The 57,671-nt window shown below is 43.6% G+C and carries 36 protein-coding genes, 2 tRNA genes, 1 rRNA gene, 5 pseudogenes and 1 CRISPR repeat array (1 of these 45 cut by a window edge); of the genes and pseudogenes, 37 read left to right on the top strand and 7 right to left on the bottom strand.

Annotation, left to right across the window (positions count from 1 at the left end; genetic code table 11):
• From ONT19_RS09380 to ONT19_RS09285, 21 genes and pseudogenes are all read left to right on the top strand, one after another.
• Nucleotides 1-108 carry the 3' portion of an ammonium transporter gene (locus tag ONT19_RS09380; protein ID WP_264952626.1) on the top strand. Its footprint begins 1,161 nt before the window's first position, so the window shows 108 of its 1,269 coding nt (coding positions 1,162-1,269); the start codon falls outside the window, past its left edge; the stop codon is at nucleotides 106-108.
• Nucleotides 109-319: 211 nt separating this feature from the next.
• Nucleotides 320-1,303, top strand: coding sequence for a helix-turn-helix domain-containing protein (locus tag ONT19_RS09375; RefSeq protein WP_264952628.1), 984 nt, complete (start codon nucleotides 320-322; stop codon nucleotides 1,301-1,303).
• A 76-nt stretch (nucleotides 1,304-1,379) separates the two neighbouring features.
• Complete coding sequence (locus ONT19_RS09370; protein WP_264952629.1) at nucleotides 1,380-1,550, top strand: hypothetical protein; 171 nt, start codon at nucleotides 1,380-1,382, stop codon at nucleotides 1,548-1,550.
• Nucleotides 1,551-1,590: 40 nt separating this feature from the next.
• Nucleotides 1,591-2,253: a CRISPR-associated endoribonuclease Cas6 gene (gene cas6, locus ONT19_RS09365; RefSeq protein WP_264952630.1), complete on the top strand. Its 663-nt coding sequence runs from the start codon at nucleotides 1,591-1,593 to the stop codon at nucleotides 2,251-2,253.
• Nucleotides 2,254-2,271: 18 nt separating this feature from the next.
• On the top strand, nucleotides 2,272-2,826 hold the full coding sequence (locus ONT19_RS09360; protein WP_264952631.1) for a hypothetical protein: 555 nt from the start codon (nucleotides 2,272-2,274) through the stop codon (nucleotides 2,824-2,826).
• A 13-nt stretch (nucleotides 2,827-2,839) separates the two neighbouring features.
• On the top strand, nucleotides 2,840-3,673 hold the full coding sequence (locus ONT19_RS16330; RefSeq protein WP_367400003.1) for a CRISPR-associated endonuclease Cas3'': 834 nt from the start codon (nucleotides 2,840-2,842) through the stop codon (nucleotides 3,671-3,673).
• Nucleotides 3,658-4,989, top strand: coding sequence for a CRISPR-associated helicase Cas3' (gene cas3, locus ONT19_RS16325; RefSeq protein WP_367400002.1), 1,332 nt, complete (start codon nucleotides 3,658-3,660; stop codon nucleotides 4,987-4,989). The genes ONT19_RS16330 and cas3 overlap by 16 nt, the downstream gene beginning before the upstream one ends.
• Before the next feature lie 3 nt (nucleotides 4,990-4,992).
• Nucleotides 4,993-6,309 carry a hypothetical protein gene (locus ONT19_RS09350; RefSeq protein ID WP_264952633.1) on the top strand — a complete coding sequence of 439 codons (1,317 nt, stop codon included), beginning with the start codon at nucleotides 4,993-4,995 and terminating at the stop codon, nucleotides 6,307-6,309.
• A 22-nt stretch (nucleotides 6,310-6,331) separates the two neighbouring features.
• A complete protein-coding gene (locus ONT19_RS09345) occupies nucleotides 6,332-7,399 on the top strand; it encodes a CRISPR-associated protein Cas7 (RefSeq protein ID WP_264952634.1) in 1,068 nt (355 codons plus the stop codon).
• Between the two features lie 54 nt (nucleotides 7,400-7,453).
• Nucleotides 7,454-7,972 carry a CRISPR-associated protein Cas4 gene (cas4, locus tag ONT19_RS09340; RefSeq protein WP_264952635.1) on the top strand — a complete coding sequence of 173 codons (519 nt, stop codon included), beginning with the start codon at nucleotides 7,454-7,456 and terminating at the stop codon, nucleotides 7,970-7,972.
• Nucleotides 7,969-8,985 (top strand): type I-B CRISPR-associated endonuclease Cas1b, encoded by a 1,017-nt coding sequence (gene cas1b, locus ONT19_RS09335; protein WP_118066807.1) that lies wholly within the window; start codon nucleotides 7,969-7,971, stop codon nucleotides 8,983-8,985. The genes cas4 and cas1b overlap by 4 nt, the downstream gene beginning before the upstream one ends.
• A 1-nt stretch (nucleotide 8,986) precedes the next feature.
• Nucleotides 8,987-9,250: a CRISPR-associated endonuclease Cas2 gene (gene cas2, locus ONT19_RS09330; protein WP_118255157.1), complete on the top strand. Its 264-nt coding sequence runs from the start codon at nucleotides 8,987-8,989 to the stop codon at nucleotides 9,248-9,250.
• A gap of 214 nt (nucleotides 9,251-9,464) precedes the next feature.
• Nucleotides 9,465-14,633: a CRISPR direct-repeat array (repeat unit 30 nt; unit sequence GTTCTAATCGCACCTTTATGGAATTGAAAT).
• Between the two features lie 96 nt (nucleotides 14,634-14,729).
• A complete protein-coding gene (locus tag ONT19_RS16320) occupies nucleotides 14,730-15,032 on the top strand; it encodes a hypothetical protein (RefSeq protein ID WP_367400001.1) in 303 nt (100 codons plus the stop codon).
• A 68-nt stretch (nucleotides 15,033-15,100) separates the two neighbouring features.
• Nucleotides 15,101-15,349 carry a DUF3791 domain-containing protein gene (locus ONT19_RS09320; protein ID WP_117663534.1) on the top strand — a complete coding sequence of 83 codons (249 nt, stop codon included), beginning with the start codon at nucleotides 15,101-15,103 and terminating at the stop codon, nucleotides 15,347-15,349.
• Entirely contained in the window at nucleotides 15,349-15,834 is a 486-nt protein-coding gene (locus ONT19_RS09315) for a DUF3990 domain-containing protein (protein ID WP_117693564.1), read from the top strand. Before ONT19_RS09320 ends, ONT19_RS09315 begins: the two co-directional genes overlap by 1 nt.
• A 2-nt stretch (nucleotides 15,835-15,836) precedes the next feature.
• Complete coding sequence (locus tag ONT19_RS09310; protein ID WP_006848384.1) at nucleotides 15,837-16,043, top strand: DUF3791 domain-containing protein; 207 nt, start codon at nucleotides 15,837-15,839, stop codon at nucleotides 16,041-16,043.
• 565 nt (nucleotides 16,044-16,608) lie between these two features.
• A pseudogene (locus ONT19_RS09305) lies at nucleotides 16,609-17,766 on the top strand (PDDEXK nuclease domain-containing protein).
• A gap of 19 nt (nucleotides 17,767-17,785) precedes the next feature.
• Nucleotides 17,786-17,944: pseudogene (locus ONT19_RS09300) on the top strand (restriction endonuclease subunit S); the annotation flags it as partial.
• A 152-nt stretch (nucleotides 17,945-18,096) separates the two neighbouring features.
• On the top strand, nucleotides 18,097-18,708 hold the full coding sequence (locus ONT19_RS09295) for an HAD family hydrolase (RefSeq protein WP_264952637.1): 612 nt from the start codon (nucleotides 18,097-18,099) through the stop codon (nucleotides 18,706-18,708).
• Nucleotides 18,709-18,962: 254 nt separating this feature from the next.
• Nucleotides 18,963-20,102: a DUF418 domain-containing protein gene (locus tag ONT19_RS09290; RefSeq protein WP_264952638.1), complete on the top strand. Its 1,140-nt coding sequence runs from the start codon at nucleotides 18,963-18,965 to the stop codon at nucleotides 20,100-20,102.
• Nucleotides 20,103-20,202: 100 nt separating this feature from the next.
• Complete coding sequence (locus ONT19_RS09285; RefSeq protein ID WP_264952639.1) at nucleotides 20,203-20,433, top strand: HAD-IA family hydrolase; 231 nt, start codon at nucleotides 20,203-20,205, stop codon at nucleotides 20,431-20,433.
• A 520-nt stretch (nucleotides 20,434-20,953) separates the two neighbouring features.
• Here ONT19_RS09285 and ONT19_RS09280 read toward each other — a convergent pair.
• The 7 genes and pseudogenes from ONT19_RS09280 to ONT19_RS09250 all read right to left on the bottom strand — a co-directional run bounded on the left by ONT19_RS09280 (nucleotide 20,954) and on the right by ONT19_RS09250 (nucleotide 32,731).
• Nucleotides 20,954-22,114, bottom strand: coding sequence for a dicarboxylate/amino acid:cation symporter (locus tag ONT19_RS09280; protein ID WP_118080185.1), 1,161 nt, complete (start codon nucleotides 22,112-22,114; stop codon nucleotides 20,954-20,956).
• 87 nt (nucleotides 22,115-22,201) lie between these two features.
• Nucleotides 22,202-23,422, bottom strand: a complete 1,221-nt coding sequence (locus tag ONT19_RS09275) for an anaerobic sulfatase-maturation protein (RefSeq protein WP_264953079.1) — start codon at nucleotides 23,420-23,422, stop codon at nucleotides 22,202-22,204.
• Nucleotides 23,423-23,477: 55 nt separating this feature from the next.
• The gene (locus tag ONT19_RS09270) at nucleotides 23,478-25,016 is read right to left on the bottom strand and encodes an arylsulfatase (protein WP_411197775.1); all 1,539 of its coding nucleotides are present in this window, start codon (nucleotides 25,014-25,016) and stop codon (nucleotides 23,478-23,480) included.
• 222 nt (nucleotides 25,017-25,238) lie between these two features.
• Nucleotides 25,239-26,948, bottom strand: coding sequence for a RagB/SusD family nutrient uptake outer membrane protein (locus ONT19_RS09265; RefSeq protein WP_264952640.1), 1,710 nt, complete (start codon nucleotides 26,946-26,948; stop codon nucleotides 25,239-25,241).
• A 28-nt stretch (nucleotides 26,949-26,976) separates the two neighbouring features.
• The gene (locus ONT19_RS09260; RefSeq protein WP_264952641.1) at nucleotides 26,977-29,976 is read right to left on the bottom strand and encodes a SusC/RagA family TonB-linked outer membrane protein; all 3,000 of its coding nucleotides are present in this window, start codon (nucleotides 29,974-29,976) and stop codon (nucleotides 26,977-26,979) included.
• 55 nt (nucleotides 29,977-30,031) lie between these two features.
• Nucleotides 30,032-31,474: pseudogene (locus ONT19_RS09255) on the bottom strand (alpha-L-fucosidase); the annotation flags it as partial.
• A gap of 36 nt (nucleotides 31,475-31,510) precedes the next feature.
• The gene (locus tag ONT19_RS09250; protein ID WP_264952642.1) at nucleotides 31,511-32,731 is read right to left on the bottom strand and encodes an ROK family protein; all 1,221 of its coding nucleotides are present in this window, start codon (nucleotides 32,729-32,731) and stop codon (nucleotides 31,511-31,513) included.
• Nucleotides 32,732-33,154: 423 nt separating this feature from the next.
• Between ONT19_RS09250 and ONT19_RS09245 the strand changes: the two genes are divergently transcribed.
• The 16 genes and pseudogenes from ONT19_RS09245 to ONT19_RS09170 all read left to right on the top strand — a co-directional run bounded on the left by ONT19_RS09245 (nucleotide 33,155) and on the right by ONT19_RS09170 (nucleotide 57,574).
• Nucleotides 33,155-34,120 (top strand): ROK family protein, encoded by a 966-nt coding sequence (locus ONT19_RS09245; RefSeq protein WP_117728738.1) that lies wholly within the window; start codon nucleotides 33,155-33,157, stop codon nucleotides 34,118-34,120.
• 51 nt (nucleotides 34,121-34,171) lie between these two features.
• Nucleotides 34,172-36,163, top strand: coding sequence for a glucosamine-6-phosphate deaminase (locus ONT19_RS09240; protein ID WP_264952643.1), 1,992 nt, complete (start codon nucleotides 34,172-34,174; stop codon nucleotides 36,161-36,163).
• 23 nt (nucleotides 36,164-36,186) lie between these two features.
• The gene (locus ONT19_RS09235) at nucleotides 36,187-38,529 is read left to right on the top strand and encodes a family 20 glycosylhydrolase (protein WP_264952644.1); all 2,343 of its coding nucleotides are present in this window, start codon (nucleotides 36,187-36,189) and stop codon (nucleotides 38,527-38,529) included.
• A gap of 9 nt (nucleotides 38,530-38,538) precedes the next feature.
• Nucleotides 38,539-41,673, top strand: a complete 3,135-nt coding sequence (locus ONT19_RS09230) for a glycoside hydrolase family 2 TIM barrel-domain containing protein (protein ID WP_264952645.1) — start codon at nucleotides 38,539-38,541, stop codon at nucleotides 41,671-41,673.
• A gap of 346 nt (nucleotides 41,674-42,019) precedes the next feature.
• The gene (locus ONT19_RS09225) at nucleotides 42,020-42,376 is read left to right on the top strand and encodes a P-II family nitrogen regulator (protein WP_006848366.1); all 357 of its coding nucleotides are present in this window, start codon (nucleotides 42,020-42,022) and stop codon (nucleotides 42,374-42,376) included.
• A 64-nt stretch (nucleotides 42,377-42,440) separates the two neighbouring features.
• Nucleotides 42,441-43,079: pseudogene (locus ONT19_RS09220) on the top strand (ammonium transporter); the annotation flags it as partial.
• Between the two features lie 126 nt (nucleotides 43,080-43,205).
• Nucleotides 43,206-44,663, top strand: a complete 1,458-nt coding sequence (locus ONT19_RS09215; RefSeq protein ID WP_264952646.1) for an IS1182 family transposase — start codon at nucleotides 43,206-43,208, stop codon at nucleotides 44,661-44,663.
• 186 nt (nucleotides 44,664-44,849) lie between these two features.
• Nucleotides 44,850-45,476: pseudogene (locus tag ONT19_RS09210) on the top strand (ammonium transporter); the annotation flags it as partial.
• Nucleotides 45,477-45,678: 202 nt separating this feature from the next.
• Nucleotides 45,679-46,398: a hypothetical protein gene (locus tag ONT19_RS09205; RefSeq protein ID WP_153084446.1), complete on the top strand. Its 720-nt coding sequence runs from the start codon at nucleotides 45,679-45,681 to the stop codon at nucleotides 46,396-46,398.
• 498 nt (nucleotides 46,399-46,896) lie between these two features.
• Nucleotides 46,897-48,684: an asparagine synthase B gene (asnB, locus tag ONT19_RS09200; RefSeq protein ID WP_119228190.1), complete on the top strand. Its 1,788-nt coding sequence runs from the start codon at nucleotides 46,897-46,899 to the stop codon at nucleotides 48,682-48,684.
• Nucleotides 48,685-48,765: 81 nt separating this feature from the next.
• A complete protein-coding gene (gene gltB / locus ONT19_RS09195) occupies nucleotides 48,766-53,289 on the top strand; it encodes a glutamate synthase large subunit (protein WP_264952647.1) in 4,524 nt (1,507 codons plus the stop codon).
• Between the two features lie 19 nt (nucleotides 53,290-53,308).
• On the top strand, nucleotides 53,309-54,652 hold the full coding sequence (locus ONT19_RS09190) for a glutamate synthase subunit beta (RefSeq protein ID WP_264952648.1): 1,344 nt from the start codon (nucleotides 53,309-53,311) through the stop codon (nucleotides 54,650-54,652).
• Nucleotides 54,653-54,749: 97 nt separating this feature from the next.
• Nucleotides 54,750-55,145: a hypothetical protein gene (locus ONT19_RS09185; protein ID WP_367400005.1), complete on the top strand. Its 396-nt coding sequence runs from the start codon at nucleotides 54,750-54,752 to the stop codon at nucleotides 55,143-55,145.
• 551 nt (nucleotides 55,146-55,696) lie between these two features.
• A 16S ribosomal RNA gene (locus tag ONT19_RS09180) occupies nucleotides 55,697-57,228 on the top strand.
• Between the two features lie 132 nt (nucleotides 57,229-57,360).
• Nucleotides 57,361-57,434: transfer RNA gene (locus tag ONT19_RS09175), tRNA-Ile, on the top strand.
• Between the two features lie 63 nt (nucleotides 57,435-57,497).
• Nucleotides 57,498-57,574: transfer RNA gene (locus ONT19_RS09170), tRNA-Ala, on the top strand.
• Nucleotides 57,575-57,671: the final 97 nt, after the last annotated feature.

Raw genomic sequence — 57,671 nt, 5'->3', positions numbered from 1 at the left:
ATTATCTTCAAGGTAGTAGATAAGAGTGTAGGTGTACGTGTTGACAAGCGAGTAGAGGAGGAAGGTCTCGACATCTACGAGCATGGTGAGAGTGCTTATAGCAACTAAGATAGAGAATGAATATATGTATAACACCTTGACTGTATGTTTTGTATGGTCAAGGTGTTTTCTATTATAATAATGTGTAAACCTGATTTTGCCTAAATTCTTCTTGTTATTTTATCATTTGCCTGCTTTTTTATGTTAAATCTTATGAACACTTAGTTACAAAAGCAATTCTTTTTCTTATATTTGTCAACAAATTAAAGAGCTGACAATTATGATTAATGAATCATTTTCTATAAGATTGCGGGAAGCGCGACAGATGATGGGGCTCAGCATGGATAAACTCGTAGAACGAACCAACGGAGCCATCACCAAGCAGAGCATCTCCCGATATGAGAAAGGGATCATGCGCCCTAAGCGTGATGCCCTGCAAGCCATAGCCAAAGCCCTCAATATCAGCGAGGAATATTTCGAAGGAACCAATCTCAAGATAGATATGCCTATGCTCCGTACCACCTCCAATGGCAAGTTGTCCGAAGACGAGTTGCAAGCCCTTGAAGCAAAACTCTCGTTTTGGGCAGAGCAGTATCTTACGAAGGAGAAAGAAGCAGGCTTTCCTACCCGGTTCAAGAATCCGGTAAAAGGCACCAAGGTATCAATCCTTGAAGATGCCATCCATGCTGCCGACCTTCTTCGTGAGAAGTGGCATTGTGGTGATGGACCCATTGCCAGTATCCTGAGACTATTGGAAAGAAAAGGTATCATGATACTTGCTGCTAATCTCCCGGATTATGTCTTCGGAATGAGCACCTGGGCTGATAAGAAGCATCCGTTGATGATTCTCGATTTCAATCCCGAAAAGAGCAGTGTAGAGAAACTTCGCTTCACGGCAGTTCATGAACTGGCTCATCTGCTTCTCCTCTTCCCGGAAGATAGTCCGCTGAGGCTGGAGAAGCGTTGTGATCTCTTTGCCAGTTTCTTCCTTCTTCCTAAATTGGCGCTTATCGAAGAGGTGGGTTCCAAGAAACGTGAGAAGATAACGCTGGAGGAGATGATTGACATCAAGGAACTGTATGGCGCATCTCTCGCTGCATCCATCATTGCCGCCAGAGATTACGGCATCATCACCACCGAGTATAAACGGGCATGGTATGCCGAGCATATAGAGCCTAATCCACGAGAAATAGGTAATGGTCACTATGCATTTCCCGAGACATTAGGAAGGGAGAAGAGAGTCAACTCGATAGTAGATTCGTGAATGTTGAATGTCGGTGTAAATGTCAGCATTTGATGATATTTAAAATAGGAAATACTAATTCTTAATAGTGTTAGATATGAAGCAAAATAATAATGAACAAATCGTCTTCGATATGTTCGAAGAGGTTGCAACCGAAAGCATCGTTGAGGCTCGGAATGCATACACCTATGAAGAAATAGATGGGTGCTATCAGGAGGCGAAAGAGATTGCTGATAAGGCAAGGAACCATCTGAGAGAAATTTTATGATAAGCAAAAAATATATTTATAATACGAACATTTTTTTAATATGAGAATTCTTTTAAAAACTTCACCGAATACTACACCAGTTCCTTTTGATTATCAACAGAAACTGGTTGGTACTATTCATAAATGGATTGGAAACAATTCTATTCATGATACGATTTCATTGTATTCTTTCTCTTGGTTAAATGGAGGAAGAAAAGTGGAGAATGCACTTCAGTTTTCACAGGGTGCAACGATGTTTATTAGCTTTTATGATGAAAGTATCATTAAGGTTATCATCAGAACAATTCTTGAAGATCCTGAGATGTTTTGTGGTATGTTTGTAACTGACATAACTATTGGTGCTGAACCTCAATTTTCAGAGCGGGATTTGTATTATTGTGCTAGTCCGGTTTTTATAAAAAGAAGGTTGGATGATGGAAGCATTAAACAGTATAATTTCAATCATGAACAGGCAAACCAATATCTTAAGGAGACTCTTTTGTCGAAAATGAAAGAGGCAGGATTGGAAGAAGATGAAACGTTGGATATTTGTTTTGATCTTTCTTACACCAAAAAGAAGTTGAAGTTGGTTCGTTATCATGGTATTGGCAATAAGGCAAGTCTTTGCCCGGTTGTCATCAAAGGTAAGCCTGAGACGAAACAATTTATATGGAATGTTGGTGTAGGCAACTGTACGGGCATCGGATTTGGAGCAATTTACTAATTATTAAAGGATTTGATTATGTATGTCGTAACATATAAAGGGCAGTTTGGTTTCATCAAACCATGGACCGCAGTTCGTGATGGAGAAACATTCAGTCAGCAGTTTCTTACACCTTCAATAATAGAAGGCATAGAGAAAAAACTGTTTCCTGAACTATTGAACGTTCCAGGAATCCATAAAATATTGAGGCACAAATTGAAGTATGATTCCCTGGATTCTCAACAGGAAGTGACACAGCCTAGAGGTTGGGAGTATAAAAACAGAACTTTCATTAGAAATCGTTCTGTATTGAAGCGTTCTGTTCTTTTGCATCCGGTTTTATGTATTGCTTTTGAAAACGAAGAAGATGCTATTATTGCATCGAAGCAACATGTATGTGTATGTAGAAATGAAGATATACTCTTGCCAGAATCAGAAATCAGAGTGATGGAAGAAGACCAATTCAATCAATTACCTGGTTTTGAATTGCGCTTTGGAAATTCAGAGCAGTCTTTCCTGGTTGGCTATAATCGTTTTAACGATAATCAACCAATGGTTGGCTGGATAGAGTATAATGGTCAATCTTTACTTTAAACGATGTAACTATATGAATATTCATCAAGAAATATTAGCTAAAAGCGAGCAGAATGGATATGTTTGTTTGTATCAGCATCTTAAGAATGTTGCTGATACCGCTCGTGTAATGGCTAAACATTTAGGATTTGATGAACAGATTGCGGTAGAAGGAGCTTTATTGCATGACATCGGAAAGGTAAGTCCAGTGTTCCAGCAATCGCTGATTTCCACAAACAAGAAGAAGCCTGGCTCTGTTTTTCGCCATGAAATAGCTTCCTTGTTCTTTCTGTCGTTGGTATGTCAGGAACATAGAGAGGCTGTGATAGATATGATTGTAGCTCATCATAAATCTATGTATAAAGATGTTCGGGATTTGGGCATTTTAGATTTAGATGATACATCAGATTGCTTCAAGGAACATTCAAAGTTATTCTCGGAATGGAGTCATATAGCCATTGATATTCTTGAAAGCCTTGGCTTGGAAACTCATGAGGTTTCTTTGGAAGAGGCAAAAGAAAATTACGAATATGTCATAGACTATTGTGATGGTAGAAAACAGGGATGTTCTGAATGGAGAGGGTTGTTGATGGCGGCAGATCACATGGCTTCTGCTATGGAGACTGCATTTGAAATGCCGCTTGATAAACTCTTCATCAAACCTGATCTGTCTTTTTACAATAGGCAAAGTGAACTCTATCCTTTATCATTGATTTCTTCGGATAGTAAGAAAATGCATACGTTGGTAACGGCTCCAACTGGAGCTGGAAAAACTGATTTTTTGTTGAGGCGTTGTCGTGGAAGAGTTTTCTATACACTGCCTTTTCAAGCATCAATTAATGCTATGTATATATGTATAATAGAATAAAGAATGATTTGAGTAATACTAATGCTCAAGTTCATCTTCTACATGCAGCCTCTAATCTGAAAGTGAAAGACGGTAAGATAGAAGAAAGTATCATGCAGCGTCATGTTGGTGCATCAGTGAAGGTCCTTACTCCACACCAGATGGCCTCTGTTGTTTTTGGTATCAAAGGATATGAGGCCATGGCTATGGATTTAAAAGGTTGTGATGTGATTCTCGATGAGATACACACCTATTCTGATGTTATGCAGTCTATAGTTCTACGCATTATAGAAATTCTTGTTGCACTGGAGTGTAGGGTACATGTTGGTACGGCAACAATGCCGACAGTATTGTATCAGAAGATACTTCAACTATTGGGTGGAGCTGATGCAGTTTATGAGGTAAAGTTGGATTCTCTGACGCTTCAATCATTTAACAGACATCAAATCTACAAGCTCGATGATAAAAAAGAATCTTATGATGTGATAGCCTCAGCAATCGAAAGCAATTCTAAAGTTCTCATAGTATGTAATCAAGTAAAAAGAGCACAGAAACTATATGAGTTTATTGAAAAATTATATCCGGATGTGAAGAAGATGCTTGTGCATAGCAGGTACAAACGAAGCGACAGGGCTAAATTGGAAACAAAGTTGCGTGAAGACTTCAATCAATTAGAAAACGTTCCATGCATTGTAGTTTCCACTCAAGTAGTAGAGGTCAGTCTTGATATCAGCTTTGATATAATGATTACTGAGTGTGCTCCAATTGATGCTCTTACACAGCGTTTTGGACGAATTAATCGCAAGCGTACAAGAGATACCATTGGACACTACAAGCCGATATATGTCATAGCACCATCTGAAGATGATAAAGAAGCTCTTCCTTATAGTCTGGATGTTCTGAAAGATACTTTCAGGGTCCTGCCAGACAGTGGTGACATCATGGAGGAATGTCATGTTCAGGAAATGATAGATAAGGTATATCCAAAGATTGACTTTCAGAATATAGACTTTACTGGTGTGGTGTTCTTGGAAGGAAAATGGGTGTTAAAGGCACTTTGTCATCATCCGAAATCAGCGCTACTGGAAACGCTTGACATCAATTCTGCTGTTTGTATTACAGAAGAAGATAAAGACAGATACTTATGTGCCAATGGATTGGAAAGAATTGAAATGGAAATACCTGTAAGCTATCATTCCATTGCACATAGAAATCTTGATCAGCTCAATAAGGGGTCGCATCCTTTTGTCATTCCGAACAAAGGATATGATGAAGAAAAGGGATTGTTACCCGATTTGTGTAAAATAGAATATTATCAATCGTTTGAAATACTATAAAATATGATAACATCAAATATTGGAAAGATATTCCTGGATGCTTACAATGAAAAATATGGCACCAGCTATGATGCCCGAACTTTCTTTTTGGAGCAGTTCTATCCCTTGTTTTTTGATCAAAACAAGTATATGATGACTGCTGGTAATTCGCCTTTGGAAAACCCAAAGTTAAGTTGGGATGATATGATAAAGGGGAAAAAGCCTTTTGAGACTCCTGAACAAAGAAAGAACCGCTTCGAAAAATTGATTAAGAAAATCGAAGAAAGTGAAGCTGATGCAAGCATTGCACGTGGTTATGCTTCATTAGATGTTACAGCTACAACATCTGGTCAAGTGACTGATTTGAAGTTACCAAACTCTCAGGAAGAAATCTATACATCGTGGATTGGAGATGCTCTTGGTATTGGAGTGCAGGGAGGCTTTTCGATTCTTTTTAGCAACAAAGAGATTTTACTTGATATTTTTGAAGGTTGGAAGCTCTATCGTACGAGTCTTAATGAGACAACCATGCTGAAAGGAAACCAGATTAATACTTGGAATGGTCAATGGCTGTCCCATTATTATGATCCAAGAGAATATGATGCAGATATGCCTTTGGCGGGATATAGTCCTTACAATACGAATAAGGATGGAATCATCAATATTGATACCCAAACATGGACAAAGATTCTCATTGGTATTTCTCAAAAATATAGAAATGCTCAAATTTTGGGCTACATCTATAGCATAGGACAGACAAATACTACCATTGGTTTTATACCATTTAATTTGAACCAAATACGCCGTCCAATTCATCTTTATGAAAAGATATTTGGGATGAGCAATGGTAGAAATGCAGAGTCTTTATGGGGAACTGCAATTGGATTTAAAACGGCTTGTACTTATGGGGCTATAGGTATTAAAGCTATGGAGCCTAAAGGGCTTAGAGATTATGTATGTTCAAAAGGAGATAAAGTGCCGAAACAGCCGAAAACTCCTAAAAATGAAGACGAACAAATTAATTTTAACGTATATAAAATTTGGATATTAGCTATGTTGAATAATGATGAATTATGGGAGAAATCCCAAGAGTTGGCTGAGTTGTTGAACGAAGCCTCTAGTGATAAAGATAAGTCTATCAGTACCAAACGTAATAATTTGGTTGAGACAATGCTCAATGCAACTAATAAGAAACAGTTCATAGCAGCTGCAGCAGAGGTTGTTTCATTCATTGGTAAGATAGATGAGTTTAAAGGAATCGTGAAGGAGATTCATGGTATGCCAACAGACAATGTACCATACTTCTTAACACTTTTGCGTTTCCAGTATAAGACATTATAATAACAATTAAAAATACAAGATTATGAAAGAGAATTCTTTTATTTATTTGCGAGGTCTCAAGCATGCTGCGTTCACAGTATTCTGTGTAGAGGATGGTCAGAAATCTTATTATGACCCACAGTTCAACGTAAGAGTTCCATTTGCTAGTGGTCAACAGGTTAAGCGTTCTATCCTGGAGCAACTTAACGATGTTTTAGGTGTTCAACCTTCTCCTACCGAGTTCTTTTTTGATGTAGATAAGAAAGGTGCACTTAAAGAAGGTGAGGTCCTTTCGTCTTGTGATCCACATTATGTTGACCAACTTTTAGGTGGTTGGATGAGAACTCCAAAGGGGGGAAAAGAGAAAGCTGTAAAGCGTAGAAGTCCATTTAGTATTTCTGCGATGACCCCTTTGCATCCACTTTTGGCTGCAGTTTCTAAGGAGAATATTTCATACGATCGTTCAGATAAGCCAAACGTGCATAAAGTTGTTGTGCGCGATGCAAACGGAAATCGTTTGACAGATGAACAGGTTAGTGACTTTTTAGAGGGTAACGATAGAAGTTTGTATCGCAAATGGATTCCAGACAATAGTCGTGCTACAGGTCTATTTGTATATGATGTAGCTATTGATTTACGACGTTTGTTCTGCGTTTCAACTAATCAGTTGGAACCAGAGATTACATCAGATATGGTAGATAAGTTGAAAGAAGATGGATGGAAGGTAATCACTACTTCTTTTGGTGAATGCTTGTTGATGCCGAAAGAGCAGCGTGAGCAGATTATTCCAGCTATAGCCGATGCTCTGATTGATTGGCATATTACATCCAATCAGGCAAGAACATTCAGTTTGATGGAGACTTTAGCCATTGCTATTAGTGATAATGCTAATACTTTAGCAGCAGCTATTCGTGCCAAGCTTGTTGAGGATGGAGAATCTAAACCAAAGGCAAAGCCTATCGTTGACGAAAATGCTGGTGCCAAGACATTTGTAACTCTTCCTTGTGCAAGTTATGTCGTGACAGAGACAGAAAGCGCAGATGCTTTGGCTAAGGCTAAGCAGGAGTTGGTTGATAGAATGATGGTGTTTGATTACGAGAATCAGATTTAGTGTAAATGATGAGGCTCCTGGTTTTTACCTGGAGCCTCCTGTTGGTTTTTCTCTATGGTCATAACAGGCACTCATTTCAACTATTACCAGCTTTGCCATCGCAAACTATGGCTGTTTGCCAATGGCATCAATATGGAACAAGAGTCAGACTTGGTCTATGAAGGAAAGATGGTGCATGAATCAAGTTATCCGCAACGTACATCAAAGTATGAGGAAGTGGAGATTGATGGTATCAAAGTGGATTACTATGATGCCAAGAACAAGGTCATCCATGAGATAAAGAAATCTAATAAGGTGGATAAAGCTCATGAATGGCAACTGAAATATTACATGTATGTTTTCGAGCAACATGGAATAGATGGCGTTAAGGGCATCTTGGAATATCCTCTTTTGAGAAAGACAAAAGAAGTAATCTTGACAGATGTTGATAGAAATGACATTCAGGTTATATCTAAAGACATCATTCAGATAATCTCTCAAGATGTTTGCCCGTCTAAAGTCAAGAAAGGCATCTGTAAGAATTGTAGTTATTTCGATTTTTGTTATATAAACGAATTGGAGGAAGAAAAATGAAAAGAAGTTTCTATCTGTTCAATCCCGGCATTATGGAACGCAAAGACAACACCTTGAAGTTTACGCCTGTGGTAGTGAACGAAGACAATACGGAGATTAAGCAGCAACCTCGATACATTCCTATTGAGGATGTTGCGGAACTGTATGCTTTTGGAAGTCTGCGGGCAAATAGTGCTTTGTTCAACTTTCTGGGGCAGAAAGGTATTCCTGTCCACTTCTTCGACTATTATGAGAACTATACCGGAAGCTTCATGCCAAGGGAAAGTCTTCTTTCTGGCAAGGCATTGTTGGCACAAACATCTGCGTACCAAAACAAGAAGAAAAGGGTAGAATTGGCGCGAAAATTCATTCAGGGAGCAGCTTGGAATATGGTTATGAACCTCAACTATTATAATCGTAGAGGAAAAGACCTGCAAGATATTATCGATACTATTAAAAGATTGAGTAATACTTTGCCAGATGCAAAGGCTGTAGATGAGATAATGGGAATTGAGGGAAATATCAGACAGGCATATTATGCTGCATTCGATATCATTATCGATGATTTCAACATGGGATCAAGAACCAAGCAACCGCCAGAGAATGAGGTGAATGCTCTCATATCTTTTGGCAACATGATGTGTTATACTGAAACTCTCCGAGCTATTCATCAAACTCAGTTGAATCCAACGATAAGCTTTCTGCATACTCCGGGAGAAAGGCGTTTTTCGTTATGTCTGGATATATCCGAGATTTTCAAACCTATTATCGTGGATAGAGTCATCTTCAAGGTACTCAATAAGCATGCTTTAAGTACCAGTCATTTTGATAAGAAACTCAACAAATGTCTTTTGAACGAAAAGGGAAAGAAGATTTTTGTAAAGGCTATGGAAGAGCGTTATGATGAGACTTTCCGTCATCGTTCTTTAGGACGTAATGTAAGCTATAAGCATCTTATAAAGTTGGAATGCTATAAGCTACTAAAAGATCTTTTAGGAATAGAAGAATATAAACCTTTTAAAATGTATTGGTGATATGTATGTGATTATAGTTTATGATGTTGGTGAGAAGCGAGTAGGCAAAATGTTGAAACTTTGCCGCCAATATTTGTGTTGGATTCAGAACTCAGTTTTGGAGGGAGAATTATCTGAAGCTAAACTTCGGGAATTGCAAATGAAGATGAAAGCTATCATTGATGAATCCGAGGATAGTGTCATTGTTTTCACCAATAAAATGGGGTATAATATGAACAAACAGATTCTTGGAAAAGAAAGAATGTCTACCGATAATTTCTTATAAAGAGTTGTCGATGTGGTTCTATTTTTCCGTTTCTAGGTTCGGAAAAACCTCCAAAAGTGTTCTTTGACTTATTGAAACCTCCATAAATAGGCTGGTTGTCGTAAGGCCGCAGAAAAAATATCTTTAGGCATCGACATTTTTTCTGAAGATTTTTTGTATCTTTGCACCCACAAACCTATTGATTCTTCGAGCATCTATGCCTAAGGATTAACGGGTTCTAATCGCACCTTTATGGAATTGAAATTCATGTTAGTAACTTTAATCTTTTGGAGGGCATAAGTTCTAATCGCACCTTTATGGAATTGAAATATTGGAGCCGTAATTTCTTCTTCTGACGAAAAGAAAGTTCTAATCGCACCTTTATGGAATTGAAATAAAGTAACGTTTAAAGTAATAAGAGATAGGATAGGAGGTTCTAATCGCACCTTTATGGAATTGAAATTGCTTATCGTAACGGACAGAAGAATGCTGTTACGTTCTAATCGCACCTTTATGGAATTGAAATAACAGATGAGAGCTGATGAGGAAAACAAGAAAATGTTCTAATCGCACCTTTATGGAATTGAAATTCCTGTAATTGATATAAATAAAAAGTAACATGAATAGTTCTAATCGCACCTTTATGGAATTGAAATATCCTAGCGATGGAAGTACTTACAAGAATGAAATCGTTCTAATCGCACCTTTATGGAATTGAAATAGAGCTTCGGTTGCGCAGTACAGACTGTTTACTGGTTCTAATCGCACCTTTATGGAATTGAAATTGTATATAGTCGAGAATTGTTGAAGAACCTACATGTTCTAATCGCACCTTTATGGAATTGAAATTTATCTGTGGTACCCTTCAGCGTAGCAGTAACAGGTTCTAATCGCACCTTTATGGAATTGAAATATTTTAACCTGGATGGTATCGGTACTGAAGTTAGTTCTAATCGCACCTTTATGGAATTGAAATCGAGATACCAGACTGCACCCACGAGATGAGGAACGTTCTAATCGCACCTTTATGGAATTGAAATGAGAGTAAAGAACGCGGACAAATAGATTTTTTTTAGTTCTAATCGCACCTTTATGGAATTGAAATTTGCATCGTAAACCTTTTCTGCTGTTGAAACATCCTGTTCTAATCGCACCTTTATGGAATTGAAATCCAATGAAGATACTAGTATCAGAATCATGCTTAGGTTCTAATCGCACCTTTATGGAATTGAAATGGGGAAGCACCTGACCAACGCCAAAACCGATTAAGTTCTAATCGCACCTTTATGGAATTGAAATAGCGGAATGAGTTTTTAATGATGGGTTGTCGTTTGTTCTAATCGCACCTTTATGGAATTGAAATTACTATAAATATAAACTATTATTAATTAAATCAACCTGTTCTAATCGCACCTTTATGGAATTGAAATTTTTAACAGCTAAATCAAATGTAGCATCTTTCAAGTTCTAATCGCACCTTTATGGAATTGAAATCGTAGTAAACCTAAGTCTTAGAGAACAGAGATATCGGTTCTAATCGCACCTTTATGGAATTGAAATACATATAATAGAGTTATTAATTAATCTTTTAAGCGTTCTAATCGCACCTTTATGGAATTGAAATGGGTTAAGTTCAAACACAGAACATGGAATCAATTCAGTTCTAATCGCACCTTTATGGAATTGAAATAACTTAACGAGCGAGACGGATTAAAAGAACTTTATGTTCTAATCGCACCTTTATGGAATTGAAATTTGGGATGCAGAAGAAAAAGCAGAAAGAAAATTTTTGTTCTAATCGCACCTTTATGGAATTGAAATTGCATAATAGCGGCTTGACCTTGAACGGTAGCAGGTTCTAATCGCACCTTTATGGAATTGAAATAGGCTCAAAAGGCTGCCATTTCTCATTTCTATAAGTTCTAATCGCACCTTTATGGAATTGAAATCAGGTAATGCAGTGCGTTTCTTCTTAATCTAAATTGGTTCTAATCGCACCTTTATGGAATTGAAATACAAGCGTAATGCCATGTCGACCCACAACAGGTACAGTTCTAATCGCACCTTTATGGAATTGAAATGGAGAAGAGAAGAATCGACGGGCAACATATACCAGTTCTAATCGCACCTTTATGGAATTGAAATATATCAGGTACCTGCTGAACACCACTAGTATCTGGTTCTAATCGCACCTTTATGGAATTGAAATAGAGAAGTTTGTGTTAAACTCGATTTGGCTGAATTAGTTCTAATCGCACCTTTATGGAATTGAAATAAATAAGCAGCTATCAATCCAAGAGCATACAACGGTTCTAATCGCACCTTTATGGAATTGAAATTTTTCTTAAACGACCTATATATTTTCTAATATCATGTTCTAATCGCACCTTTATGGAATTGAAATTTATAAACATTCAAAATAACACGTTCAGTAACACGTTCTAATCGCACCTTTATGGAATTGAAATTCGAGAGTAGAGAACGTCAAACTCTTTGTTGAGCGTTCTAATCGCACCTTTATGGAATTGAAATATGTCAATAAGACTAATGCAGAAGCAAAGAATGCTGAGTTCTAATCGCACCTTTATGGAATTGAAATATCTCCCTGGTAGCGTCAAAATCATCTAGCATATCAGTTCTAATCGCACCTTTATGGAATTGAAATTAATTTAATACTTTTAGTTATACATATAAGTTAATACAGTTCTAATCGCACCTTTATGGAATTGAAATCTAGAGTTAATTAAAAGATTATGTTGAACAATAAGTTCTAATCGCACCTTTATGGAATTGAAATGCTGCACGGAGAGCAGATTACTAAAGAGCGTGTGTTCTAATCGCACCTTTATGGAATTGAAATTCAGGAGCCAAGGAAAAGTAAATGTAACAAAAAAGAGTTCTAATCGCACCTTTATGGAATTGAAATCTCTCAACCAAGATTTACGACAAAACGCTAGAACTGTTCTAATCGCACCTTTATGGAATTGAAATTACCAACAGACAAATCAAAAATAGAATCTTGCAAGTTCTAATCGCACCTTTATGGAATTGAAATAACGAATCGAGGTAGAATTGTCGCTCAAAAGACGAGTTCTAATCGCACCTTTATGGAATTGAAATAGGAATGAACCAATCAAACCGAGAGCATAAATGAGCGTTCTAATCGCACCTTTATGGAATTGAAATTACATGAGGATTCCTTTGCTACACTTGTTTGTAAGTTCTAATCGCACCTTTATGGAATTGAAATAGCTTTATTATTAGTTCTTTAGCAACATTAATAAAGGTTCTAATCGCACCTTTATGGAATTGAAATGGCAAAAGTTGTAAATTCTGCCGTTGCTATGATGGTTCTAATCGCACCTTTATGGAATTGAAATCTAGATGATGAGTGCACCCACTGCCTGATAGTGTGTTCTAATCGCACCTTTATGGAATTGAAATGGAAGAAACCTTTGTTTACGAGATTAAGGAGTTTAGTTCTAATCGCACCTTTATGGAATTGAAATACTTAAAGATATTGATTATGATGAATTTCGGAAAGTTCTAATCGCACCTTTATGGAATTGAAATATAGGAGCAGCCTTAAGAGCATTAGACTGAGACCAAGTTCTAATCGCACCTTTATGGAATTGAAATTAGGTACACGAACAGCCGGAACGTTTGCATCATCAGTTCTAATCGCACCTTTATGGAATTGAAATGACTTATTCTCCTTATCATTTCTAACCTTAAAGTTAGTTCTAATCGCACCTTTATGGAATTGAAATCCTTCAGCCCGTACCTTCAGCAGCGAGGAAAACGCAGTTCTAATCGCACCTTTATGGAATTGAAATCGAAGAGGAAGACGGAGCCGCCGGTGATGGCAAGTTCGTTCTAATCGCACCTTTATGGAATTGAAATGGGCTTTTATTTGCTGCTTTTTGAGGTCCACTATCTGTTCTAATCGCACCTTTATGGAATTGAAATTTTATCGTGCTAATTGGTACGGAGGCGGTTTTGTCGTTCTAATTGTACCTTTATGGAATTGAAATAACTGATGGATATGCTGATGAAGCATGGTAATCGGGTTCTAATTGTACCTTTATGGAATTGAAATATAAGCAACCTTTGTGAATCCGTTGAGAAGTTCAAGTTCTAATTGTACCTTTATGGAATTGAAATGAAGATGATTGTTGCGAGTTGATTCGTAGCATCTGTTCTAATTGTACCTTTATGGAATTGAAATAACTGAGCGGTAGGCAAAACACCGTTAAAATAATCAGTTCTAATTGTACCTTTATGGAATTGAAATACAAGTAGTTGGTGCCAATGCAGTAAAAGCTGCTGTTCTAATTGTACCTTTATGGAATTGAAATAACTGGATAACCGCGAAGAGGCTACTGTGATTGAGTGTTCTAATTGTACCTTTATGGAATTGAAATGTATTCGACCGCATTTCGCTGCCTAAGAAAACGTGGGTTCTAATTGTACCTTTATGGAATTGAAATTGTGGTAGCTGTATTGCTTGCCAAAACCAAAAGCGGTTCTAATTGTACCTTTATGGAATTGAAATAGTATTAATAACGTTGTCCTCCGCAGCCGCAAAATGTTCTAATTGTACCTTTATGGAATTGAAATGTATCAAAAGAGTGAAACTCAGAATTGGAAGGAGAGTTCTAATTGTACCTTTATGGAATTGAAATTTATATTTGGGTTCACCATTCAATATGACTGCTCCGTTCTAATTGTACCTTTATGGAATTGAAATAATGATGATGTTATAAGAAACATACAATACGGAGTTCTAATTGTACCTTTATGGAATTGAAATGATGGTGGAGAACTTGGGTGTCCGAACAATCGAGATGTTCTAATTGTACCTTTATGGAATTGAAATTTATCATCCTTGATTTCTTTTGCCTCAAACTTGGAAGTTCTAATTGTACCTTTATGGAATTGAAATATGTAGGCTCTACACCTAGCATTATGACCTTTAAGTTCTAATTGTACCTTTATGGAATTGAAATATGATAAATTTGGCGAGTGTGGTAGCGACTTTTACAGTTCTAATTGTACCTTTATGGAATTGAAATTCAAGGAAGGCACAACCACTGTAGAGGAGACCTTCAGTTCTAATTGTACCTTTATGGAATTGAAATTTCTTATCAGAAGAGAAGGCTGAGAAAGACTGCAGTTCTAATTGTACCTTTATGGAATTGAAATGAAGGACATCAGAGCCACTATCGAAAGCCCTGACAGTTCTAATTGTACCTTTATGGAATTGAAATTTTCATCAGGAGTGAGGCTGAGGCCTTTGTATCTAAGTTCTAATTGTACCTTTATGGAATTGAAATTAGATGCCTGCAACTTCAATATCAAAGGATTCTGTATGGTTCTAATTGTACCTTTATGGAATTGAAATATAAGCGTTTCTTAGAGGAAGATTTAGCTATCAAAAGTCTGATGTAGATTCGTACAAGATTATAGTTGATTTAGCGAATGATTATCAATGAATTAGATGGTTGTTGCATTGTTTTTGATACTAAAAACAGAAACACAAAACTGGACACCCTACCATAGGGATGATCTAGGGCAATTCATCTTTAATGGTTCTGCAGTCCCTGCTGATACAAGTAAAAATCACCATTCAGGGACTGGTCGATTTGTATGGTTGACAATGAGGACAATGAGTCTTTCAGAATCTGGCGATTCTACCAAAGAAATCAGTCTTGAAGAATTGATAGAAAATTTCGTAGCTGATGATTTTTCTTCCATTATCAGCAGAGAAATTAGCAAAATCAGTCTATTTTTCTTTATTTAACTCCGAAATTGAGTGGAATATCAGAGAAAATCCATAAATTTGCATCCAAATACAATATTTTGTAAAGAATGGAAGATAGAGAACTATTACAGAAAAGTGCTCCAGAGTTCGAACGCCTCGCCTTTACGGTGTTGGCCATCGAGGCTTCAGCACAAAAAATGGGTATATCGCCGTCTGAAATGAGAAAGCGATTGGATAAGGTGGGGCTAATCAAAAGTCTCATTCAAGATTGCTATGACACTCTACATACCGAGAGCCGAGAAGCTGTGGCAAGTGATGTGGTCGAAGCTCTTAAAAATTGGGAAAGAAAAGAATAATGGAAAAGCAAATATTATATCATGGTTCAAATGTCATTGTTGAGCATCCTTTAGTAAGCATTGGAAGAAAGGACTTGGATTTCGGTCCAGGCTTCTATCTTACGCCTTTGTTTGAACAAGCTTCCAAATGGGCTGTCCGTATCAAGACCATCAGACGAGCCAAGCAAGCTATAGTGAACACCTATGAGTTCGCTATACCACAAGACTGCAAGGTAAAACGATTTGATGCTTACGATAAGGAATGGCTCGACTTCATTGTTGACAGCAGAAAAGGAAAGCAGCCTTGGAGTGGGTATGGCATCATTGAAGGGGGAGTGGCTGACGACCGTGTAATTGATGCGGTAGAAGCCTATATCAATGGCTATGCAGATGTTGAGCATACTCTTCGCCAGTTGGTTTATCACAAGCCCAACTATCAAATTTGCATTTTAAGCCAGGAGATAGTTGATAAGTATTTACAATTCAAATCATATGAAAGGATATAATTATGTTGGATTTCTTATTATGGAATAAAATCGCTCGTATCATAAAGCAACTAGCCGATACGTTACATATATCAACCGACAGAGCTTTACAGATATTCTATGACTCTGACGTTTGCCGTATGTTACATGACAAAGAACTTGGCTTGCATCTAATGAGTGATACATATATTGTAAATGACTTGATAGAAGAGCTAAGGAATAAGCAATAGCAAAACGATGGATAATTAGAGGAGGAAGATTATTTGTACTGTAGCACCTTGATTGTATGTTTAGTACGGTCAAGGTGCTATCTTTATGTAATAATGTGCAAATGTGTCTCCTTCCGCTATCGCATTCGACTCCTTCTGCTAATGCATTCGTCTCCTTCAGCTATCGCATTCGTCTCCTTCAGCCACTGCATTCGACTCCTTCAGCCACTGCATTCGACTCCTTCAGCTAATGTAGCCGTCTCATTCTGCCAACTCAGCCGTATGTGTTAACTCAATGAAGTAGATGAACTCGTGAAATGAAGTGGATGATTTCTGCACAGTTGGTTGTACGCCATAACGAATAGAAATGTTTCCTGTAATATTAATGAAGAAAATGCACTTTCCCTTTATCCCTTATACTTATTTTCATTCGGAAAAGACAAAAAAGTATAAATAGTGAATCATATAAATGGTCAAGTGAAATATTATCATTGTAGCTAAAATAATAGGAAACTATTGAGTAGAATAAATGAAATATATGATTTCATATGCAGCGCATACGAAATAGCATCAAGAAAAGATTAGTATGGTAAAATATAATGTTAGCATAACACAAGAGGCACAGTTTGCTGAAGTCATTGATATCATTCAGCAACATAAAAGTAATGCTTCACAAGTGGTAAACAATGAAATATTGCTTACCGCTTGGTATGTAGGCAAGTATGTTTCTGAAAAATAGAAAACAGAAGAATGGGGGAACAAAGTAGTTTCCCAACTGTCAGAATTCATTCGCTCAAACCACCCTGAAATCAAAGGCTTTAGCCGAAGTAGCATTTACAATATGGTAATGTTATACGATGAATATTCGTCGAAAAGCTTTAAAACTGCCGTAGAGAAATATTTAGGTTCTCAATTTGTGCAGCCACTGGCTGCACAAATTGGCGATAATGTATCGGAATCTTCCTATAAGATTATGAAACCAACAATGAACAAACAAATTGTCCAAATGCCATCTGGACAATTCCCAAATATTTTATTTCTGACCACATTATCAAATCATTATGACATATTGTGCAGATGTAAAAGTTTTGAGGAACGTCTCTTTTATATACTTTATGCACACAAAGAAAGATTAAGCCATAAAGAACTTCAAAGAGCTATTACAACGCAAACTTATGAAACTTTATTGAGTGACAAGAACAATATTTCAAAGGGACTTCTGGAAACTTATCCAAATTCGCCCATTATGTTCAAAGATACATATTTCGTTGATTTTCTCAATTTACCAAAGAAACATAGTGAAAAAAGACTGAAGAACGGTTTGTTAGAACACATGAAGCAATTCATTCTAGAATTAGGAAAAGACTTCATCTTTATGGACCAAGAGTACTGCTTAAATGTTGGCGCATCCACATTTAAGGCAGATTTGCTGTTTTTTCATCGCGGTCTCCAGGCACTTGTTGCGGTGGAATTGAAGAAAACCAAATTCCATCCTCGTGACTTGGGACAATTGGAGTTTTATTTGGAAGCTCTTGACCGTGATGTGAAACGTTCCAACGAGAACCCTTCTATTGGCATCATTTTATGTCCTGATGTGGACAAGGTTGTTGTTGAATATGCTATGAGTCGTAGTATGAGTCCGACAATGGTGGCGGAATATAAGCGTATCTTAATTCCACAGGAAAAAATGCAACAACAACTGAGAGAGTTCTGTGAGTTTTTCTTAAAAGAAGATAGATCTTAAAATTAATAACGAATTAATAATGGACACAAAAGCATTAAGACAAAAGATACTCGACCTTGCTATTCACGGCAAGCTCGTTCCACAAGATCCCAACGATGAGCCAGCATCGGTGCTGCTCGAACGTATCCGTGCTGAAAAGGAAAGACTCATTAAAGAGGGAAAAATTAAGACGGGAAAAGTATTTGCAGTCATATTCTTTTCTTTTACTAATAAATGTTATATTCCCACCATTCTTTTCCCTAATCATTTGTTCTCTCCCGAATTTACAGTACTTTTGCAGTAAGTATCTGATTAAAGATTAAAAGTGAAATTTAAAATAAGGTATAGATTATGCAATACAAGAATATCATATTTGATTTAGGTAATGTTCTGGTGAAACTCAATCCGGAAGGATGCATCGGGGCTTTCAAGGCGATAGGAATGGGGGAACTGGCTAATCCGAATCCTCAGAGTGAGGGGATGAAGCTGATGAGTAAACTGGGTGTTGGAATGATTACCACCGAAGCATTCTGTGATGCAGCCCGTAAGTTGACAGAAGCTGATGTGACGAATGAAGAAATCATCGATGCTGCCAACAAGATGCTGGTGGAGATTCCTGATGAGAAAAAGGAGCGACTCCTGCAGTTGAAGAAGGCTGGTTACCGCCTCTTCCTCTTGAGCAATACCATTGATATTCATTGGGATTATTGCGTGGAGCATCTCTTTCTTTATCAGAACCATGGGGTAGCGGATTATTTCGAGCACTGTTTCCTCTCTCAGCGAATGCATTTGGCAAAACCTGATGCCCGTATCTATGAAGAGGTAATCAGGCAGGCGAACATCAATCCCGATGATACTCTCTTCATCGATGATCTGAAGGAAAACTGCGAGGCTGCCGAGAAACTGGGCATCCATACCTTCCAGAACGTGAAGCTCGATGATTGGCTTTCACTTCGATTCTGACGGATATGTCAGAATCGAAGCTTTTATTCGTTAAATAATTTTGTGTTAATTTGCATTTTTTCTGATGAATAATCGCAATAACCCCACACTTTTTCTGACGAATATCTGTAGAAGTCCACACTTTTTCTAACGAATAATCAACAAATTCCCACACTTTTTCTGACGAATAACTAAGGAAAAGGCTGATTTATTCGCTTTTTCCAATAAAATGTTATACCTTTGCCAACTCATAATAACTAACATACAATATAAAAATGAATTTTTATAAGACATTAGGACTGAAAAACAGTCGTATTGACGTGGCTGATGCCTTGAGAGGATTGGCCGTAGCAGGTATTATTCTCTATCACTCTGTGGAGCATTTCAATATGTACGACGGAAGTATAGAGCATGCTTATACGCTGGGGTGTGATGATTGGATGGCAGATGTGCTGGCTTTGCTGCTGTCGGGAAAGATGTATGGCATCTTTGCCCTGCTCTTCGGATTGAGCTTCTTTATTATGAATGATAACCAGCAGCAGCGGGGAAATTGCTTTTCTGGAAGATTCGCCTGGCGAATGTTCCTCCTGGCAATGCTCGGTATCGTGAACACCGCCTTCTTCGATGGTGACATCCTTTTTTCCTATGCCATCTATGGTCTGGTTCTCATCCCATTGAGTTATCTTCCTACCAAATGGCTCTGGTGGGTGGTTGCCTTCCTCTTTATCCAACCGATAGAAATCTACTCCCTCATTACCGGATGGCAGGTAGATGCATCGTCGTTGGGAGAGGTGTATGGAAACATGTATCATGGTCATCAGCACGGCACCTTCCTGGAGAATGCCTACAGTAACCTGCGATACGGACAGGTGGCTACCTATTACTGGTGCCTGATGAAGGGAAGACATACGCAGACCATCTGCCTCTTCATACTCGGAATGCTGGTGGGCAGAAAGCGTTGGTTCTACAATGAGAACAACAACCTGGCTTTGTGGAAGAAGGTGCTGGCGGTTTCCATCCTGGTATTGATTGTGGGTGGCATCGCTGATGTGCGCCACATGGAAACATGGAACAATTGGCTTTATCCTATCTACAACTTCTTTATCCTCTCGTTTGTAGTATCAGGATTCGTTTTGTTGTGGTACGGAAAGGAATGGTTCAGAAAGGGATTGTCGTTCCTGCGCCAGTTTGGTAAGATGAGTCTGACCAACTATTTCCTCCAGTCTATCATCGGTTGCGGACTGTTTGCTTATTATGGCTTCAATCTCCAGACAAAGCTTGGCATCACCTACGCCTTTCTGGTAGGAATTGCAATGGTAGTGGTGCAATGTCTCTTCTCCAACCTCTGGCTCAAGTATCACTCCCATGGTCCTTTCGAGGGAATTTGGAAGAAGCTGACCTGGATTAAATTCTAAAACTTTAAGATTTTGAGATAAAAAAAAGGTGTGTCATAAATCCAGGATACACCTTTTTTTTATCTCTTATTGATCCTTTCTGAATATTTTATCCACGACAATGGCGATGGCGCCATTGCCGGTTCCATGTCACACTCCTTGCACTGGCGGGGAAGAGAACTGTGTTCCTGATGCCCACATCTATGAGGAGGTAATCAGGCAGGCGAACATCCATCCCGATGAAACCCTCTTCATCGATGATCTGAAGGAAAACTGTGAGGCTGCCAAGAAACTGGGCATCCATACCTTTCAGAACGTGAAGTTCGATGATTGGCTTTCACTTCGATTCTGACTTCTTATCATCTGACAGGAATCCCTATCTTGTTACACACATAATAAAGCGAGAAAAATGATATATATAAATTATTGCCACAAAAACAACATATCCGATAGCAAAATGTCATTTTCAAGGCTAAAAACAAGTGGTTGACCCATATCAAGAAAAACATATTGCAATGATATTTCTCGGCAAAAGATGCCGTTATTCGATAAAAAAGTGTTAACTTTGCACTCGTGTTTAAGGAATAACAAATAATAAATTTTAAAAAGGTTAATAATTATGATGACTATTTTTACAATGGCTTTCGCCGCAGTTATGTTTTCAGGTATGGTTCTTTGCATGGGCATGTTCTTGAAACACGTAGTAAACTCAATTCCAGAAATGACTAACATGAGCCATTCTGTTAGCTTGAGCAAGTAAGAATAGAACATACGATATACATAATATATATATGTGAATCACTTTAGAAATAGAGAGATTTATATAAAGATGAGGGTGCGTCATAAGTCTGTGACGCACCCTCTTTTATTTTTTATTTATCCTTTCTGAATATCTTATCCACGACTATAGCAATGGCGCCATCGCCGGTTACATTGCAGGCGGTACCGAAACTGTCCATCGCAATATAGAGGGCTATCATAAGTGCTTGCATATCAGCATTGAAACCTAAAACTGAGGCTAGCGGACCTAGCGCTGCCATGACGGCTCCTCCCGGAACTCCCGGAGCTGCTACCATGCAGATGGCGAGCACGAAGATGAAGTTGAGAAAGAGGGGGAGATTGCACGGCATACCATTGATGAGACAGATGGTGAGCGCACAACAGGTAATCTTCATCATTGATCCCGAGAGATGGATGGTGGCACAGAGCGGAATGGTGAATCCGGCAATGCCATCGGTGACGCCGTTTTTCAAGGTCTGCTTCAGAGTTACCGGAATGGTGGCTGCCGATGATGATGTGCCAAGTGCCGTGAAGTAGGCTGGCAACATGTTGAGCAACAGTTTAAAAGGATTCTTGTGGGACAAGCCGCCAGCCAACAGATATTCGTAAAGTAAGATGACGATATGAAGTACGAGAATCACGAGGATAATCTGTGCGAAGACCAGCAGAATGTGGTAGGCTTCGCCCGAGAAAGTCATGCCCAGGAAGATGCCGAAGATATAAAGGGGCAGTAGGGGAATGATGACTTTGGCGATGACACCTGATACGATTTCCTTGAATTCCTGAAAAACGTTCTGCATGGTGCGGCTGCCTTTGTGGGCAATGCCCAGTCCGGCAATGAACGAGAACACAAGTGCACTCATCACATCTACCATGGCAGGTATCTTGATTTCGAAGAAGGGTTTGAGTTCTTCTGCCTTATCTACTGCCACATGGGCAGAATTGGCTATCATGTGTGGAAAGAGTGCCGAACCTGTACCATAGGCAAGCAGACCCGCCAGGATGGTGTCGGCAAAGGCGATGCCCACGGTGGCAAGGAGGAGCTTTCCGGCACCATGACCGATGTCGGCAATGGCTGGTGTTACGAGACCGATGATGATGAGCGGTATCATAAAGCCCAGAAACTGGCTGAAGATGCCGTTGAAGGTGAGAAACGCTCTGACGGCCGCTTCATTGAAGAAATTGCCGAAGATTACACCCAACAGGATGGCAATGATGATTCTTGCCAAAAGTGGCATTTTGATTCTTTTCATATTCGTAAAATTGCTTTTTGCCTGCAAAGGTACGATATTTCTGACTTTTTTCCAAGTATTTTGCTGTTTTTTTAGAATCTGTCATGCTTAGTGTACAACTTTCATGATATTCGAAGGTGGGCGCTGCGACATGAGTTCCTGCTTCATGTAATCCATGTAGGGCGCTACATGCTGATAATAATGGTAATAACCCGGACAGAGATAGTTGAGACCGGAATCGCCATACTTATCTTTCATGAAGCGGTTCTTTGGGCATTCTCCATGACAGGCAAACTCCATGTCACACTCCTTGCACTGGCGGGGAAGAGAACTGTGTTTCAGACGGCTGAACTCCTGTTGCTGCTCACCATAAAGCATATCGATGAGCGAATGGTCACGGATATTGCCCAACTTATACTCCGGAAAAACAAAGTGGTCGCAGGAATAAACATCGCCATTGTGCTCCATCACTCCCGCATGACCGCATTCCTTGGAATAAGCACAGATGCCGGGAGAAATACCCATCCAGTTTGCCAGTGTGCAGTCGAAAATCTCAACGAAGATTTTGCCCACATCCTTCCGAACCCATTCATCGAAAATTGCACAGAGAAAGTAGCCCCACTGCTCCGGCGCAACCGATGCCTCGCTCAGCGGAATCTCATCCTTGTCGGCAAGACTTGCCAGGGTACGGCCATCCTCATGTCGGGTCAGTCGCTCAACGATAGGTGTGAACTGCAGAAACTGACAGCCGTTTTCCTTGAAGAAGCGGTAGAACTCCAGCGGATGATTGACATTATAGGCATTTACCACCGCCATCGCATTCCATTCTACCCCGTGTTTCTTCAGCAGTTTGATGCCTTGCATCACCTTCTTCCACGATGGTTTTCCCGCAGCCGTCAGCCGGTAATGGTCATGATCAGGCTGCGGACCATCGATAGAGATGCCTACCAGCCAATGGTTCTGGGCGAAAAACTCGCACCATTCATCGGTCAGCAACGTGCCGTTGGTCTGAATTACGTTGTCGATGCGCCTGCCTCCAGCATACTTTTGCTGTAGGGATAAAGCCTTGCGGTAGAAGTCGATGGAGCGCAGCAGAGGCTCGCCACCATGCCAGGTGAAGAGCACCTGGTTCATGGTTTGCGCCTCAATATATTCTCGGGTAAACTGTTCCAGCATCTCATCGCTCATCAGATGTCGCTGAGCAGTGGGATAGAGCTTGGTCTTCTCCAGATAATAACAGTATTTGCATGCCAGGTTGCAATGGGCACCCGCAGGTTTCAGCATTACATACAGTGGCTTGGCAAAGGGATTTGCTATGTTGTCGTTCATCATTTTTTCTTGAATCTAGTTGTAATCTCTATCTCTCTGTAACCGGGAGAGAAAATCAGAACTTTGGCAGCGTAATTTCGAAATCCTTGCTGTCTCGATGCTCCTTTCTGATGGCAGCCAGGAGTTCGGTAAGAATCTTAGGATGTTCTGCCGCCACATTATGGTCTTCGTGGATATCGGAAGCCAGATTATAGAGCCGCGGCTCGCCTTTTACTACCACCAGTTTCCAGTCGCCCTTTCTCACGCCAATCTGGTCGGTTTCGTGAAATTCCCAGTACAGGTAATCGTGATGTTTCTGCTCTGCATCCTTGCCCAGAAGGGTAGGAGCGATAGAGATTCCGTCGAAACCATCACCAGCCAACTTTCTGTTGGTATAACGCTTGGCAAAGTTTCTGATGCCAGCCAAATCGCAGAAAGTAGGCAGCAGGTCGTAAAAGGCAAACTGGGTATCGTTCACCGCTCCTGCCTTGATATGCTCAGGCCACCAGGCGATAAACGGTATGCGGATGCCGCCTTCGTAGCACTGGCGTTTCAGACCTTTCAACTTACCGTCACGACCGAAGAACTCCGGGTCGGCACCACCTTCTTCATGTGGTCCGTTATCTGAAGTAAAGATGACAATGGTGTTCCTGTCGAGTCCCTTCTCCTTCAGCTTGGCGAAGATTTCGCCCACATACTGGTCTAGTCGGGTAATCATTCCGGCAAACTGTGCGTGGGTATGAACCGCAGCGTTGTATCTCGAATCTTCCCATCCGCCCCAGGTTTTATCGGTAAAGAACTGTTTCTGGTAATTCTCTAGAATAGAGTCTTCCGGCTGGGCTAGTTCGGCATGCGGCAGGGTATAGGTAAGGAATCCTACGAAGGGATGTTCTTTATCCTGTCTGTCTATCCATTCCAGTGCCTTGTCGTGGATGATGCGGGCCGAATACTGCTTGCGCTTGAAATAATCTTTGCCGAACATCGGATGCTGGATGTTCTGTTCCATTACCTCTCTTACCACCGCTGTATCTCCCATTGCACGACTGTAGCGGTTCAGGAAGTTAGGATAATAGAGATGAGCCTGAAACTGGCAGATATAGCCATAGAATTCGTCCACGCCACGCTTGTCGGGAGTAGAAGCCGAACCTTCATATCCGCCAGCCCATTTCCCGAATACGCCGGTTCTATATCCTTTGTCCTTCATGATTTCGGGCAGAATCTTATGCTGCGGGTCGTAAGGTTCCTGTCCTACGACAGAATACTCCTCGTTGTTGCCATATTTTACCATTGGCACACCTCTCCAGTATTCCTTGTTTCCACGCACATGTGTATGTCCCGTATGCTGACCAGTCATGAGGGTAGCTCTCGACGGAGCCGAGACGGGAGAACCGGCATAAGCCTGGGTGAATCTCATTCCCTCCTGTGCCATTCGGTCTATATTAGGTGTGTGGATATAAGGTTGGCCGTAACAAGCCAGATCGCCATATCCCATGTCGTCACACAGTATGAAGAGAATGTTGGGTGGGGTGTTTTGGGCGAAGAGAGATAGCGGCAAGGCTTGCAGGGCAGCCATCGCCAGCAAAGATCGGTTGAAAGGTTGATAATTATTAGCCATAATGTTTTGTATTAAGTTATATCTTGCAAAGGTACGCTGAATATTCGTAATTACCAAAAATTTCGGGATATTTCTTAAGAGTATTTCTCTTATTCTTCATAAAGAAACAGTGCCCTTCCTGTTTCCCGACAGAAAGGGCACACAACCTAGTCTATTCTCGTACATGATGTGTTGACATAACATAGAATAGTTGATTTCTTATGAATTGATTACTTAAAAAGTTTACCTCTTCAAGTTCGGGTTCTTCTCACCGTCGGTTGTTGGATATGGACAGTAAATTCTATCCTCAGACCAAGCACCCTTAACGGTAACGCTCTCCTTGGCAGTATATTCCTTGCCACCCTCTTTCGCAACAACGATAGGGGCATTGGCAACGCGATACTCGAAGTTCTTCTTGAGCTCGTCCATACGGAGCTCATCTGAACGGCGGGTAACCATAGATACCCAGTTACCTGCAACTTCCCATCCGTGTTCGATGTAGCAAGCCTCAGCAAGCTGGGCAGCGCTCATGTTGTCGATCTTTACGGTAGTTCCGTCGTCAAGTGTCACATTTTCAGCATCTGTTACGGCACGGCTGCGAACCAGCTTCAAGCATTTCTTAGCTTCTGTCAAGTCAGAGAGACCTGCACGGGCTGCACTCTCAGCATACCAGAGGAGAACCTCTGAATAGCGGATGAGGTTATGACGGCGGTCATTAACCATACCCTTATAGTTGATTCCCATGTAATCGTATGGCTGTTTGAGCATATTACCCTTTTCGTCAGCATTGACAGTGAAGATAGTGAACATAGGGTGATAAGCATCTACGACAGGTTTGCCATTGTTGTCAAGTTCCCACCAGTAAACGGCCTTGCTGATCTTATCCTTTTTAACTTCCTTATCGCCGATTTTCTCAGTGATAGTCTCCTGGAATGTAACTTTAGGAGCATAAATAGCATTCTTGCGAGGTCCCTCTGGATATCTCTTCCAGAAAGCAATTTCGCCCCAGGCGTCACCCCAGCCACCATCGCCGAGACCTTCGAAGCGACAGCAGGAAGAAAGCTGTGAGTCATGATCCCACCAACCCTTGGCATCGTTGTTGATACCGAGCACGGTCTCCATGTTGTAATTGTTACCCATAGAGTAAACTTCCTTCCAGTCTGGGTTCAAGATGAAGCCATAAGTACCATTGTTGGTGATGACATCCTTAGCCAACTCAGCAGCGAGCTTATAGTATTCTGTTCCCTTATTGAGCGGATAACCTGCCATTGACATATAAACTGCTGCCAAGGTAGACTGTGCAGCCTGTTTGGTAGCCCAAACGTCAACTCCGAACAAGCGGGCAGGCTCCTTGTCATAACCTGTAGGAAGTTCGTTGATGGCATCCTTCAAGTCTTGAACGATCAATTCGTATACTTTCTCAATCTCAGATGGCTGAGCATCAAACTGTTCTATGTTGGTCTTAGTGATAATAGGCAATTTGCCGAATACACGTACCAGATAGTAGTACGAGTAAGCACGCCAGAAGTGAGCGTTTCCCAATGCGGTAGCAATCTTAGCCTTATCACCAGGGAATTTCTCAGAGCCCTCGATAATCAGATTGGCTGTCTTGATAACTGCATAATGCTGAGTCCAGGCTTCTGTAACACCCTTGTTGGCACCATCAGAATCAAATGCATCGAGCGCAGCACAAGCCTGCTTGTTGGAACCAGGGTTAGCTGTGATATCGTCTCCCTGCCACTGTGGATACATAGGGTTAGTCCAACTTTGTGTCTGATTCACTTTATCGTACAGCGTATTAACGCCTGCGGTGTAGTCGTCTTCGATGGTATAGAATGTTTCTGGATTCAACTGACCCTTTGGATCCTCATCCAGGAAATCGCCACATGATGTGAGTGACAACAGGGAAGCTGCCATGAAGCAACCTGTATATAATAATTTCTTAGTTTTCATAATTCTTACAGTTTTTAGATTGTTGAATTTAGAAGGTTACACGAACACCCATTGTGATGGTACGAGGATTAGGATAAGCACCCATATCCAAACCATTATCACGGTCTACGTTGGCATCACTGAAAGAAGCACCTGCTGGGTCAATACCCTTATAACCTGTGATGGTGAAGAGGTTCTGAGCTGAGAGTGAAAGACGGATGTCTGCCAACTTGGTTACGCTGCGTGGGAATGTATAAGCTACGCTGATATTCTCACAACGGAAGTAGTCGGCATTCTCGAGCCACTTGTCTGAATTACCATAGTTCTTGTTCTCTGCACCGATGGTAGGCATTGTTACACCTATATTACTGAAGTGATCCTTGTCTGTAACGAATCTTGAAGCACCAACCTCTGCATTCATTGCGAAACGTACGATATTCAAACGTTTTGCACCGAAGGCTGCATTGCAGAACATGTTGAAGTCCCAGTTCTTATAGGTAATGGTGTTGTTCCAGCCTAATGTGACATCAGGATTTGAGCGACCCAATACGAAACGGTCTGTACCTGCATTTGGAGAAGCAGTCTTGGTTCCGTCTGCTGCATAGTACATGTCTACATACTGTCCCTTGTCGTTCTTTTCTACTCCAGCCCACTTGAATCCGTAGAATGTACCGATAGCTTCACCTTCCTTGATGATAGTACATGGGTCAACAGTACCAGGAGCTGGCTTCTCACCATAAATGATAGGCTCATCGGCTGTCATCTTGGTTACCTTGTTCTTGATGTAGCTGGCATTCAAGGTAGATGACCATGACCAATCCTTGGTCTGGATAATCTGACCATTGATGGTTACGTCAACACCCTTGTTGTTTACCTCACCGGCATTTACCCAATATCTGGTTCCGCCCAGGTAGCCAGGAGCTGCCGTCTGCAAAAGAGCATCCTTGGTGGTCTTGTTGAAGTAGTCGAAACTGATGCTCAAACGGTTACCGAAGAAACCGAGGTCAACACCGAGGTCAAACTGGTGAACCTTCTCCCAGGTCAGGTCTGGTGTAGCAAAACTATTTGCCCAGTAACCTGTATAAGACTGGTTTGTTCCGTATGAGAAACCTGTTGATTCCAAAGTTCCAAGAGTAGAATAAGGAGCGATGTCCTGATTACCGATGATACCATAGCTGGCACGGATCTTCATGTATTCTACTGCATTTCTGATAGGCTCCCAGAACTTTTCGTTAGAAACAGTCCAAGCACCTGCGATAGATGGGAAGTAACCCCACTTCTTGTTGGTGAAACGGCTGGAACCATCGGCACGGAATGTACCGGTCAGCATGTAGCGGTCGGCATAGTTGTACATGACGCGGGCAACGCCAGAGAGCATGGTCCACTTGCTGTAACCATTAGTCGGATTCTTGGAAGCTGCATCCTGGATATTCCAGTAACCTAACTGCTCGTGGGCAATACCGGTACCGGTCATTTGCATTTTGCGAACCTCGTTAGAAGAAACTTCCCATACACCGGTAGCTGTCAATGCGTGCTCGCCCCACTTGCCCATGTAAGTCAAATTGTTGGTAGACTGCAAAGCGGTTACTGTAGCATCGCCATTTGTCATGGAGTTACCTGAAACATTTACTCTGGTTGAAGTGAAGTTGTACCACTTATAATCATTATAGTCGATACCGTTGGTGGTAGTGAATGTCAAGCCCTTGAGAAGGTTGAACTTCAAGTCAATGTGACCGGTTACCATGGTACGCTTGCGGTCGTTGTCGCCATCATGGAGAATACCGTAAGGATTGTTCTGAATATTGTTGTAAGGGTCCACATTGTAGTTGCCGTTAGGTGCCATCATTTCCATCGTTGGAGAGTAGTTCAATCCTACCCAGATAGGGTTAGACTGGTTCTGCGCAAAACCTGCACCAGAGTTGTCGGTCTGAGCAAGGTTGATATCGGTGGTCATCTCTAACCAGTCGAAAATCTTATTGTGCATGTTAGCCTTGATAGCGTAACGTCTTGATTTTGTATCTGTGATAACACCCTTCTGGTCCATATAGTTGGCAGAGAAGTAGGTCTGAGTCTTCTCATTGCCCTGAGAAACTGCTACCTTATAGTTCTGGGTGATTCCAGTCTGGAGCAACTCGTCCATCCAGTCGATACCTGGTTTGGTTCCGTCAAGATAACCTTGCATGGCACTCTTGGCTACACCCTTGTAGTCAATCAAAGCCTGTGCATATTCTTTGGTTCCCATTACCTCAGGAATGTGGTAAGCATTAGAGATACCGAAACTTGCATCGAATGTTACCTGGGTAGCACCGGCAGAACCGCTCTTGGTCTGTACCATAACAACACCATTGGCACCGCGGGCACCATAGATGGCGGTAGAAGATGCGTCCTTCAATACCTGGATGCTTTGGATGTCTTCAGGGCTGATACCCTCAAGACCTGTCTCGCGAACGATACCGTCTACTACGTAGAGAGGGTCGTTGCTCTTGTTTACGGAACTGGTACCACGTACACGAATCTTCATGGCTCCACCAGGAACACCGCTTGACATTACCTGCACACCAGACATGCGTCCGTTGAGGGCATCCTCTACACGTGCAACAGGCTGGTCCTTGAAATTCTTGCTGTCCAAAACTGCCACAGAACCTGCCAAGTCAGCCTTCTTTACTGTACCGTAACCGATGACTACGGTCTCTTCAAGCATGTTGGCATCATCCTGCAAAGTGATGTTGAGCGGACTACCGCTCCATGTGAGGGTCTGTGATTTGTAACCCACATAAGTGATGGTAAGTTTGGCACCCTTTTCGATGTTGCTGAGGGTGAAGTTACCATCCAGGTCAGTTACGGTTCCACCGGTCTTACCTTCGATTCTGATGGTAGCGCCGATGATAGGTTCTCCGGTAGCGTCTTTAACAGTACCTGTACATGAGTTTTGCTGCTGGGTAGCTGTAGCAATGGTAGAATTGCTTTGAGCAGCCAATGCAGAAACAGTGCAAAGAGGTGACATCGCACCTAAAAGCGCTGCAAAATACAAATTTGCTCTTTTGTTCATAGGGCTATTATTTATTGTTAGTTATAAAATTTTTCGTACTTCTTTCTAGTTATTAGAATGCTGAAACGGAGTTTATACAAGGGCATCCCTTTGCATCGTCGATTACGATGCGGATGCCACTTGTAGTAATCTTATCGAAGCGAAGTATTCGCTTGTAGCCGATAGTGGTAGTCTCTTCCTTAGGGTCGAGCCTTACCCAGTTTTTGCCTTGTTGGTAATAGATTGAGAAGGCTTTTACGCGCTGCCCCAGAGGTATGTATTCCTGGAGCATGAGGCGTGTGATAGATTTTGGCTTTCCGAGTTGAAACTCGATATAGGCATCTTTTTTCTTTTTAGAAGCCCAGAAGGTGTCATACTGGCCGTCTGTGATATTCTTGCCAATGTGCTTGCCTTGCTGGCTGTCTACTTTAGGTGTGATGCCTTTCAGTAGATTGACAGATAATTCTTGTCGGATTTTCCTTTGGAAGTTTACTGCATTTGCAGAGTCGATAGGGTGGATGAGTCCATCCTTGTCTACCGGGAAGTTGAGTAACATGGTAGCGTTGTGTCCTACACTCTTGTAGTAGAGATCGCACAGGTCTTCAACGGTTTTTACCTTACTGTCTTCTTTCTCATGGTAGAACCATCCCGGGCGGATAGAAACATCGCACTCAGCTGGTGTCCACTGGTCGCCGTCTTCCCATCCAAACTGCAACTGTTTGTAGTCCTTGAAGCCTGGATAGACGGTGTTGGATGGTATTGTAGACCAGCAGGTTTCGCCTGCAAATCCATTTTCATTTCCTACCCATCGGCATCCCGGTCCGCCATCACCGAAAAGAATGGCATTGGGTTGTAAACTGTCAACAATTTCGAAAATCCTAGGAAAATTGTAGTAGTTCCTTCTGTCGATGGTTCTGCTTTCTTCGGCACCTCCGTACCAGCCGTCTCCTCCGTTGGCTCCGTCAAACCATACTTCGAAAAGTTCGCCGTAGTTGCTCAGAAGTTCCTTGAGCTGGCGCTGGTAGAGCTTCAGGTAGTAGGGAGAACCGTAGCTTGCCTGGTGTCTGTCCCAAGGCGAGAGGTAAACTCCGAATTTCAAACCGTATTTCTTACATGCTTGGGAGAGTTCTCCTACCACATCACCTTCACCATTCTTATAAGGTGTGTTGCGGATGCAGTAATCTGTGGTGCGTGTAGGCCAGAGGCAGAAGCCGTCGTGATGTTTGGCTGTAATGATGACTCCTTTCATGCCCGCAGCAACCAGGGTTCTTGCCCATTGTTCGCAATCCAGTTTCTTAGGATTGAAGGTTTTTACATCCGAATTTCCGTATCCCCATTCCTTATCATTGAAGGTATTGAGGCCGAAATGGATAAAAGCATAGGTTTCCAGTTTCTGCCATGCCACCTGCTTGGCGGTTGGCACAGGTTGGATGGGGTCTACCTGGCTGTAGTTGCGCTGGGCGGCAGCTGTTATGGTTGCCAGCCCCAGGCATAGTGCAAAAAGAAGAGACTTCTTCATACTTAAAATAGGTTTTGTATTGGTTGTTTAAATTCCTTATTTGTCGATGTTCTCATTCAGAAGCCGGTATCTTGCCATCAGGCAGGCTCCCGTGATTCCTGCAAGACCTTTCAGGCTTGAGGTAACGATCATAGAATCCTCATTCATGATGTTGAGAGAGAATTTCTTGATACCCATCTTTACCGGTAGCGTGAGGTAGTCGCCTGTAACCGACATTTCTCCTCCGATGACCAGCATTTCTGGGTTGAAGATGTTGATGACTCCTGCCAGTTGTTTGCCAAGTTCATCTGCTATGCGTTGCAGTGTGGCAAGGCTCAGTACATCTTCCTTTGCTATGGCGTCCAGGATATCCTGGAGTGATAGGTCTTCATTCTTTTTCAGAACTCTTTCAGAGAGGATGGAAGTCTTTCCTTCCTTTATCTTCTCGATGAGTTTCCTTTTGAGTGCTCTGCCCGAAACTTCTGTTTCTATGCAACCAATCTTGCCGCAGTGGCAGATGATGTTGTTGTTGTAGGCAGTCATGTGACCGAATTCGCCAGAATATCCCGACTTGCCGTAATAGAGTTTGCCGTCGATGATGATTCCGATTCCGATGCCCCAGCATACGTTCACGAAGATGGCGTCTTTCAGGCCTTTGCACTGTCCCTTAATCAACTCAGCGAAAGCCATGCTCCGGGTATCGTTCTCGATACATACCGGTAGCAGTATGAGCTGGGTCAGCTTGTCGGCCAATGATTCTTTCAGGAAGGTGAACATGTTGTAGGCATTTCCCTGTACAGGATTCACGCGCTCAGCCACGTTCACGCAAACTTGAAGTATTTCTTCTCTTGAAACAGGAAGGCTTTCGATAAACTCATTGATGATTCTGCTTATTTCTTCCAGGTTTTCAGGAGAGTTCTCATATACGTAAGGCACTCTTGTTTTTTCGGTAATCAGATTGCCTGCGAAGTCGCTTGCTGCAAGTGCCAGGCAGTTCATCTCAGGATTGACGCCGATGAAGTAGCCTGCTGTTGGAACGAGGTCGTAAACCATCGGGATGCGTCCCGAAGAATTGTCTTTCTTTCCAATCTCTCTGGCGAGTCCTTCTTTTATCAACTCGTTGAGGGCACTTGTTGTTGTCGGTAAGCTAACTCCGATAGCCTTCGACATCTCTGGGATGGTGGAGGCTCCGTGAGAGATAAACTGCTCCAGGAGCTTGCCCTGAACTGAGGGCTTTTTGTTTATCTTTCTAAGATATTTTATTAAGTCAGCTTTCATAACTAATATTTTTTAGTTTCAAAGATAAGGTTTTTCTGTATTGGTGCAATATTTTTGCTGTTAATAAAACTTAAATGGCGAAAAATAGTATACTTTTCGTCGTTTTCGAACATTCTGTTTCATCCTATACCTTATTATATATATAGAGGTTGGATACGTAAGTGCACAAAAGGGGGTTACACTTAATCGGCATCAGAAGCGAGCGAAGTGCAGGTATTTCGGCCATAAGAAGGCTCAAAGTATAAAAAATGTTTCTGTTTTAGAAATATTAACGCTATTTTCATTGCAGTGTTTTATAAAACTAGTAACTTTGCAAAATAAAATATTTTAGTAACGAACTGAGCGTTAATAAAGAATTTAATAAATAAAAGTTTGTATCGCTCCTCGTTATTTTTCGATTTTAACCTATTAATTAAAAGAAGTATGGAATACGATGTAAAGTCTTTAGTGATTGGCTTGGATTTGGGTGGAACCAATTCCGTTTTCGGCATCGTTGATGGGGACGGAGAAATAATAGCTACAACCTCAATCAAGACCCAGACATTCCAACGCGTAGAACAATACGTAGAGGAGTCGGTAAAAGCTGTGATGCAGATAGTAGAACAGGTAGGTGGTATAGAGAAAATTCGTGCCATGGGCATCGGTGCGCCTTGTGGTAACTATTACAAGGGGACCATTGAAAATGCAGCAAACCTGGTATGGGCTAAGGGTATTGTACCGCTGGCTGACATGTTTGCAGAGAAACTGGGCATTCCGGTTGCTATTACCAATGATGCAAATGCGGCTGCTATGGGAGAAATGAAATATGGTGCTGCGGTTGGCATGAAAAACTTCGTAGAACTCACTCTCGGAACAGGCGTAGGATCGGGTATAGTGGCTAACGGACAGCTGATTTATGGTTGCGACGGTTTTGCCGGTGAGTTGGGACACATGGTAGTGGATCCTGACGGTAGACCATGCGGCTGTGGCAGAAAGGGCTGTCTGGAAACCTACTGTTCGGCTACAGGCGTGGTCCGTACTACCTTGGCCATGCTCGAAGCATCAACTGGGGCAACTGAGCTGAGAAATATTCCAAGGGAAGAAATTACATCTTATGCAGTTTATAAGGCAGCCATGGCAGGAGATACACTGGCACGGGAAGTGTTCAGACAAACTGGTACAAGAATCGGCAAGGCCTGTGCAGAGATAGCTACCTTTCTGAGCCCGGAGGCTTTTATCTTCTTCGGAGGATTGGCACAGGCTGGCGATCTGCTCTTCCGTCCTATTGAAGAAGCATATAACGAGCATGTGCTCTCATTATATAAAGGTAAGGCTAAGTTTCTGATGAGCGGACTGGATGGTGCCAAGGCTGCCATCCTGGGTGCTGCAGCAATGGCATCTGAACTCTAATCCGTCATTTTAAAAAAAGAAAATATAACCTATTTAAATATAGATAAAGATATGAGACTCAATCTTAGTTCGCAAATCGTACTCAATAAAGTACCTGTAGAGTTCTACAAACCAAAGACGACTGTAGAATACTCTGAAATCTCCAGAATGGAGAAGATTCATACAGATATCTTTGCCTCTATGGCAGAAGGTGCCAGTCATGTAGCTGATAAAATAGAAGCTGGCATCAAGGCGGCACAGCAGGAAGGCAAATTCTATGTGATGGCGCTGGGTGCCGGTTCTTCTCTCTATTCTGTATACGATGAACTCGTTCGCCGTTACAACGAGAAGACCCTGAGCTTCCGCAATGTTGTTGTATTCAATGCATACGAATATTATCCGCTCCAGAAGGACAGTTCTCTCCGTACCATCAACCAGTTGAAGGATCGTTTCCTCAATCATGTGGATGTGACTGAGCAGAACATCTTTACACTGGATGGTTTTGTGGCACAGGATGCCGTACAGGACAGTTGCCGTCTTTATGAGCAGCGTATCGAGACCTTTGGCGGTCTCGATGTAGCTCTCATAGGTATAGGCCGTTCGGGTAATATTGCTGCCAACGAGCCAGGTTCGGGCATCCAGTCGATGACACGTATCATCCTCATCGGCAATACCTCTCGCGAAGAGATGGAGAACAGTGAACAGACCAAGGAAACCATTCCTCCATGTTCGCTCACCATGGGTATCGCTACCTTGCTCTCAGCCAAGAGCATCTATCTGACAGCCTGGGGCGAAGAGAAGGCAGAGATTATGCAGAAGGTGGTGGAGAACTCTATCACAGATACCCTGCCGGCATCATTCCTTCAGACTCATCCGAATGCTCATGTTGTCATCGACCTGGGTGCAGCTCACCATCTGACGCGTATCGAGCATCCATGGCTCGTAACTTCATGCCAGTGGAGTGATAAACTGGTGCGTTCGGCACTGGTATGGCTCTGTCAGAAACTCGGTAAGCCTATCCTGAAGTTGACCAATAAGGATTATAATGAGAACGGACTGAGTGAACTTCTGGCTCTCTATGGCTCTGCCTATAATGCCAATATCAAGATTTTCAATGATTTGCAGCATACCATTACCGGATGGCCAGGTGGTAAGCCGAATGCCGATGATACCTATCGCCCAGAGCGTGCAACTCCATTCCCTAAGAAGGTTATCGTATTCTCTCCACACCCAGACGATGATGTTATCTCTATGGGAGGAACTATCCGTCGACTGGTACAGCAGAACCACGATGTGCATGTAGCTTACGAAACATCAGGAAACATTGCTGTGGGTGATGAGGAAGTAACAAGATTCATGCACTTTATCAATGGTTTCAACCAGCTTTTTGCAGACTCAAAAGACAGTATCATCTCTAATAAATATAAGGAAATCAAGACCTTCTTTGCCAAGAAAAAGGAGAGTGACTTCGATACGAGAGATATCCTGACCATCAAGGGACTGATCCGCCGTGGTGAGGCTCGTACCGCTTGTACTTATAATGAAATTCCGCTTGACCATGTCCACTTCCTCGACCTGCCATTCTATGAGAGCGGCAAGATAGAAAAGTTGCCAATGACCGAGAAGGATGTAGAGATAGTGAGAGCTCTGTTGCAGAAGGTGCAGCCGCATCAGATTTATGTAGCCGGCGATCTTGCTGACCCTCACGGAACCCACAAGAAGTGTACCGATGCCGTTCTGGCAGCTATCGACGAAGAGAAGAAAGCGGGTGCAGAATGGTTGAAGGACTGTCGCATCTGGATGTATCGTGGTGCCTGGGCAGAATGGGAGATTGAGAATATCGAAATGTGTGTACCATTGAGCCCTGAGGAGTTGCGGGCAAAACGTAACTCTATTCTCAAGCATCAGTCGCAGATGGAGAGTGCTCCTTTCTTGGGCAACGACGAGCGCCTGTTCTGGCAGAGAGCCGAAGACCGTAACCGTGCTACTGCATCGCTCTACGACCAGTTGGGTCTGGCATGCTATGAGGCCATGGAGGCTTTCGTGGAGTACAAACCATTGTAATACCTTATTAATATATTTAAATCATGGCAAAGTTCAATCGTTTATTAGGCTCGTTTGTAGCCTGTGCAGCGATGCTGGGTGGTATCTCCACTCCGGCATCTGCTGCTGATATTAATATTATCCCGATACCGGTGAAGACTCAGGTACAGAAAGGTGAGTTCGTATTGCCACAGAAGGTGGTAATCGCTTACCAGACGGCTGAAGGCAGAAATATCGCCCAGTACATGGCAGACAAACTGAAGGCTTCTACAGGTTATGAGGTAACGGTAGGTGGAAAGAAGGGGAATATCTCTATACAGATTTCTCCTTCGCTGAAAATTGCCGAGGAAGGTTATCGCCTTACCGTAACCGCCAAGGGGGTTGTTATCAAGGCGAAGACCGCCAAGGGCGCCTTCTACGGTATGCAGAGTTTCATGCAGTTACTCCCTGCCCAGATAGAGAGCGCAACCCGGGTGGATGGAGTGAAATGGGTAGCACAATGCTGTGATATCCAGGATGCTCCACGCTTCGGCTACCGTGGATTCCATCTCGATCCATGCCGCCATTTCATTTCTGTCGAGAATGTGAAGAAGCAACTGGACCTGATGTCTATGTTCAAGGTGAATACCATGCACTTCCATCTGACGGAAGACCAGGGCTGGCGTATCGAAATCAAGAAATATCCTAAACTTACTTCTGTGGGCAGTATCCGTACCGAGGGCGATGGCTCTCTTTATGGCGGTTTCTATACCCAGGAGCAGATTAAGGAAATTGTGGATTATGCTGCCAAACGCTATATTACCGTGATTCCGGAAATCGACCTTCCTGGTCACATGATGGCAGCTATCTCTGCTTATCCTTATCTTTCATGCAAAGGTGAGCAGTGGTCGTTGAGAACTGTTTGGGGTGTAGAGGATATCGTGATGTGTCCGGGCAAGGAAGATATGTTCCGCTTCCTGGATGACATCTTTAGTGAGATCGTTCCTCTCTTCCCTGGTAAGTACTTCCATATCGGTGGCGACGAGTGTCCGAAGACCAGTTGGAAAAACTGCCCTACCTGTCAGAAGCGTATTCAGACAGAGGGCTTGCAGGCTGAAGGAAAGCATTCGGCAGAGGAAAGACTGCAGAGCTACGTTATCAAGCGCATAGAGAAGATGCTGGAGAAGCGTGGCAGAAAGATTATCGGATGGGACGAGATTCTGGAAGGCGGATTGAGTGAGAATGCTACCGTGATGTCATGGCGTGGAACGGAAGGAGGTATCGAGGCTGCCATGCAGAAGCATGATGTCATCATGACGCCGGGCAGCGACGGTATGTATCTCGACTGGTATCAGGGCGACAGCAAGGTGGAGCCTGTAACCATTCCTAGTCCTCCTAGATATCTGGCTTCTACCTATAATTATAATCCGGTACCTGATACCATCAAGGCGTTGGGACTGGCTCATCATATCCTGGGCGTTCAGTGTAACAACTGGTCGGAATATATGTATTCCAATGCCAAGATGGAGTATATGATGTATCCTCGTGCCATTGCTCTCTCTGAGATTGCATGGTCGCCAGTGAGCAGGAAAAACTTCAAGGATTTCTGCCGCCGACTGGATGCAAACTGTGTTCGTCTGGACGAGCGCCATATCCGTTATCATATCCCATTGCCTGAGCAGCCTTTCGGTTCTTGCGATAAGGTGGTCATTACTGGGGATACTGCGGTAACCTTTACCACCTCGCGTCCTATGAAGATGGTTTATACATTGGATGGAAGTACACCAACTCCTTCTTCTTCGGCTTATGCAGAGCCTATCAGGGTGAGTGGAAACACCATCATCAAGATAGCAACCATATTGCCTTCAGGCAAGATGAGCCGTATCAGAACCGTTGATGTTGAGAAGCAGACTTATGCTCCTGCTGTTAAGGTGGAGGACGCAAAACCTGGGTTGCAGATGAAGCGCATTAAGGGCAACTATCTGAAGGTTGACCAGCTGGAATGGGCTGATGCTGCCTGGGAGTGTGCAAACATCGAGGGCTTGGAGCAGATGAAGATTCAGCAGAAGGATGATGCTGCTACCTTGCGCGGTGCCAATAATTATGCTGCCATCGCTGAGGGCTACATCAATATTCCGGAGGATGGTGTCTATTATCTCTCTTCCCGTCTGGAGCAGGTTTGGATTGATAACAAACTCATGATCAGCAACGAGGGGGATGTGAAGGCTGGTACCAATCATGATACTTCTGTAGCATTGGCTAAGGGATTGCATCCTTTCAAGGTGGTTTTCCTCAGCAATATCGTTGGCGGCTGGCCTTCATGGTGGAGCAGTCTCGGCATTGAAATGCGCAAGGACAGCGAACAGAAGTTTACACCAGTAGATAACTCTATGTTTTTCAGAAAATAATAAACAGATATGAGCATCAGAAATATAGCAAATGTATCGCTTTGCCTCGCCTTGCTGTCTGTCGGCAATGGCATGGCGGCTCAGAATGAGTCGCGCTGGCATAATGTGGATATCAACCAGCAGAACCGCGAACCTCGCCGTGCTGCTTTCTTCGCATACGAGACCCTTGACAAAGCACAGAGTTTTGACAAGAAAAAGTCGGCCAACTATCTTTCGATGGAAGGCATGTGGAAGTTTAACTTCGTGAAGGATCATAACAAGCGTCCAACCAACTTCTTTGCAGCCAACTATGACGATTCGGAGTGGAAGGATTTCCCTGTACCGGGACTGTTCGAACTGAACGGTTATGGAGATGCTACTTATAAGAATGTCGGTTATGCCTGGGCTACCCAGTTTGACCCAAATCCTCCTTATATCAGCGAACTCAATAACTATACGGGTTCTTATCGTCGTACCTTCGAACTTCCTAAGGACTGGAAGGGCAAGGATGTCTATTTCCATGTAGGTTCGGCTACCAGCAACCTGACCCTTTGGGTAAACGGCAAGTATGTGGGATATAGTGAAGACAGCAAGGTGGCTGCCGAGTTTAATATCTCCAAGTATCTGAAGCCGGGCAAGAACCTGATAGCTATGCAGGTGATGCGCTGGTGCGACGGTTCTTATTTCGAGGATCAGGACTTCTGGCGCTTTACTGGTATAGCCCGTGAGGTTTATCTCTATGCACGTCCGAAACTTCATGCTGCCGATATCCGTCTTGATGCCGGTTTGATGAATAATTATCGGGATGGTATACTGAACTATCAGATAGCACTGAAGGGCGGCAAGACTGATGTGACTGTTGCCTTGTGTGATAAGGATGGCAAGCAAATAGCATCGGCTACCGGAGCTCAGGGTGTAATCAAAGTACCGAAGGTGAAGGCTTGGACTGCTGAGACACCTTATTTATATAAGGTATACATCTCTCTGAAGAATAAGCAGGGGGTAGCGGAGGTGATTCCGCAGAAGGTGGGCTTCCGCAATGTGGAAATCAAGAACGCCCAGTTGCTGGTGAACGGCAAGCCTGTACTGATTAAGGGTGCCAACCGGCATGAGATAGATCCGGATGGTGGATATGTGGTAAGTGTAGAGCGCATGATTCAGGATATCAGAATCATGAAACAGTTGAACATCAATGCGGTTCGTACCTGCCATTATCCTGACGATCCCCGCTGGTATGAACTCTGTGATGAATACGGACTGTATCTTACTGCTGAGGCTAACCTCGAATCTCATGGTATGGGATATGGGGAGAAATCACTCGCTAAGTTCCCTGAGTATCTCCAGACTCACATCGAGCGCAATGAAGGTAATGTGAAAAGTTTTATCAATCATCCTTCTATCATCGTATGGAGTTTGGGTAATGAGTGTGGTTACGGCATCAACTTCGAAAAGACCTATGACTGGGTGAAAGCGCTCGACAAGACCCGTCCTGTTCAGTATGAGCGTGGCGGTTATGACAGCAAGACTGATATTTACTGTCCGATGTATATCGACTACGAGGAGAGTGAGAAATATTGCAAGAGTGATGGTGTTAAACCATACATCCAGTGCGAATATGCTCATGCTATGGGTAATTCGGAAGGTGGTTTCAAGGAATATTGGGACCTCATCCGTAAGTATCCTAAGTATCAGGGTGGCTATATCTGGGACTTCGTAGATCAGGGCATTCGTGACAAGAGTCCTGTCACCGGTAAGGAAATCTTTACTTATGGTGGAGATTACGGCCGCTATCCGGCAAGTGACTATAACTTCAACTGTAATGGTATCATTGCTCCAGACCGCCGTCTGAATCCTCATGCTTACGAGATTCAGTACTATCATCAGAATGTATGGATCAAGGACCTGGATGCTGTGAATGGTGCTTTCAAGGTTTACAACGAGAACTTCTTCAAGAATATCGATGACTTGAACCTGACAGCTACGGTTTATGCCAATGGTGTGAAACTGGCTACAATAGAGATTCCTGAAACAAAGGGTATTGCTCCTCAGGCTACCAAACTGATCAAGAGTGATGAACTGAAGTATGCGGTGGCTGAGGCTGAATCGAAGCATGCAAAGGAGGAGATTGTTCTTAACTTTGCTTTTGCAAGCGATGGCACACAGCCGCTGGTAGACAAGGGCCAGGTGATGGCTCGCCAGCAGTTTATCATCAGCGATTATCAGTTTGCCAAACCGGCGGTTCCTGCTGTGCCAACCAAGAAGGGTAAGGTGCAGGAGACAAGCGGTATGGAGGTGGAGGAAACCAACTCTTATGTGAAGGTCAGCGCACAGAGAATGTCTGTTACCATAGGCAAGAAGACGGGTATGATAGATTATCTCGATGTAGATGGTGAACCGATGTTGAAGTTCCGTGAGAGTATGACTCCGGAATTCTGGCGTGCTCCTACCGATAATGACTATGGAGCATCTCTGCAGAAGGAGATGAGAGTATGGAAGAACCCGCAGATGACTCTGAAGTCTTTCGACAAAAATGTAAGTAAGGACAATGTGGTGCTGACAGCTCTCTTCGATATGCCTGATGTGAAAGCTCAGCTGATGCTCCGCTATGACATCAGTGCTGCGGGCGAGGTGAATGTTACCCAGAAGATGACTACCGACAAGGAGGTTCAGGTTGCCGATCTGTTCAGATTCGGTCTGCAGTTGCAGATGCCTGCTACTTTCTCTAAGCTCGAGTATTATGGTAGAGGTCCTGAAGAGAACTACGTAGATCGTCATTCTTCTGCTTTTATCGGCAAGTACGAGTCTGACGTGAAGGATGAATATTATCCATATATCCGTCCGCAGGAGAGTGGTAACCATACCGATATCCGCTATTTCTCTATCTTTAATCCAACCACCGGCAAGGGGATTACCTTCGAGGGGTATGAACCTATGGAGTGCAGTGCCATCCCTTATCTGGTAGAGGATTTGGATTCTGGTATCGAGAAGACGCATGCATGGGGACAACACAGTGGTGATCTGGTGGATAAGGGACTCGTGCAGTTGCATATCCAGAAATGCCAGTATCCTTTGGGCTGCATCGACAGTTGGATGACCAGGCCTATGGAGAAGTATCGTCTCCATTATGCTGATCGTGAATTTACATTCAAAATAAAGGCAAAATAAAATTTCCGTTATAAAACTCAGATATATGCGGAAATATGGGTATAAGATTAAGTTTAAATAATAAAGTAACCCTAGTTTTAGGGTTGAGAGTTTGTTCTCCGGTTTGCCGCTTGAGGGGTCTTTGGGGCCTTTCAAGCGGTTTTTTATTGTTTGTTTCAAAATGAAACGAATAATGTGTAATTTGCTTTCATTTTGTTCTGTATTTTAAAAAGAACTATGCAAAACAATAACAAAATGAAAAATGTAATATCAAAAAGTAACTGATATTGCGAAATATTAAGCAAAATGTCGTACCTTTGCACCAGAAAATAAATAAAATGTAAATTAATTAATAGGAGAGATTAACATGAAAAAGATTGAAGCAATCATCCGTAAGACTAAGTTTGAGGATGTAAAGGAAGCATTGCTTGCCGCCGACATCGAGTGGTTCTCTTACTACGACGTAAGAGGAGAGGGCAAGATGAGACAGGCTCGTATCTACCGTGGCGTGATGTACGACACCAGCAGTATCGAGCGAGTGTTGCTGAATGTTGTCGTGCGCGACAAGAACGTAGAGAAAACGATTAATGCCATCCAGGAGGCTGCCCGTACAGGCGAGATTGGTGATGGTCGAATCTTTGTAATTCCTGTAGAGGATACCGTAAGAATCCGTACAGGTGAAAGAGGCGACATCGCTCTCTATAATGCTGAGCAGGAGAAATAAAATGCTAATATGGAGGAGAGAGAATAGTTTTCAGGTTTAAAGAACACTTTAAAGATTTTATGTTATGAGTGTACAGGATTTAGGAATTTCAGTAGATACCGTATGGATGCTCTTGGCAGCCATGTTGGTCTTTTTCATGCAGCCGGGATTTGCCCTCTGCGAGGCGGGCTTTACCCGTAGTAAAAATACAGCGAACATCTTGTTTAAGAACTTTGTCGATTTTATGATCGGTTCCGTTCTCTTCTGGTTCGTAGGTTTCGGATTTATGTTTGGTAGCGATGGCGCCGGTTTCATCGGTATGCCTAACTTCGGCGATTTGTCTTTCTATACAAATGCAGCCGGTCTTCCTACTGAAGGCTTCTTGATGTTTGAAACCGTATTCTGCGCTACTAGTGCTACCATCGTTTCAGGTGCTATGGCAGAACGTACCAAGTTCTCCATGTACTGCGTTTACTCATTCTTCATTTCATTGATTATCTACCCTATAGAGGGTCACTGGACATGGGGCGGCGGTTGGCTTTGCAACAGCGAGGCAGGCTCATTCATGATGAACACCTTCGGTGCTGCCTTCCATGATTTCGCAGGTTCTGCCATCGTACATAGTGTTGGTGGTGTACTTGCCTTGGTTGGTGCTATCTGCTTAGGTCCTCGTCTTGGTAAGTATCGCAATGGCAAGAGCACTGCTATCCCAGGTCACAACCTCATGGGAGGGCACTGAAAAAGTCCCTTCATGGGTTATGTTAGTTTAACATTCGATCTTTGAAATAGTATACCCAAAAGTTGCATATGTGCAATATTTTTTGTATCTTTGTAGAAAAATACAAGGATTATGCTAGAGCAACAACAGACCATATCATTCAGTGATTATTCAAGTTTGTATGACTTGATTATCCCAAAAGACAACCTGCTCCGCCAGATTACTGACCTGGTGGACTTTCGTTTCGTATACCAGGAATTGCAGGACAAGTATTGTCATGACAACGGTCGTACAGCAGAGAGTCCTATCCGTATGTTTAAGTATCTTCTTTTAAAGGTAATCTATGACATATCGGATGTTGATGTTGTTGAACGTACTCGCTATGATATGTCGTTTAAGTACTTCTTGGGATTAACTCCTGAGGAGACTAATCTGATTAATCCTAGTTCCTTGACCAAATTCCGTCGACTTCGTCTGAAGAATATGGACCTGTTGGATCTTCTTATCAAGAAGACTGTTTCTATTGCTATAGAAGCAGGTGTCCTCAAGTCTAGAACCATCATTGTTGATGCAACCCATACGCATTCTCGTTCCAACCCTATCAGTGCAGCAAAGAGTTTGGAGTATTATTGCAAGGCCGTAATCAATGTCGTTAATTCTGTGGATGACAGCATGGAATTGCCTGAGCTTCCAAAAGAAAAGAAGTATTCTTCTATCATGACTGCAGCCAAAACGATAGTTGCTACGGTGGAAGCTGATGCTGCAACTGCCAATATGCCTGCAGTCAAGGAGCGTCTCAATATGCTGAAAGAAACCATTTCAGACGCAGAGACCCGAGGCGTAATATCAAAGGATGAGGATGCCCGTACAGGACATAAAACAGCGCATTCTTCATTCTTTGGCTATAAGACGCATATAGCTATGAGCGATGAGAGAATTATCACCGCAGCTACCGTCACCTCCGGCGAGAAGGGTGATGGACAGCAATTGCCTGAATTGATAAAAAAGACAGAGGAAGCAGGAATGGAAGTTGATTCCATAGTAGCAGATAAGGCATATTCCAGCAAGGAGAATCTCAAAATGGCAAAGGAAAACAATATGCGCCTCTCTGCTCGTTTAAGCTCTGTAATTGACGGTAATCGAACAAACAAACTCCCTTTTGAATACAACAAGGATGCAGATCTGTACGTCTGCCCAGCAGGGCATCTGGCGAAATGGAAAGAGATGAATTATCGCAAAAATGACAAGCGTCACAGAAACTCCAGCATTACCTATTATTTTGATGTGGACAAATGCAAGGTCTGTCCATTACGTGAAGGTTGCTACAAGGAAGGAGCCAAGACAAAAACATATGCGATTACCATCAAATCGGATGAACAGTTGGAGCAAATCGAATATCAAAAAACAGAAGAGTTTATAAATCTTCAGAGGAAACGATACAAGATAGAAGCCAAAAACTCCGAACTTAAGAATGTCTTAGGATATGACAGAGCCCTGTCATACGGTTTGTCGTGCATGGAAATGCAGGGAGCTTTGACTATTTTCGCTGCAAATGTGAAGAGAATCATCAAATTGATGCAAAATGCATAAGGGGGGAAGTAGATTTCTCTATATATTGCCGAATTAAACGCCAGAAACGCTATAGAAAGCTGTTTGAGACTATATTCCTGTCCAAAAAAGTATTTCACTTTTAAAAGATGAAATGCTTCTTGGACAAGAATTAAAGTTCAAAAACAAGCTATGCAACTTAAAATTGGGTACCTTTTTCAGTGCCCTCTCATGGCTGCTGCCCTTGGTGTATTCATCCTCTGGTTCGGATGGTTCGGTTTCAACCCTGGTTCTCAGCTCGCTGCTTCTGGTGAGGTTAACCGTGTTGCCATCAGCCACGTATTCCTTACAACCAACTTGGCTGCAGCCTGCGGTGGTTTGGGTACCATGTTTACATCTTGGATTAAGTATGGCAAACCTTCGTTCTCATTGACATTGAACGGTATTCTGGCTGGTTTGGTAGCTATCACCGCTGGTTGCGACTTGGTTAGTCCATTGGGTTCTGCCATCATCGGTCTCTTGGCAGGTATCATCTTGGTATTCTCTATCGAGTTCATTGATACCAAGCTTCATATTGATGATCCTGTTGGTGCAAGTTCAGTACATGGTGTATGTGGTATCTTCGGTACCTTGATGACTGGTCTCTTCGCCCTTGATGGTGGTGCCTTCTATGGTGGTGGCTTCGGATTCTTCGGTGCTCAGTGCTTCGGTATCCTCTGCATCGACCTTTGGGCAGCCGTAACAGGTATCATCCTCTTCTGGGGTATCAAGAAGATTGCTGGTCTCCGTGTTGATAAGCGAATCGAGGAAGAAGGTCTGGATATCTACGAGCATGGTGAAAGTTGCTACAACTAAAGAAACTTTCATATAGCGAGCGAGAGAGATTTTTCAGCAGAAGTTTTGGCGAGCAGAGTTATAATTAGTACCTTTGAATAAGGTACGCTGCATCTCAACAATATAAATAAATCGCAATTTATTTTGTGTTGTCTTCGATTTGCAGTACCTTTGCTGCCGAAACTTTTAAAAACAAAAATGTATCACATAAAAATAAGAGAATATGAAGAAGATTTTTGATATAAAGAAGATGGGTGCCCTTGCACTCGGTTTGGTTGCTTTTGTTCCTGCTGCTTCTGCGCAGGATGAGGTGGAAACAACAATCGCTGCAGATGTTGTAAACCAGTATATCTGGCGTGGTCAGGATCTCGGTAACGTATCTCTCCAGCCAACACTTGGTATTGGCTATAAAGGTTTCTCATTGACAGGTTGGGGTAGTGTAGGCCTTTCTAAATGGGATGATACCAAGGAATTCGACCTGACTGCTGCCTATAGAACAGGAGGCTTTACCATTGGAATTACCGACTACTGGTTTAATTCTGGTGATGGTCGCTACTTCGAGTACGATTCTCATAAGACAGCACATGTTTTTGAAGCCAATATTGGTTACGACTTCGGTCCTGTAGCCTTGAACTGGTATACCAACTTTGCGGGAGCAGATGGTCTTAACAAGGATGGTGACCGTGCTTATTCTTCATATGTTGAGGCTACAGCCCCATTCAAGTTGGGCGGTTGTGATTGGGCAGCAAGTATAGGCGCAGTTCCATTTGCAACATCTTTCTATGGTGATGCCAATGGTTTTGCAGTTACCAATGTTTCACTGAAAGCTACCAAGGATTTGAAGATTACAGATTCTTTCTCTGTTCCAGTCTTCGCTCAGGTAGCTGCTAACCCTAGCACTGAGAAAGCTTATCTGGTAGTAGGTTTTACCTTGCAGCCATAATAGGCTCTTAGGTTTTACGATATAATCTTACGTTGGTAGGTTTAAGTTTTTATTTTTTTATTTTAAATGCCGATAGTTCCACCAAAGAGCTATCGGCATTTCTTTGTATGATATGGGGGTAAGAAACTGTGTATAATGCCCTGAATACTTTGTTGCATATCTATGAGCGTATAATATGCCCTGGATACGCTTTGTTTATCTTAAAAATGATAGTATTTTACAGATTGTAATTAAATAGTATATTTTTCTTTTCAGTTTATTATATGTTTTGCTCTAATATGCATTAATATGTTATTGTTGTGATAAAGTAAAGATAAAATGCTACTAATCTTTTCTTTATTCTAACAAAAAGTTGTAATTTTGCACCCGAAACATAGCAAAAAGTAATTTTAAGCTTTGTTTTTGCTTGGTTTGCTCCTAAAAGAATGGATTGGACATGCCAAGGTGAATAAGAGAGAATAATAGTTAAAAATAACCGTAAAAGAAAGGAAAAGATTTATGTGTGGAATCGTATCTATCTTCAATATTCAGGAGCAGACTCCTGAATTGCGACAGCAAGCGCTTCGTATGAGCCAGAAGATTCGCCATCGCGGACCAGACTGGAGTGGAATCTACTGTGGTGGTTCTGCTATCCTGGCACATGAGCGTCTGAGTATTGTTGACCCTGAAAGTGGTCGCCAACCTTTGTTTGCACCAGACAAAAAACAGGTGCTTGCCGTAAACGGTGAGATTTATAATCATCAGGACATCCGTGCTCGTTTTGCTGGCAAATACCAGTATCAGACCGGTTCCGACTGTGAGGTGATTCTTTCTCTCTATCGTGAGATGCGAGCAGATTCCGATTTTGATTCCTTAATATATAAAGGTGAGGATGCGCTCCACGCCCGTATCTCCAAGATGCTTGAAGAGCTGAACGGTATCTTTGCCTTCGCACTTTACGATGCCGAACGTGATGAGTTTCTCATCGCCCGCGACCCTATCGGTGTTATTCCTCTTTATATTGGTTATGATAAGGATGGAAAAGTGCTGGTGGCAAGCGAGTTGAAGGCTCTGGAAGGTCAGTGCGATCACTACGAGCCATTCCTCCCGGGCCATTATTATTATAGCAAGAACCCTGGCATGAAGCGTTACTATACACGCGATTGGTTTGAGTATGCTGCCATGCAGAAAAAATATCAGATTGATGATGCCAAGAAGGCTGAAGAACAGCTGAAGAATGCTGAACCTCAGGAGAAAGCGGCAGTGAAAGAGATTCATGATGCTTTGGAGGCTTCCGTCAAACGTCAGTTGATGAGTGATGTTCCTTATGGTGTTCTTCTCAGTGGTGGTCTTGATTCTTCTGTTATCTCTGCTGTAGCCGAGAAATATTCTTCTACCCGTGTAGAGAATGGGGGAGAGACCAAGGCATATTGGCCACGTCTGCACTCCTTTGCCGTAGGTTTGAAGGGTGCGCCTGACTTGGCTAAGGCACGGTTGGTAGCCGAGCATATCGGAACCGTGCATCACGAAATCAACTACACCATTCAGGAAGGTCTGGATGCCATCCGTGATGTCATCTATTTTATCGAGACCTATGATGTTACCACTGTGCGTGCATCTACCCCGATGTATCTGCTGGCGAGAGTCATCCGAAGCATGGGTATCAAGATGGTGCTTTCGGGCGAGGGTGCTGACGAGGTATTCGGAGGTTATCTCTACTTCCATAAAGCACCGGATGCCAAGGCATTCCATGAGGAAACCGTACGAAAGTTGGGTAAACTCTATCTCTACGATTGTCTGAGAGCTAACAAAAGTTTGGCAGCATGGGGCATCGAGGGCCGTGTGCCTTTCCTCGACAAGGAGTTCCTGGATGTAGCGATGGGTATGAACCCGGTTTTGAAGATGTGTCCGGATAAGACCATCGAGAAAAAGGTGGTTCGTGAGGCATTTGCCGATTTGCTTCCAGAAGAAGTGGCATGGCGACAGAAGGAACAGTTCTCAGATGGTGTGGGCTATTCATGGATTGATACCCTGAAGCAGATTACCGCATCTGCCGTCAGCGATGAGCAGATGGCGCATGCTGCTGAGCGATTCCCTATCAACCCTCCACAGAATAAGGAGGAGTATTATTATCGTTCTATCTTCGCCGAGCATTTCCCAAGCGACAGCGCTGCCAAGAGCGTACCTAGTGTGCCAAGCGTAGCATGTTCTACAGCCGAAGCCCTTGCCTGGGATGCCTCATTCAAGAACCAGAACGACCCTAGCGGCAGAGCCGTGGCGGGAGTTCACGAACAGGCGTATAAATAAGTGAAGAGTGAAGAATCACTTTGCACTTCATATTTAAGTAATAAAAATAGTTAGAAATAACCGATATAAAACGAACAAGAAATGGAAAAAGGATTGTACAGTTCAGCCTATGAGCACGATGCGTGTGGCGTAGGTATGGTGGTGAATATCCACGGTAACAAGAGTCATGAGCTGGTTGATAACGCCTTGAAGGTACTCGAGAACATGCGTCATCGTGGTGCAGAGGGTGCCGATAACAAGACGGGTGATGGTGCCGGTATCATGCTCCAGATTCCACATGAGTTTATTCTTCTTCAGGGTATCCCAGTGCCAGAAAAAGGTAAATATGGTACGGGTCTCGTCTTCTTGCCTAAGGATGAGAAGAAACAGCAGGATATTCTCTCTATCATGATTGAGGAAATTGAACGCGAGGGATTGCAGCTGATGCATCTCCGCAATGTGCCTACTAACCCTGATTGTTTGGGTGAGGCTGCTTTGAGTAACGAACCAGCTATCAAACAGGTGTTTATCACAGGTGTTACAGATGATAAGGTGCCTGTCTTTGAGCGCACCCTCTATCTTATCCGTAAACGTATTGAGAAACGTGTCAGCGATCCTGATTTCTATATTTGTTCGTTGTCTAATTCGAACATCGTATATAAGGGTATGTTGAGCAGCCTCCAGTTGCGCCAATATTATCCTGACTTGACCAATAATTATTTCACAAGCGGTCTGGCTCTGGTTCACTCCCGCTTCTCTACCAACACCTTCCCAACATGGAGTCTGGCTCAGCCATTCCGTCTCCTTGCCCACAATGGTGAGATAAACACCATCCGTGGTAACCGTGCCTGGATGAAGGCTCGCGAGAGTGTGTTGAGCAGCGAGGCTTTGGGCGATATCCGTGAGATTTCTCCTATCGTTCAGCCTAATATGAGTGACTCTGCCAGCCTCGACAATGTATTTGAGTTCTTCGTGATGAGCGGTTTGTCATTGCCTCATGCCATGGCTGTCATGGTGCCTGAAAGCTTCAATGACAAGAACCCTATCTCTGAGGATCTGAAGGCATTCTATGAGTACCACTCTATCCTGATGGAGCCATGGGATGGTCCTGCTGCCTTGCTCTTCAGCGATGGCCGCTACGCCGGTGGTATGCTCGATAGAAATGGTCTGCGTCCTGCCCGCTACACCATCACCAAGAACGATATGATGGTAGTCGCATCTGAGGTAGGTGTGATGGATTTCGATCCTACTGAGATTGCCGAGAAGGGTCGTCTGCAGCCTGGTAAGATTCTCCTCATCGATACACAGGAGGGTAAGATCTACTACGATGGTGAAATCAAGGAGCGCCTGGCTGCCCAGCATCCATATCGCCAGTGGTTGAACACCAACCGTATTGAACTGGAGAAACTTCGCAGTGGTCGTAAGGTGGAAAATGGTGTGGATAACCTCACTCGCAAGGAATTGGAATTCGGTTTTGGCGAGGAAGATATCGACGGTACTATCATCCCAATGGCTACCAAGGGTCAGGAACCTACTGCTTCTATGGGTAATGATACTCCGCTTGCTGTGCTTTCCGACCAGCCACAGATCTTCTTCAACTACTTCCGTCAGCAGTTTGCTCAGGTTACCAACCCTGCCATCGACTCCATCCGTGAGAACCTCGTGATGAGTCTTACCGAGTATATCGGTAGAGTAGGTTCCGGCATTCTGAACCCAGACGAGAGCAACTGCAAGATGGTTCGCTTGCCACATCCTATCCTGACCAATACCCAGTTGGATATCCTTCAGAATATCCGCTACAAGGGATTCAATACCGTCAAGCTCCACATGCTCTTCGAAACCGCCAAGGGTGAAGAAGGGTTGCATGAGGCTCTGGATGAACTCTGCAAGCAGGCAGCACAGAGCGTGGATGACGGCTACAACTACATCATCTTGAGCGACCGTGGCGTGGATGAAACTCATGCCGCCATTCCATCTCTGCTCGCCGTGAGTGCCGTACATCATTATCTGATTGATGCCGGCAAGCGTGTGCAGACTGCCCTCATCGTAGAGAGCGGTGAGATTCGTGAGGTAATGCATGCAGCCCTCCTGTTGGGTTACGGTGCATCAGCTCTCTGTCCATACTTGACATACGCCATCCTCGACGACCTTGTAAAGAAGGGAAAGATTCAGGAGGATTACCATACAGCCGAGCAGAACTACATTAAGGCTGTGAAGAAGGGCTTGTTCAAGATTATGGCTAAGATGGGTATCTCTACCATCCGAAGCTATCGTGGTGCCAAGATCTTCGAGAGCATCGGTTTGAGCGAGAGCCTTCTGAAGAGCTACTTCGGAACAGAGGTGAGCACCATCGGCGGTATCGGACTCGAGACCATCGCCCGTGATGCCATCCGCCTGCACGACAAGGCATTCGAGACCATGAAGCTCGAGTTCCTGCCAAGTATGGGACAGTTCCACTACCGCAAGGACGGTATCAAGCACGCTTGGAACCCAGAGACCATCGCCACCCTGCAGCTCGCAACCCGCAAGGGCGATTACGATCTCTTCAAGAAATATACACATCTCGTTGACGATAAGCAGGAGCCTATCTTCATCCGCGACTTCTTCAGCTTCCGCAAGAATCCTATCTCTATAGATAAGGTGGAGCCGGTAGAGGAAATCGTGAAGCACTTCGTTACCGGTGCGATGAGTTTCGGTGCCCTCTCCAAAGAGGCTCACGAGGCAATGGCACTCGCCATGAACGCCCTCGGTGCCCGAAGCAATACCGGTGAAGGTGGTGAGGATAACGAACGATTCCATTCTACACAGGATGGCATCAGCCTCTCAAGCAAGACCAAGCAGGTGGCTTCCGGTCGATTCGGTGTGACTACAGAATATTTGGTAAATGCAGAGGAAATCCAGATCAAGGTGGCACAGGGTGCTAAACCGGGTGAGGGTGGTCAGTTGCCTGGCTTCAAGGTTAACGAGGTCATCGCCAAGACCCGTCACTCTATCCCTGGCATCAGCTTGATTTCTCCTCCACCTCATCACGATATCTACAGTATCGAGGATTTGGCTCAGCTCATCTTCGACCTCAAGAATGTAAACCCTAAGGCGGCTATCTCTGTGAAGTTGGTTGCTGAGAGTGGTGTGGGTACCATCGCTGCCGGTGTGGCTAAGGCAAAGGCCGACCTCATCGTTATCTCTGGTGCTGAGGGTGGTACAGGTGCCAGCCCTGCATCAAGTATGCGTTTCGCTGGTATCTCTCCTGAAATCGGACTTTCTGAAACCCAGCAGACTCTTGTGAAGAATGGTCTTCGTGGTCAGGTTCGTCTGCAGGTAGATGGTCAGTTGAAGAGCGGTCGTGACATCATCCTGATGGCTTTGCTCGGTGCAGAGGAATTCAGTTTCGGTACTGCCGCCCTCATCGTATTGGGTTGTGTCATGATGCGTAAGTGTAATCTGAATACCTGTCCTATGGGTGTTGCTACACAGGATCCTAAGCTCCGTGCGCACTTCCGTGGCAGCTACAAGTATCTTATCAACTACTTCCGCTTCCTCGCCGAGGAGGTTCGTGAGTATCTGGCTGAGATGGGGTACACCTCATTGAACGATATCATCGGTCATACCGAGCTCATCGTCCGCAAGAAGGATGAGGAGGTTGTTCCTACCGAGGGTGCTGATGCCGTAGAGCCAGAGGTGGCCAAGAGCATCAAGGAGAAGGCCGACTTGCTCGATTTCTCCCGTCTCTTGCATCGTGAGACAGGTCATTGCTCGCTCTATCATACTACCGAGCAGATTCATGACCTCGACAATGTACTCGACCAGCAGTTGATTCGTGGTGCACAGCGTGCCATCGAGAATCAGGAAGAAGTGAACCTCGATTTTGCCATCAAGAATACCGACCGTGCTGCCGGTGTGATGCTGAGCGGTATGATTGCCGAGAAATATGGTGAGGCTGGTCTTCCAGACAAGACCGTGAACGTGAAGTTCAAGGGTTCTGCAGGTCAGAGCTTCGGTGCCTTCCTGGTGAAGGGAGTAGATTTCAAGCTCGAGGGTGAGACCAATGACTATTTCGCCAAGGGACTTTCAGGAGGTCGTGTTTCCATCCTTCCTCCTATCCGCAGCAACTTCTCTGCCGAGGATAACATCATCGCCGGTAACACCGGATTGTATGGTGCCACAAGCGGTGAGTTGTATATCAATGGTAAGGTAGGCGAGCGCTTCGGTGTTCGTAACTCCGGTGCCATCGCCGTGATTGAGGGTGCTGGCGACCACTGCTGCGAGTATATGACGGGTGGTAGAGTAGTAGTGCTCGGTGAAACCGGCCGTAACTTCGCCGCTGGTATGAGTGGTGGTGTTGCCTATGTATGGGATAAGAACCACAACTTCGATTACTTCTGTAACATGGATATGGTGGAGATCAACCTCGTGGAGGACAGCACCTATCGCAAGGAGTTGCACGAGCTGATCCGTCAGCATTATCTCTACACCGGCAGTAAGCTTGCCCGTACCATGCTCGACGACTGGAACCACTACGTAGAGGATTTCATCCAGGTAGTGCCAATCGAGTACAAGCGAGTTCTCCAGGAGGAACAGGTAAAGAAGTTGCAGCAGAAGATTGCGGATATGCAGCGAGATTACTAATTTTAAAATTAGAAAAAAGATGGGAAATCCAAAAGCATTTTTGACTATACCTCGCAAGGAAGCAGGTTATAGACCAATTCACGATAGAATCCTCGACTTCAGCGAGGTAGAACAGACTTTGAATAGCAACGACCGCCGACAGCAGGCTTCACGTTGCATGGATTGTGGCGTGCCTTTCTGCCACTGGGCTTGTCCGCTGGGCAACAAGGCACCGGAGTGGAATGATGCCCTCTACAAGGGCGATTGGGAGCAGGCTTACCGTCTCCTCAATTCCACCAACGACTTCCCGGAGTTCACAGGACGCATCTGTCCTGCACTCTGTGAGAAGGCGTGTGTATTGAATCTCATGGATCATGAGCCAACCACCAACCGTGAGGATGAGTGTGCCATCGTGGAGCACGCCTTCTCTGAGGATTATGTACATGTTGAGATTCCTGAGCGTAATGGCAAGACGGTGGCTGTCATCGGTGCCGGTCCTGCGGGATTGGTAGCTGCCAACCAGTTGAACCATAAGGGATATAAGGTAACAGTATTCGAGGCACGTGAGAATGCCGGTGGTCTGTTGCGTTATGGTATTCCTAACTTCAAACTTAACAAGAGCATCATCGACCGCCGTCTTCGTCTTCTCGAAGAGGAGGGCATCGAGTTCAGATACAATCAGCAGATTGATGTAACTAAATTGCCAGAAGGCTTCGATGCCTATGTGGTATCTACCGGTACGCCAACGGCACGCGACCTGAAGATTCCTGGAAGAGAGCTGAAGGGTGTTTATTTCGCCCTCGAACTGCTTTCTCAACAGAATCGTATCCTTGCCGGTATGGAGTTCTCTAAGGACGAACTGGTTAACTGCAAGGGCAAGGATGTATTGGTAATCGGTGGTGGTGATACGGGTTCCGACTGTATCGGAACTGCTCATCGTCAGGGTTGCAAGAGCGTAACCCAGATAGAAATCATGCCGAAGCCTGTAGAAGGTCCTGAGGATCCTAAGAATCCTTGGCCAAACTGGCCTCGCACCCTGAAGACCACTTCAAGTCATGAGGAAGGCTGTACTCGCCGCTGGAACATCAACTCTCTGGAGTTCCTCGGAAAGAATGGCAAGTTGACAGGCGTGAAGGTTCAGCCTATTGATTGGAAACCAAACCCTGAGGGTGGCCGTCCGTTGATGGTAGAGGCTGGTGAGCCAGAAATCATCAAGGCAGAGGCTGTATTCCTGGCAATGGGCTTCCTGAAGCCACAGCAGCCTGAATTTGCAGAGTATGTATTCGTGGCAGGCGATGCAGCAAGCGGTGCCTCTCTGGTAGTACGCGCCATGGCAAGCGGCAGAAAGATTGCTGCCCAGGTAGATAAGTTCCTGAACAAATAAATCGGTTATTTTTAACTATAAGTGTAGGGAGGTTGACCTCAGTGATGAGGCTTTCCTCCCTTTTTCTTTCCTCCCTCTCCTTTGTCTTCTGAGCACAATGAAAAAGAAATTATCAGCTGTTCTCTTGGCGTTGGCGGCCTCTATGCCAATGACTGCACAGAATCTTGTAAAGGGAAATTATGGTTATCTCTATTGTCATATGAGCGATAAGGGGGAGTGGACAGCCTACGCTATTTCCCGTGATGGTTACAACTATCAGGACATCAATGGCGGCAACCCTATCTTCAATCCAGAAGAGCATGCCCGCATTAAAGGCGGAACCCGTGATGCCTACATCACCCGTATGCATAATGGTAAAGGATACATCATGGTTACCACCGATATGTGCGTGCGCAAGAGTCACAAATGGGACAACTATGGTATCGATTTCCTGAAGAGCGATAAAAAATATAGAAAAATAAGTGGATTTATTGTTAAGTGCATAGCTGGATAGAATGTTTAGGGGGATGCTTGTGTAGGTTTAGATAAGATAAAAAATATGTTATTGCGCGCGTACATTATAATAATAAAGAAGGAAAATTCGTATGCATGTCTCTCTATTCTACATGCTCCTAGTTAAATCTATCACAGGTGTATTTCCTAATTTGAAATGTAGTTTTTATTTAGTCCTTTAAAATAGGCAGAAATAGCTTCTAAAACGGGCTTATTTGTTTATAGATGTTAAAATATGACTAAAGTTTCAACTTTTTTGCGAAAAGATTTGGTGGAATGAAAAATAGTTAGTACTTTTGCACTCGCTTTTGAGAAATACGCTTTCTCTTAGCAACAGAAGAAAGAGTTCTTTGAAAGATTTTATATAAACAGACAAGTAGTACAAGAAGCGGTTAACTTCTTAGAAATAAGAACGTTGACTGGGTAAAAGAAACGAACCGTCAAGCAATTGACAAGTCAGGTTTACTAAGCTTCAATAAACGAAAAGGATATTCGTCCTAAGTACAGACAACAAACAAACCAAGCCGCAAGGCTAGGTAAAAATGATATTTTACAATGGAGAGTTTGATCCTGGCTCAGGATGAACGCTAGCTACAGGCTTAACACATGCAAGTCGAGGGGAAACGACATCGAAAGCTTGCTTTTGATGGGCGTCGACCGGCGCACGGGTGAGTAACGCGTATCCAACCTGCCCACCACTTGGGGATAACCTTGCGAAAGTAAGACTAATACCCAATGATATCTCTAGAAGACATCTGAAAGGGATTAAAGATTTATCGGTGATGGATGGGGATGCGTCTGATTAGCTTGTTGGCGGGGTAACGGCCCACCAAGGCAACGATCAGTAGGGGTTCTGAGAGGAAGGTCCCCCACATTGGAACTGAGACACGGTCCAAACTCCTACGGGAGGCAGCAGTGAGGAATATTGGTCAATGGACGAGAGTCTGAACCAGCCAAGTAGCGTGCAGGATGACGGCCCTATGGGTTGTAAACTGCTTTTATAAGGGAATAAAGTGAGCCTCGTGAGGCTTTTTGCATGTACCTTATGAATAAGGACCGGCTAATTCCGTGCCAGCAGCCGCGGTAATACGGAAGGTCCGGGCGTTATCCGGATTTATTGGGTTTAAAGGGAGCGTAGGCCGGAGATTAAGCGTGTTGTGAAATGTAGATGCTCAACATCTGAACTGCAGCGCGAACTGGTTTCCTTGAGTACGCACAAAGTGGGCGGAATTCGTGGTGTAGCGGTGAAATGCTTAGATATCACGAAGAACTCCGATTGCGAAGGCAGCTCACTGGAGCGCAACTGACGCTGAAGCTCGAAAGTGCGGGTATCGAACAGGATTAGATACCCTGGTAGTCCGCACGGTAAACGATGGATGCCCGCTGTTGGTCTGAATAGGTCAGCGGCCAAGCGAAAGCATTAAGCATCCCACCTGGGGAGTACGCCGGCAACGGTGAAACTCAAAGGAATTGACGGGGGCCCGCACAAGCGGAGGAACATGTGGTTTAATTCGATGATACGCGAGGAACCTTACCCGGGCTTGAATTGCAGAGGAAGGATTTGGAGACAATGACGCCCTTCGGGGCCTCTGTGAAGGTGCTGCATGGTTGTCGTCAGCTCGTGCCGTGAGGTGTCGGCTTAAGTGCCATAACGAGCGCAACCCCTCTCCTTAGTTGCCATCAGGTTAAGCTGGGCACTCTGGGGACACTGCCACCGTAAGGTGTGAGGAAGGTGGGGATGACGTCAAATCAGCACGGCCCTTACGTCCGGGGCTACACACGTGTTACAATGGCAGGTACAGAGAGATGGTGTTCTGCAAAGCGCATCAAATCCTTAAAGCCTGTCTCAGTTCGGACTGGGGTCTGCAACCCGACCCCACGAAGCTGGATTCGCTAGTAATCGCGCATCAGCCATGGCGCGGTGAATACGTTCCCGGGCCTTGTACACACCGCCCGTCAAGCCATGAAAGCCGGGGGCGCCTAAAGTCCGTGACCGTAAGGAGCGGCCTAGGGCGAAACTGGTAATTGGGGCTAAGTCGTAACAAGGTAGCCGTACCGGAAGGTGCGGCTGGAACACCTCCTTTCTGGAGAGACGAATTTCCTATGAAGATTTAGGAACATGACTTAAAAGTTCGCTTCTCTTCTTGTACGCACCATCTGTTTAATTAAATAAGAGATAGAGAATGTTCGGCAGAGATGCTACTCTTTACCAACACAGTCCTATAGCTCAGTTGGTTAGAGCGCCACACTGATAATGTGGAGGTCGGCAGTTCAAATCTGCCTGGGACTACACATCGGCGCAGCCAATGTGTAATCAAAGTTCAACTTTGATTCATTCTTTACTTCTCGATTTGGGGGATTAGCTCAGTTGGCTAGAGCACCTGCTTTGCAAGCAGGGGGTCAACGGTTCGAATCCGTTATTCTCCACCATGCCTTTTAAGGCAAGAAGATCTTTGACATATTGACACAAGCAAAACTGTAAGTAATGAACTTTAGTTCAGACTAAAGTAAATCAAATCGCAAGATG

It is taken from the genome of Segatella copri (assembly GCF_026015625.1).
GTDB lineage: Bacteria > Bacteroidota > Bacteroidia > Bacteroidales > Bacteroidaceae > Prevotella > Prevotella copri_H.
Note: the sequence above shows the minus strand (reverse complement) of the source record. Positions and strands in the feature narration are given on the sequence as shown.

Excerpts from the sequence above, each read along its gene's own strand:
- ONT19_RS09375 (WP_264952628.1), top strand. The coding sequence starts at position 320 with ATGATTAATGAATCATTTTCTATAAGATTGCGGGAAGCGCGACAGATG.
- ONT19_RS09370 (WP_264952629.1), top strand. The coding sequence starts at position 1,380 with ATGAAGCAAAATAATAATGAACAAATCGTCTTCGATATGTTCGAAGAG.
- cas6 (WP_264952630.1), top strand. The coding sequence starts at position 1,591 with ATGAGAATTCTTTTAAAAACTTCACCGAATACTACACCAGTTCCTTTT.
- ONT19_RS09360 (WP_264952631.1), top strand. The coding sequence starts at position 2,272 with ATGTATGTCGTAACATATAAAGGGCAGTTTGGTTTCATCAAACCATGG.
- ONT19_RS16330 (WP_367400003.1), top strand. The coding sequence starts at position 2,840 with ATGAATATTCATCAAGAAATATTAGCTAAAAGCGAGCAGAATGGATAT.
- cas3 (WP_367400002.1), top strand. The coding sequence starts at position 3,658 with ATGTATAATAGAATAAAGAATGATTTGAGTAATACTAATGCTCAAGTT.
- ONT19_RS09350 (WP_264952633.1), top strand. The coding sequence starts at position 4,993 with ATGATAACATCAAATATTGGAAAGATATTCCTGGATGCTTACAATGAA.
- ONT19_RS09345 (WP_264952634.1), top strand. The coding sequence starts at position 6,332 with ATGAAAGAGAATTCTTTTATTTATTTGCGAGGTCTCAAGCATGCTGCG.
- cas4 (WP_264952635.1), top strand. The coding sequence starts at position 7,454 with ATGGTCATAACAGGCACTCATTTCAACTATTACCAGCTTTGCCATCGC.
- cas1b (WP_118066807.1), top strand. The coding sequence starts at position 7,969 with ATGAAAAGAAGTTTCTATCTGTTCAATCCCGGCATTATGGAACGCAAA.
- cas2 (WP_118255157.1), top strand. The coding sequence starts at position 8,987 with ATGTATGTGATTATAGTTTATGATGTTGGTGAGAAGCGAGTAGGCAAA.
- ONT19_RS16320 (WP_367400001.1), top strand. The coding sequence starts at position 14,730 with ATGGTTGTTGCATTGTTTTTGATACTAAAAACAGAAACACAAAACTGG.
- ONT19_RS09320 (WP_117663534.1), top strand. The coding sequence starts at position 15,101 with ATGGAAGATAGAGAACTATTACAGAAAAGTGCTCCAGAGTTCGAACGC.
- ONT19_RS09315 (WP_117693564.1), top strand. The coding sequence starts at position 15,349 with ATGGAAAAGCAAATATTATATCATGGTTCAAATGTCATTGTTGAGCAT.
- ONT19_RS09310 (WP_006848384.1), top strand. The coding sequence starts at position 15,837 with ATGTTGGATTTCTTATTATGGAATAAAATCGCTCGTATCATAAAGCAA.
- ONT19_RS09295 (WP_264952637.1), top strand. The coding sequence starts at position 18,097 with ATGCAATACAAGAATATCATATTTGATTTAGGTAATGTTCTGGTGAAA.
- ONT19_RS09290 (WP_264952638.1), top strand. The coding sequence starts at position 18,963 with ATGAATTTTTATAAGACATTAGGACTGAAAAACAGTCGTATTGACGTG.
- ONT19_RS09285 (WP_264952639.1), top strand. The coding sequence starts at position 20,203 with ATGGCGATGGCGCCATTGCCGGTTCCATGTCACACTCCTTGCACTGGC.
- ONT19_RS09280 (WP_118080185.1), bottom strand. The coding sequence starts at position 22,114 with ATGAAAAGAATCAAAATGCCACTTTTGGCAAGAATCATCATTGCCATC.
- ONT19_RS09275 (WP_264953079.1), bottom strand. The coding sequence starts at position 23,422 with ATGAACGACAACATAGCAAATCCCTTTGCCAAGCCACTGTATGTAATG.
- ONT19_RS09270 (WP_411197775.1), bottom strand. The coding sequence starts at position 25,016 with ATGGCTAATAATTATCAACCTTTCAACCGATCTTTGCTGGCGATGGCT.
- ONT19_RS09265 (WP_264952640.1), bottom strand. The coding sequence starts at position 26,948 with ATGAAAACTAAGAAATTATTATATACAGGTTGCTTCATGGCAGCTTCC.
- ONT19_RS09260 (WP_264952641.1), bottom strand. The coding sequence starts at position 29,976 with ATGAACAAAAGAGCAAATTTGTATTTTGCAGCGCTTTTAGGTGCGATG.
- ONT19_RS09250 (WP_264952642.1), bottom strand. The coding sequence starts at position 32,731 with ATGAAAGCTGACTTAATAAAATATCTTAGAAAGATAAACAAAAAGCCC.
- ONT19_RS09245 (WP_117728738.1), top strand. The coding sequence starts at position 33,155 with ATGGAATACGATGTAAAGTCTTTAGTGATTGGCTTGGATTTGGGTGGA.
- ONT19_RS09240 (WP_264952643.1), top strand. The coding sequence starts at position 34,172 with ATGAGACTCAATCTTAGTTCGCAAATCGTACTCAATAAAGTACCTGTA.
- ONT19_RS09235 (WP_264952644.1), top strand. The coding sequence starts at position 36,187 with ATGGCAAAGTTCAATCGTTTATTAGGCTCGTTTGTAGCCTGTGCAGCG.
- ONT19_RS09230 (WP_264952645.1), top strand. The coding sequence starts at position 38,539 with ATGAGCATCAGAAATATAGCAAATGTATCGCTTTGCCTCGCCTTGCTG.
- ONT19_RS09225 (WP_006848366.1), top strand. The coding sequence starts at position 42,020 with ATGAAAAAGATTGAAGCAATCATCCGTAAGACTAAGTTTGAGGATGTA.
- ONT19_RS09215 (WP_264952646.1), top strand. The coding sequence starts at position 43,206 with ATGCTAGAGCAACAACAGACCATATCATTCAGTGATTATTCAAGTTTG.
- ONT19_RS09205 (WP_153084446.1), top strand. The coding sequence starts at position 45,679 with ATGAAGAAGATTTTTGATATAAAGAAGATGGGTGCCCTTGCACTCGGT.
- asnB (WP_119228190.1), top strand. The coding sequence starts at position 46,897 with ATGTGTGGAATCGTATCTATCTTCAATATTCAGGAGCAGACTCCTGAA.
- gltB (WP_264952647.1), top strand. The coding sequence starts at position 48,766 with ATGGAAAAAGGATTGTACAGTTCAGCCTATGAGCACGATGCGTGTGGC.
- ONT19_RS09190 (WP_264952648.1), top strand. The coding sequence starts at position 53,309 with ATGGGAAATCCAAAAGCATTTTTGACTATACCTCGCAAGGAAGCAGGT.
- ONT19_RS09185 (WP_367400005.1), top strand. The coding sequence starts at position 54,750 with ATGAAAAAGAAATTATCAGCTGTTCTCTTGGCGTTGGCGGCCTCTATG.